The organism is Pontiella agarivorans, from assembly GCF_034531395.1.
Taxonomy (GTDB): domain Bacteria; phylum Verrucomicrobiota; class Kiritimatiellia; order Kiritimatiellales; family Pontiellaceae; genus Pontiella; species Pontiella agarivorans.
The window spans coordinates 1-56,847 of the sequence record NZ_JARVCO010000007.1 but is presented as its reverse complement, the minus strand read 5'-3'; the positions used below and the strand labels follow the sequence as shown (position 1 = coordinate 56,847).

Annotated in this window: 56 protein-coding genes (1 of these 56 only partly in view); 15 read left to right on the top strand and 41 right to left on the bottom strand. The window is 54.2% G+C overall.

The genetic code is table 11. The features are described from left to right. The 11 genes from P9H32_RS05150 to bioB all read right to left on the bottom strand — a co-directional run. Positions 1 to 405, bottom strand: partial view of a PTS sugar transporter subunit IIA gene (locus P9H32_RS05150; protein WP_322607809.1) — the 5' portion only. 237 nt of this gene lie to the left of the window's left edge; 405 of the gene's 642 nt are visible here — the first part of the coding sequence; its start codon is at positions 403 to 405; the stop codon falls past the left edge of the window. Between the two features lie 209 nt (positions 406 to 614). Next, positions 615 to 953: a NifB/NifX family molybdenum-iron cluster-binding protein gene (locus P9H32_RS05145; RefSeq protein WP_322607808.1), complete on the bottom strand. Its 339-nt coding sequence runs from the start codon at positions 951 to 953 to the stop codon at positions 615 to 617. An 18-nt stretch (positions 954 to 971) separates the two neighbouring features. After that, the gene (locus P9H32_RS05140; protein ID WP_322607807.1) at positions 972 to 1,862 is read right to left on the bottom strand and encodes an Mrp/NBP35 family ATP-binding protein; all 891 of its coding nucleotides are present in this window, start codon (positions 1,860 to 1,862) and stop codon (positions 972 to 974) included. Beyond that, positions 1,855 to 2,772, bottom strand: a complete 918-nt coding sequence (locus P9H32_RS05135; RefSeq protein WP_322607806.1) for an MBL fold metallo-hydrolase — start codon at positions 2,770 to 2,772, stop codon at positions 1,855 to 1,857. Before P9H32_RS05135 ends, P9H32_RS05140 begins: the two co-directional genes overlap by 8 nt. Next, entirely contained in the window at positions 2,759 to 3,643 is an 885-nt protein-coding gene (locus P9H32_RS05130) for an ATP-binding protein (protein ID WP_322607805.1), read from the bottom strand. The genes P9H32_RS05135 and P9H32_RS05130 overlap by 14 nt, the downstream gene beginning before the upstream one ends. Further along, entirely contained in the window at positions 3,640 to 4,473 is an 834-nt protein-coding gene (locus P9H32_RS05125; protein WP_322607804.1) for an ATP-binding protein, read from the bottom strand. Before P9H32_RS05125 ends, P9H32_RS05130 begins: the two co-directional genes overlap by 4 nt. After that, the gene (locus P9H32_RS05120) at positions 4,473 to 4,835 is read right to left on the bottom strand and encodes a NifB/NifX family molybdenum-iron cluster-binding protein (protein ID WP_322607803.1); all 363 of its coding nucleotides are present in this window, start codon (positions 4,833 to 4,835) and stop codon (positions 4,473 to 4,475) included. The genes P9H32_RS05125 and P9H32_RS05120 overlap by 1 nt, the downstream gene beginning before the upstream one ends. Next, positions 4,832 to 4,990, bottom strand: a complete 159-nt coding sequence (locus tag P9H32_RS18095) for a hypothetical protein (protein ID WP_348534463.1) — start codon at positions 4,988 to 4,990, stop codon at positions 4,832 to 4,834. Before P9H32_RS18095 ends, P9H32_RS05120 begins: the two co-directional genes overlap by 4 nt. 31 nt (positions 4,991 to 5,021) lie before the next feature. Beyond that, positions 5,022 to 5,402, bottom strand: a complete 381-nt coding sequence (locus P9H32_RS05115; protein WP_322607802.1) for a DUF134 domain-containing protein — start codon at positions 5,400 to 5,402, stop codon at positions 5,022 to 5,024. A gap of 119 nt (positions 5,403 to 5,521) precedes the next feature. Next, positions 5,522 to 5,917 carry an iron-sulfur cluster assembly scaffold protein gene (locus tag P9H32_RS05110; RefSeq protein ID WP_322607801.1) on the bottom strand — a complete coding sequence of 132 codons (396 nt, stop codon included), beginning with the start codon at positions 5,915 to 5,917 and terminating at the stop codon, positions 5,522 to 5,524. Positions 5,918 to 6,152: 235 nt separating this feature from the next. Continuing rightward, entirely contained in the window at positions 6,153 to 7,115 is a 963-nt protein-coding gene (gene bioB, locus P9H32_RS05105; RefSeq protein ID WP_322607800.1) for a biotin synthase BioB, read from the bottom strand. Between the two features lie 162 nt (positions 7,116 to 7,277). Here bioB and dnaE point away from each other — a divergent pair, with 162 nt between their 5' ends. The 3 genes from dnaE (at position 7,278) to P9H32_RS05090 (ending at position 12,130) form a co-directional block, all read left to right on the top strand. Further along, a complete protein-coding gene (dnaE, locus tag P9H32_RS05100) occupies positions 7,278 to 10,823 on the top strand; it encodes a DNA polymerase III subunit alpha (RefSeq protein ID WP_322607799.1) in 3,546 nt (1,181 codons plus the stop codon). Positions 10,824 to 10,928: 105 nt separating this feature from the next. After that, on the top strand, positions 10,929 to 11,246 hold the full coding sequence (locus P9H32_RS05095; RefSeq protein WP_322607798.1) for a putative quinol monooxygenase: 318 nt from the start codon (positions 10,929 to 10,931) through the stop codon (positions 11,244 to 11,246). 50 nt (positions 11,247 to 11,296) lie between these two features. Next, the gene (locus tag P9H32_RS05090) at positions 11,297 to 12,130 is read left to right on the top strand and encodes a DUF1189 family protein (RefSeq protein ID WP_322607797.1); all 834 of its coding nucleotides are present in this window, start codon (positions 11,297 to 11,299) and stop codon (positions 12,128 to 12,130) included. A gap of 57 nt (positions 12,131 to 12,187) precedes the next feature. Here P9H32_RS05090 and serS read toward each other — a convergent pair whose 3' ends face one another. Both serS and P9H32_RS05080 read right to left on the bottom strand, forming a co-directional pair. Next, positions 12,188 to 13,456, bottom strand: a complete 1,269-nt coding sequence (serS, locus tag P9H32_RS05085; RefSeq protein WP_322607796.1) for a serine--tRNA ligase — start codon at positions 13,454 to 13,456, stop codon at positions 12,188 to 12,190. Between the two features lie 116 nt (positions 13,457 to 13,572). Continuing rightward, on the bottom strand, positions 13,573 to 13,824 hold the full coding sequence (locus P9H32_RS05080) for a TM2 domain-containing protein (RefSeq protein WP_322607795.1): 252 nt from the start codon (positions 13,822 to 13,824) through the stop codon (positions 13,573 to 13,575). A gap of 176 nt (positions 13,825 to 14,000) precedes the next feature. Between P9H32_RS05080 and thyA the strand changes: the two genes are divergently transcribed. Continuing rightward, positions 14,001 to 14,873 (top strand): thymidylate synthase, encoded by an 873-nt coding sequence (thyA, locus tag P9H32_RS05075; protein ID WP_322607794.1) that lies wholly within the window; start codon positions 14,001 to 14,003, stop codon positions 14,871 to 14,873. Continuing rightward, on the top strand, positions 14,873 to 15,313 hold the full coding sequence (locus P9H32_RS05070) for a dihydrofolate reductase (RefSeq protein ID WP_322607793.1): 441 nt from the start codon (positions 14,873 to 14,875) through the stop codon (positions 15,311 to 15,313). Before thyA ends, P9H32_RS05070 begins: the two co-directional genes overlap by 1 nt. 142 nt (positions 15,314 to 15,455) lie before the next feature. Here the strand turns inward: P9H32_RS05070 and P9H32_RS05065 are convergent, their stop codons facing one another. The 4 genes from P9H32_RS05065 to P9H32_RS05050 form a co-directional block, all read right to left on the bottom strand. After that, positions 15,456 to 16,094, bottom strand: coding sequence for a hypothetical protein (locus P9H32_RS05065; RefSeq protein ID WP_322607792.1), 639 nt, complete (start codon positions 16,092 to 16,094; stop codon positions 15,456 to 15,458). A 14-nt stretch (positions 16,095 to 16,108) separates the two neighbouring features. Beyond that, positions 16,109 to 19,579, bottom strand: coding sequence for a class I SAM-dependent DNA methyltransferase (locus P9H32_RS05060; protein ID WP_322607791.1), 3,471 nt, complete (start codon positions 19,577 to 19,579; stop codon positions 16,109 to 16,111). Positions 19,580 to 19,660: 81 nt separating this feature from the next. Beyond that, complete coding sequence (locus P9H32_RS05055; RefSeq protein WP_322607790.1) at positions 19,661 to 20,644, bottom strand: HupE/UreJ family protein; 984 nt, start codon at positions 20,642 to 20,644, stop codon at positions 19,661 to 19,663. Position 20,645: 1 nt separating this feature from the next. Then, complete coding sequence (locus P9H32_RS05050; RefSeq protein WP_322607789.1) at positions 20,646 to 21,254, bottom strand: hypothetical protein; 609 nt, start codon at positions 21,252 to 21,254, stop codon at positions 20,646 to 20,648. A gap of 122 nt (positions 21,255 to 21,376) precedes the next feature. Here P9H32_RS05050 and P9H32_RS05045 point away from each other — a divergent pair, with 122 nt between their 5' ends. The 3 genes from P9H32_RS05045 (at position 21,377) to mutL (ending at position 24,393) form a co-directional block, all read left to right on the top strand. Next, entirely contained in the window at positions 21,377 to 21,739 is a 363-nt protein-coding gene (locus P9H32_RS05045; RefSeq protein WP_322607788.1) for a hypothetical protein, read from the top strand. 136 nt (positions 21,740 to 21,875) lie between these two features. Beyond that, positions 21,876 to 22,478 carry a nitroreductase family protein gene (locus tag P9H32_RS05040; RefSeq protein ID WP_322607787.1) on the top strand — a complete coding sequence of 201 codons (603 nt, stop codon included), beginning with the start codon at positions 21,876 to 21,878 and terminating at the stop codon, positions 22,476 to 22,478. Positions 22,479 to 22,533: 55 nt separating this feature from the next. Then, the gene (gene mutL, locus P9H32_RS05035; protein WP_322607786.1) at positions 22,534 to 24,393 is read left to right on the top strand and encodes a DNA mismatch repair endonuclease MutL; all 1,860 of its coding nucleotides are present in this window, start codon (positions 22,534 to 22,536) and stop codon (positions 24,391 to 24,393) included. Here mutL and P9H32_RS05030 read toward each other — a convergent pair. The 4 genes from P9H32_RS05030 to P9H32_RS05015 all read right to left on the bottom strand — a co-directional run bounded on the left by P9H32_RS05030 (position 24,390) and on the right by P9H32_RS05015 (position 27,894). After that, positions 24,390 to 24,977, bottom strand: a complete 588-nt coding sequence (locus tag P9H32_RS05030) for a hypothetical protein (RefSeq protein ID WP_322607785.1) — start codon at positions 24,975 to 24,977, stop codon at positions 24,390 to 24,392. The two genes, mutL and P9H32_RS05030, sit on opposite strands and share 4 nt — an antisense overlap. 123 nt (positions 24,978 to 25,100) lie before the next feature. Next, the gene (locus tag P9H32_RS05025) at positions 25,101 to 25,346 is read right to left on the bottom strand and encodes a hypothetical protein (protein ID WP_322607784.1); all 246 of its coding nucleotides are present in this window, start codon (positions 25,344 to 25,346) and stop codon (positions 25,101 to 25,103) included. 126 nt (positions 25,347 to 25,472) lie between these two features. After that, positions 25,473 to 27,428: an ATP-binding protein gene (locus P9H32_RS05020; RefSeq protein WP_322607783.1), complete on the bottom strand. Its 1,956-nt coding sequence runs from the start codon at positions 27,426 to 27,428 to the stop codon at positions 25,473 to 25,475. 64 nt (positions 27,429 to 27,492) lie between these two features. Beyond that, positions 27,493 to 27,894 (bottom strand): gamma-glutamylcyclotransferase family protein, encoded by a 402-nt coding sequence (locus P9H32_RS05015; RefSeq protein WP_322607782.1) that lies wholly within the window; start codon positions 27,892 to 27,894, stop codon positions 27,493 to 27,495. Positions 27,895 to 27,944: 50 nt separating this feature from the next. Between P9H32_RS05015 and P9H32_RS05010 the strand changes: the two genes are divergently transcribed. After that, positions 27,945 to 28,328, top strand: a complete 384-nt coding sequence (locus P9H32_RS05010) for an NFACT RNA binding domain-containing protein (protein WP_322607781.1) — start codon at positions 27,945 to 27,947, stop codon at positions 28,326 to 28,328. Here the strand turns inward: P9H32_RS05010 and P9H32_RS05005 are convergent. The 3 genes from P9H32_RS05005 to P9H32_RS04995 form a co-directional block, all read right to left on the bottom strand. Next, positions 28,325 to 28,948 (bottom strand): NUDIX hydrolase, encoded by a 624-nt coding sequence (locus P9H32_RS05005; RefSeq protein ID WP_322607780.1) that lies wholly within the window; start codon positions 28,946 to 28,948, stop codon positions 28,325 to 28,327. The two genes, P9H32_RS05010 and P9H32_RS05005, sit on opposite strands and share 4 nt — an antisense overlap. Before the next feature lie 59 nt (positions 28,949 to 29,007). Next, positions 29,008 to 32,931: a choice-of-anchor Q domain-containing protein gene (locus P9H32_RS05000; RefSeq protein WP_322607779.1), complete on the bottom strand. Its 3,924-nt coding sequence runs from the start codon at positions 32,929 to 32,931 to the stop codon at positions 29,008 to 29,010. 294 nt (positions 32,932 to 33,225) lie between these two features. Next, entirely contained in the window at positions 33,226 to 34,281 is a 1,056-nt protein-coding gene (locus P9H32_RS04995) for an AAA family ATPase (protein ID WP_322607778.1), read from the bottom strand. A gap of 228 nt (positions 34,282 to 34,509) precedes the next feature. Here P9H32_RS04995 and P9H32_RS04990 point away from each other — a divergent pair, with 228 nt between their 5' ends. The 3 genes from P9H32_RS04990 (at position 34,510) to P9H32_RS04980 (ending at position 37,161) form a co-directional block, all read left to right on the top strand. Further along, positions 34,510 to 34,926, top strand: coding sequence for a MarR family winged helix-turn-helix transcriptional regulator (locus P9H32_RS04990; protein WP_322607777.1), 417 nt, complete (start codon positions 34,510 to 34,512; stop codon positions 34,924 to 34,926). An 85-nt stretch (positions 34,927 to 35,011) separates the two neighbouring features. Further along, positions 35,012 to 35,851, top strand: coding sequence for an SDR family oxidoreductase (locus P9H32_RS04985; protein WP_322607776.1), 840 nt, complete (start codon positions 35,012 to 35,014; stop codon positions 35,849 to 35,851). A gap of 50 nt (positions 35,852 to 35,901) precedes the next feature. Then, entirely contained in the window at positions 35,902 to 37,161 is a 1,260-nt protein-coding gene (locus P9H32_RS04980; protein ID WP_322607775.1) for a nuclear transport factor 2 family protein, read from the top strand. 154 nt (positions 37,162 to 37,315) lie between these two features. Here the strand turns inward: P9H32_RS04980 and P9H32_RS04975 are convergent, their stop codons facing one another. The 6 genes from P9H32_RS04975 to P9H32_RS04950 are packed head-to-tail and all read right to left on the bottom strand — an operon-like array spanning position 37,316 to position 43,033. Continuing rightward, the gene (locus P9H32_RS04975) at positions 37,316 to 38,812 is read right to left on the bottom strand and encodes a prenyltransferase/squalene oxidase repeat-containing protein (protein ID WP_322607774.1); all 1,497 of its coding nucleotides are present in this window, start codon (positions 38,810 to 38,812) and stop codon (positions 37,316 to 37,318) included. Beyond that, entirely contained in the window at positions 38,813 to 39,232 is a 420-nt protein-coding gene (locus tag P9H32_RS04970) for an ExbD/TolR family protein (protein WP_322607773.1), read from the bottom strand. Continuing rightward, positions 39,229 to 39,669 carry an ExbD/TolR family protein gene (locus P9H32_RS04965; RefSeq protein ID WP_322607772.1) on the bottom strand — a complete coding sequence of 147 codons (441 nt, stop codon included), beginning with the start codon at positions 39,667 to 39,669 and terminating at the stop codon, positions 39,229 to 39,231. Before P9H32_RS04965 ends, P9H32_RS04970 begins: the two co-directional genes overlap by 4 nt. A gap of 22 nt (positions 39,670 to 39,691) precedes the next feature. Beyond that, positions 39,692 to 40,432, bottom strand: a complete 741-nt coding sequence (locus P9H32_RS04960) for a MotA/TolQ/ExbB proton channel family protein (RefSeq protein ID WP_322607771.1) — start codon at positions 40,430 to 40,432, stop codon at positions 39,692 to 39,694. After that, positions 40,429 to 41,088: a tetratricopeptide repeat protein gene (locus P9H32_RS04955; protein WP_322607770.1), complete on the bottom strand. Its 660-nt coding sequence runs from the start codon at positions 41,086 to 41,088 to the stop codon at positions 40,429 to 40,431. Before P9H32_RS04955 ends, P9H32_RS04960 begins: the two co-directional genes overlap by 4 nt. Beyond that, positions 41,072 to 43,033 (bottom strand): tetratricopeptide repeat protein, encoded by a 1,962-nt coding sequence (locus tag P9H32_RS04950; RefSeq protein ID WP_322607769.1) that lies wholly within the window; start codon positions 43,031 to 43,033, stop codon positions 41,072 to 41,074. The genes P9H32_RS04955 and P9H32_RS04950 overlap by 17 nt, the downstream gene beginning before the upstream one ends. A gap of 223 nt (positions 43,034 to 43,256) precedes the next feature. On the opposite strand from P9H32_RS04950, the gene P9H32_RS04945 reads away from it, so the two are divergent. Beyond that, positions 43,257 to 44,357 (top strand): right-handed parallel beta-helix repeat-containing protein, encoded by a 1,101-nt coding sequence (locus P9H32_RS04945; RefSeq protein WP_322607768.1) that lies wholly within the window; start codon positions 43,257 to 43,259, stop codon positions 44,355 to 44,357. A 107-nt stretch (positions 44,358 to 44,464) separates the two neighbouring features. On the opposite strand, the gene msrB is transcribed toward P9H32_RS04945, so the two are convergent. Further along, positions 44,465 to 44,884 (bottom strand): peptide-methionine (R)-S-oxide reductase MsrB, encoded by a 420-nt coding sequence (msrB, locus tag P9H32_RS04940; RefSeq protein WP_348534462.1) that lies wholly within the window; start codon positions 44,882 to 44,884, stop codon positions 44,465 to 44,467. A 212-nt stretch (positions 44,885 to 45,096) separates the two neighbouring features. On the opposite strand from msrB, the gene P9H32_RS04935 reads away from it, so the two are divergent. Next, positions 45,097 to 45,408, top strand: a complete 312-nt coding sequence (locus P9H32_RS04935) for an HNH endonuclease (protein WP_322607766.1) — start codon at positions 45,097 to 45,099, stop codon at positions 45,406 to 45,408. On the opposite strand, the gene P9H32_RS04930 is transcribed toward P9H32_RS04935, so the two are convergent. From P9H32_RS04930 to nrdR, 10 genes are all read right to left on the bottom strand, one after another. Continuing rightward, positions 45,405 to 46,016, bottom strand: a complete 612-nt coding sequence (locus P9H32_RS04930) for a 3'-5' exonuclease (RefSeq protein ID WP_322607765.1) — start codon at positions 46,014 to 46,016, stop codon at positions 45,405 to 45,407. The genes P9H32_RS04935 and P9H32_RS04930 overlap by 4 nt on opposite strands. Positions 46,017 to 46,124: 108 nt before the next feature. After that, a complete protein-coding gene (locus P9H32_RS04925; protein WP_322607764.1) occupies positions 46,125 to 48,275 on the bottom strand; it encodes a type II secretion system protein GspD in 2,151 nt (716 codons plus the stop codon). Positions 48,276 to 48,392: 117 nt separating this feature from the next. Beyond that, complete coding sequence (locus P9H32_RS04920) at positions 48,393 to 49,301, bottom strand: Amuc_1099 family pilus-like system protein (RefSeq protein WP_322607763.1); 909 nt, start codon at positions 49,299 to 49,301, stop codon at positions 48,393 to 48,395. 14 nt (positions 49,302 to 49,315) lie between these two features. Beyond that, on the bottom strand, positions 49,316 to 50,281 hold the full coding sequence (locus P9H32_RS04915; protein WP_322607762.1) for an Amuc_1100 family pilus-like protein: 966 nt from the start codon (positions 50,279 to 50,281) through the stop codon (positions 49,316 to 49,318). Further along, on the bottom strand, positions 50,278 to 51,600 hold the full coding sequence (gene pilM, locus P9H32_RS04910; RefSeq protein WP_322607761.1) for a pilus assembly protein PilM: 1,323 nt from the start codon (positions 51,598 to 51,600) through the stop codon (positions 50,278 to 50,280). The genes P9H32_RS04915 and pilM overlap by 4 nt, the downstream gene beginning before the upstream one ends. A 118-nt stretch (positions 51,601 to 51,718) precedes the next feature. Further along, positions 51,719 to 52,501 carry an indole-3-glycerol phosphate synthase TrpC gene (gene trpC, locus P9H32_RS04905; protein WP_322607760.1) on the bottom strand — a complete coding sequence of 261 codons (783 nt, stop codon included), beginning with the start codon at positions 52,499 to 52,501 and terminating at the stop codon, positions 51,719 to 51,721. After that, a complete protein-coding gene (gene prfB, locus P9H32_RS04900) occupies positions 52,501 to 53,592 on the bottom strand; it encodes a peptide chain release factor 2 (RefSeq protein ID WP_322607759.1) in 1,092 nt (363 codons plus the stop codon). The genes trpC and prfB overlap by 1 nt, the downstream gene beginning before the upstream one ends. A 113-nt stretch (positions 53,593 to 53,705) precedes the next feature. Continuing rightward, on the bottom strand, positions 53,706 to 55,361 hold the full coding sequence (gene lnt / locus P9H32_RS04895; protein WP_322607758.1) for an apolipoprotein N-acyltransferase: 1,656 nt from the start codon (positions 55,359 to 55,361) through the stop codon (positions 53,706 to 53,708). A gap of 13 nt (positions 55,362 to 55,374) precedes the next feature. After that, the gene (locus P9H32_RS04890; protein ID WP_322607757.1) at positions 55,375 to 56,052 is read right to left on the bottom strand and encodes a basic helix-loop-helix domain-containing protein; all 678 of its coding nucleotides are present in this window, start codon (positions 56,050 to 56,052) and stop codon (positions 55,375 to 55,377) included. Further along, on the bottom strand, positions 56,049 to 56,504 hold the full coding sequence (gene nrdR, locus P9H32_RS04885; RefSeq protein WP_322607756.1) for a transcriptional regulator NrdR: 456 nt from the start codon (positions 56,502 to 56,504) through the stop codon (positions 56,049 to 56,051). The genes P9H32_RS04890 and nrdR overlap by 4 nt, the downstream gene beginning before the upstream one ends. A 51-nt stretch (positions 56,505 to 56,555) precedes the next feature. Here nrdR and P9H32_RS04880 point away from each other — a divergent pair. After that, positions 56,556 to 56,847, top strand: a 292-nt coding sequence (locus tag P9H32_RS04880) for a hypothetical protein (RefSeq protein ID WP_322608191.1), incomplete at its 3' end; no start/stop codon positions are given.

Below are 56,847 nucleotides of genomic sequence, written 5' to 3'. Positions count from 1 at the left end.
CGAATCAATACGCACATGCGGCACCCCGACCCCGAAACCGATGCCCGTGCTCATCAACTCCTCGCGGGCAAAAATCCCTTTCAGCAGTTCATCGCGATTATGTACAAACGGCGTTTCCGCCAATAGATCAACCAGATTCCGCAGGACGGTGTCCTTATCGCACTCATCGAGAATCAGAATCCGTTCTGCCGTCAGCGTCGCACTGCTGGTCATCCCTTTTTTCTTCGATGGCGTCTGCTGCGAAATCCGGGAATTCACCCAGTTTTCCACGTCACTGCGCTTAAAGCGCCAGGTGGTTCCCAGCTTACCGCCGGGCAGATCCCCTTTCTGCGCCCAGTCATAGACCGTTCGCTCAGAAACGCGCAGATATTCAGCGACTTCCTCAATTGTCATAATTTCGTGCATATTCGACATCCTTCGGTTGAATATGCGAAAAACTACAACAAACCGCATTATACGCAAGCCATAATTTCCAGGAATTGGAAAAACCCAAAAAAAGCCGCCCCTACCCATTTAAGGCAGAGACGGCAACCCAGAAGTATCCGCACCTAACCGACAGGCACGGCAACCCATATCTTTCCTTCTGAAATATTCCTGGATGTTAAATCTGTGAATCAGTGATCACACGCATTGCTTCCGGGCACCAGTTCGCCCCCCAGCCAGGCTTCCGCAACCGCCCGGGGCTCTCCGGATGGCGCCCCCACGATGGTTTCAATATTATTCTGGGCAAAAAGCTGCTGCGCACGCGAGCCCATGCCCCCGGCGATAATCGCCGTAGCCCCCTGCTCGGCCAGCCAGGCCGGCAAAACCCCGGGCTCATGCGGCGGCGGAACCAATTCAGAGCTGGCCGTAATCGTCTTTTTCTCCGGATCAACATCCAGCAGGGTGAACACTTCGCAGTGGCCGAAGTGCATACACAGTTTTCCTTCTGCAGTAGGTATCGCAATTTTCATAATAATGTCCCTTTATAGTTATAATTCATTTTTTCCCGAAAGCTCCTTAACCCGGCCGCTTTCCACCTTGTCCTCGGTACAGTGCTGCCCGAGCTTCAAAAGAGGTTCGATGATATCATTAAGCAGCCGCGCGGTTTCGGAAGCGGCATGACTCTGAATAAAAGGCCGGCCCGAATCGCACGCCCTGCCAACCGCCGGATCAATCGGAAGTTTTCCAAGAAACGGCACCCCGAAATCCGCCGCCATAGATTCGCCGCCGCCGGAAAGAAAAATATCCAGCACTTCACCGCATTTCGGGCAGGTGAAACCGCTCATATTCTCTACAATACCCAGCACCGGCATAGACAGTTTTTCACAGAACCGCAGCGATTTCCTCACATCCACTGCAGCCACCTGCTGGGGCGTCGTCACAATCACCGCACCGGACGGCTCCTCAATCAGTTGACAGATCGATAACGGCTCATCCCCGGTTCCCGGCGGACAGTCGACAATCAGATAATCCAGTTCACCCCATTCAACATCGCCGAGAAACTGCCGGATAACCCCCATTTTCATAGGGCCGCGCCAAATAAACGGATTATCGGCATCTTCGCACAGAAAACCCACCGACATCACGTTCAAGCTTCCGACACAAACCGGTTGAATCGATTCATTGGTCCCCGTCAGCAGAACCGGGCCGATCCCGAGCATCGTCGGAACACTGGGACCGTGAATATCAACATCCAGCAAACCGACACGCCGACCGGCTTCCGCCAGCGCAACCGCCAGATTTACCGCCACGGTACTTTTCCCGACACCGCCTTTGCCGGACAACACGCAGATTTTATGCTTCACCTGCGCCATACGGTCATTGATTTTCCGGCGTTCCTCTTCCGGATTATGCGGAGGTTTCGCAGCGCATTCACTCATCGTTCGTTCTCCACCTCATGTTAAAACCGGCGAAACCGGATATAATTTCCGCATCGAGATGATCCCGGAAATAGTTCACCGCCGTTGCTCCGGTACAGTGACACGGAACCATAAAGGCCGGCGCAAATTTCTGCAGAGCCTCTACTGTCGCGGCCAGCCGCTCTTCCGACGCACTTTTAAGGTGAAGCCCGCCAATCACACCGAGAATCCGTTTTCCACCGGTCGTATTTCTTATGTGGTCGAGCGTGTTAATCAAACCGGAATGGCAACATCCGCACACCACCAGCAATCCATCGGGAGTCTCAATCCACATCGCCATATCATCCCTGATCGGATCCGGCCGCTGCCCTTCCCGATCACAGAAAAAAGGCCCGCCCGTATCCTCCAGTGCATGAGAACGCGGAATTGGTCCGGTCAATCCGACACCCGCCGCAATCTCCATCGGCTCCCGAACCCAGTGCAGGTGCGAATCGGGTAGATTTGCCACCAACAGCCGCTGTTCCGAAGGCATGGAAATTTCTTTCGGATCCCGGTCCGGATAAATGCTGAAACGCTCACTGAAAATTTTCGGATGGCCATACACCTGAATCTCAGGATTTTCGCCAAGCACCACATCAACCGCGCCTGTATGGTCATAATGACCATGACTCAGCACAAAAATATCCGCATCCGCCAGCTCGAACCCGCATGCCGCCGCATTCTGCTCCAGTGCGTGACCCTGCCCTGTATCCATCAGAATTTTTCTGCCGCCCGCGTCAATCAGCACCGAAAAGCCATGCTCAGCAACCAGCCCCTCTGCCGCGATATTATCGACCAGAATCTGCAGTCCCCGGAATGCACCGCCTGATTTCCCGTTCCAGGAAAAAGATTCGCCTTGGAGCGTACCCGTTGGAGGTTTACGAAGCGACATGGCAACACTCCTCAGCGAAAAGCTGTTTTTGAATGGCTCCCCAGATTCCACGCACCGCCCGGGCGGCAGCGCCATCGGAACTCTCGACCAGCGCCCGGGCATTAACCTGGGCAGCCGTCACAGCAGCATCATAGGGAACCCGGCCGACCGGCACCGCGTTCATTGATTCCGCCAGTGCCTCAATCTGTGAAGTCATTTCTTTGTTAATATCCCACTTGTTCACACAAACCATGGCCGGAATCCGGAAATGGGAAACCAGCTGAAGTACCCGCTTAAGATCGTGCTCGCCCGAAAGCGTCGGCTCGGTAACCACCAGCACCGCATCGGCACCGGTTATCGACGCAATCACCGGACAGCCAATCCCCGGAGAACCGTCCACCAGAATCAGACCGGCATTCTCCCGTTCCGCCAGCTTTCCGGCTTCGGTCCGCAGCAGACTCACCAGCTTCCCCGAATTTTCCGCACCGGGATGCATCCGTGCGTGCACCATCGAACCGTGACGCGTTTTCGAACGATGCCAGATCCCGCATTCCTGTTCCGGAAAATCGATCGCTTTTTCCGGACAGAATTCAACGCAGGCCCCGCAGCCTTCGCACGCCATGGCATCCACCCTGAAATCGGTAATCGCATCAAAACGGCAAACCGCCATGCACAGACCGCACTGAGTACAGTCCCCGGTCCGGATTTCGGCCACATGTCCACTCACAAAAGTTTCCGAGGTCTGGATCTCCGGCTGCAGTACCAAGTGCAGGTCGGCCGCATCGACATCGCAGTCCACCAGCACCGGATGGTCGGCCAGAGCCGCAAACGAGGCCGTAATGCTGGTTTTCCCCGTTCCCCCTTTCCCACTGATGATCACCAGTTCTTTCATATCATCGCCTTCAGTTGTTCGGGAATTTGCGCCAGCCGCTCATTGAGCTCCGGCATCACGGTATTGATCGGTTCACCGCGGGAATAGGCCTCGGCAGCTCGCCGATCCTCCGGAATCTGGATCAGCAGCGGAATCCCTTCGGCTTCACAATAGGCCTGGATCGGATTTTTTTCCTCCGTCATCCGGTTGACAGCCACACCGAAAGGAACCCCGAGATCCCGGATCGTTTCCACCGCCAGCTTCAGATCGTGCAATCCGAACGGCGTCGGTTCCGTAACCAGTAACGCTGCATCACACGCTTTTACCGCTGTAACGTACGGACAGGATGTCCCCGGCGGGCAATCCACAATCGTCAGCGATTCTGCATCCGCCTGCTCCAGCGTCCGGCGGATCAGCGGCGGCGACATCGCCTGTCCCACATCCAAACGACCGGAAACAAACCTGACATGATCCCGACGGCCCGTTTCAATCTGCCCGATCGGCTGATCGACTTCATGAAGCGCCCCAGTGGGGCAGATTCTCACGCAGGCCCCGCAGCTGTGGCAGAGCTCGTTAAATACTAAGGTCTTTCCGTTCACAGTCACGATGGCATTGAACTGACACACCCGTGCGCATTCGCCGCAACCGGTACATTTTGTTTCATCAACAGCAGGTACAGGTCTAAAAACCTGTTCCTGATGTTCTATTTCCGGACGGATAAAAAAATGACTGTTAGGCTCTTCCACATCGCAGTCGAGCAACGTCACCTTCTCCTGCGCGGCAAATGCCATAGCGCAGGAGAGGGTCGTTTTACCTGTTCCGCCTTTTCCAGATGCCACGGCAATTTTCATTACACCCAGTGACCTTCCACGTTTGCCTCATCAGCCGGATGCAGTTGGCCTTGACGCAACTGATCAATGGCTTCCGATATAGCCGTGCTTCCACAGGTGTAAACCTTGATCCCGGCGGCATCCAGTACCGCAAACGCTTTGGGACCGCAGTTTCCCGTGATCACCGCATCCACCTGCTCCTCACAGACACAGGCGGCAGACTGAATGCCCGCCCCCTGTGCCGCATTGAGGTTCTGTTTATTTTCCTTCAGCGAAAACGTTCCTGTTTCCATATGATATATCAGGAACCGCGGCGCGCGCCCGAAACGGGTGTCCACGGGCGCGCTGAGGTCTTCGCCGGATGTGCTTATGGCGATTTTCATTGACCGGCACCATTCCGGCCATTGCCTTTCATCCCCATTCCGCGGCCTCCGCCACAGCGGTTTCCACGGCGCATACCGCGACCAAGACCTGCTCCGCCCTGTCCACGGTTTGCGCTGCCGTTACCGGCACAGTTTCCTGCGCCCCGGCCAGTCATTGGGCCCTCACCCTGAGGACCTGTTCCATTTCTATTCGGCATCTTGTGCCTCCTTTGCGTTTGGTTGTTTACATGCACCCCGCTGCCGGCGTCGCTGCCGTTTTCCGCAGCAGGTTTTTTCCCGAACCACAACCGCCCCGCCTTCCATCCGGATCGCCTTCCCGTTCACCAGAGCATCGGCAATTTTCCCCCGCGCCGAAGTCAGAATCCGACCGACCGTCTGTCGGGAAACCTTCATCTGCTCCGCCACCTGCTCCTGATACAACCCTTCGTGATCCGCCAAACGCACCGCCTCAATTTCGTCGAACGAAAGAACGACTTCCTCAATGCTGTGCATCGGCACCCCCGTCGGCTTGAACCAGGTCAGATCGGGCATGTGCTTGATTTCACGGATGTTTTCAGGTCTCGGCATATAAGATCTCCTTGGCCATGATATGAGCATATGCTCATTATTAGGTCAAATAAAAATACGGGCAATTCCTCACGGGTTTTAAACAAAGATCCTGAAAATCAGGTGCCTGCCCCCGGCATTTACCGTCTGAAGAGTTTCGGTTTCCATCCCTTGACGGGACCGGATTTGAAACTTTCCACCGCTTCATGAATCGTCTCCGCAGCCAGATCCGCACAGTGAAAATGATCCGGCGGAATCGGGTCGCATTTTTTCAACACATCCGCACCGCTCAGCGATTCCGCCTCTCCGACCGTCATCCCCTCCGACATACAGATTGCCGTAGAACAGCAATGCTTCGAATAACCGCATCCATCTGTAAGAAAAGAGCTTTTACGAATTTTTCCACCGTCAATCCGCAGCCACACCTCCACCGTATCGCCGCACTCTCCGTGAACTTTAGCATGACCGTTTGCATCCCGCATCGGTCCGAAACGCTTTGCACGCTCCTCGAGCTGCTTAATGATATCATCGTACATACGACACTCCTAAGAAACTGAAGTGCTGAACTAAAAACCCGTACACATGAACAGGTCAATATAAATACGGGTTATTTTGAGCGGGTATTAAAAATTCCTAATGAAAAAACAGTGCTTATTTCATACATTGCAATGTATGAAGTGCTTACTGATCAACTAATCATCGGCATCATAAATATTTCATACATTGCAATGTATGAAATTACAGCCCCACAGTACTACTGGACCACGGCAATTAAGCCGGAGCAATTTCCAGCCCCAGCGATTCAATCATAATCCGGTCAGCCTCGTACTGAGCACCGGCAACAGTCAGATAATTTCCCGTCATCAAACCGTTTGCACCGGCAGCGAAGAGGTCCGACTGGCGGCCTCCGAGAATATGCGCCCGTCCCCCGCAGATCCGCAGCGTGACATTCGGCAGCAGAAAACGGTAAATGGCGATGATTTTCAATGCCTCCTCCGCGGACATCGGTTCCCGGTCTTTCATCGGCGTTCCGGGATGAGCATAGAGAAAATTGATCGGAACAGAATCGACGCCAAGTTCACGCAAAGCAAGGGCCAGATCAATCCGGTCTTCCCAGCTTTCGCCCATGCCGAACAGTCCCCCGCTGCAGACCTTCAGTCCGGCGGCCTGAGCCGCTTTGACGGTTTCCAAACGCTGCTTCCAGTCCTGCGTCGTGCAGATTTCGGAATAATAATTTTCAGACGTTTCCAGATTATGATGAAACCGCGTCACGCCCGACGCTTTAAGCATCGCCAAATCTTCCGGCGTCAGACGGCCCAGCGATCCGCAAACCGGGGCCTCGGCCCCGCCGCCGATCTTTTTCACCACGTCCGAAAACGCACGCAACTCCCCCGTCGACAACTTTCCGCCGCTGGTCACCACACCGCATTTCCGATTTCCGTCCTTAAGATCCTCACGTATCCCGGCCTCCAGGGTCTGGGAATCCATAAACGGATAAACATCAATCTCGGTCGAGTTATGCGCACTCTGGGAACAAAACCGGCAGTCCATATCACACTTGCCGCTCTTGGCATTGATAATCGAACAAAGCTCAATTTTATTCCCGAAAAACGCCTCACGAATTTCCGTGGCCGCCGCCAGCAGCTCCGCCTCATCCCAATCAACAAGCCGCAACGCCTCTTCGGCCGAACAGCCCGTTCCGGTCATGCACGTTTCTTTAAGTTCGTTGATCATCCTTACTCCGAATAAAGCCGCAGACTTAAGCATGAAACCCTTACAGAACGAAGGGAGATTGCGTCCGAATTAGGAAAGTTCCAATGGCTGAAAGAATGTTCTGGGCATTGCGAAGGCCGGATTTTATCTTATTCGTTTTCCAACCGTTGGAGGCCAATTTCCGTGAGTAGTGTACCGTTTGCCCATCTTCATTTTCACACCTGCTACAGTCTGCTCGACAGCACGGCGAAGGTAAAACCGTCGGTTCAGGCGGCGGCGGATATGGGGATGCAGTATCTGGCGATGACAGACCATGCGGTGCTTTACGGGGCGGTGGAATTCTATAAGGCGTGTTACGGCGCGGGCATTAAACCGATTATCGGCTGCGACATGTATGTGGCGCGCCACGGGATCGGCCACCGTGAAACGATGCGCGACAATATGAGCCTGGTGCTGCTGGCGGAGACGCAGGAGGGCTATGCCAACCTGGTGAAGCTGGTTTCGATCGCCCACCTTGAGGGCATGTATTACAAACCGCGTATCGACAAAGAGCTGCTGAAAAAATACAGCAAGGGGCTGATTGCTTTGTCGGGCGATATGCGCGGCGAGGTGGCGGAGGCCTGCCGGAATGATGATGTGAAGGCGGCGATTGAGCTGGCGCTGGAATATTCCGACATCATGGGCAAAGGCAATTTTTTCCTGGAACTCTTTGATCATGGGCTGGATGAGGAGAAAACCATCCGCGAAAACCTGCTGCGGGTGGCCGAGGCGACCGGTCTGCCGATTGTGGCAACCAACGATGTCCATTATATTCGGCAGGAGCATGCCGACGCGCACGACGTTTTGACCTGCCTGCAGCGCGGCTATCTGGTGGCCGACCCGAACCGTTACCGGTATCACGGTGATCAATATTATATGAAAAGCGGCGAAGAGATGGCCGAACTTTTCAACGATCATCCGGAAGCGATTTCCAATAGCATCGAAATCGCACAGCGCTGCAATGTGGAGTTTTTCTTCCCCGAAAAGGCGGAAGATCTTCACTTCCCGTTCTTTCCCCTGCCCGAAGGGTTTACATCCGACTACGATTATCTGGTGCATTTGGGCAAGGAAGGATTGCGCAAACTGTACGGGATCGAGGATCTGGACCATCCGAAGAACGACTACGAAAAGACGATTAATGAGCGCTTCTATTACGAAGTGAGCGTGATCAAAAAGACCAACTACATCAACTACTTCCTCGTGGTGGCGGACTTCATTCAGTGGGCGCGGGCCCAGGGTATTCCGGTCGGGCCGGGCCGTGGATCGGGTGCGGGATCGCTGCTGGCCTATTCGCTGGCAATTACCACGATCGAGCCGTTGAAGTATAACCTGATTTTTGAACGGTTCCTGAATCCGGACCGGGTATCCCCGCCTGACTTCGATATCGATTTCTGCCCGACGAAACGGCAGGACGTCATTCAGTATGTGCGCGAAAAATATGGCGAAGAGTGCTGCGGCCAGATCATCACCTTCGGAACGCTCGGCGCAAAAACGCTGATGCGCGACCTCGGCCGCGTGCTGGAAATTCCCCTGCCCTACTGCGACCGCCTGGCCAAAATGATCCCGGATACGCCGGGCACCACCATGGAAAAGGCGCTGGCGGAAAGTCCGGAATTCAAGCAGGCCACCAGCACGGAACCCGATGCCCTGCGCATCATGAAATATGCCAAACTGCTCGAAGGGCTCCCGCGTCACACGGGCATGCACGCCGCCGGCGTGGTGATCGGCGAAAAACCGCTGATTGAAATTATTCCGCTCACGAAAGAGGCGAAGGAAGGCCTCACCGTGGTGCAGTTCGAAAAAGGGCCCACCGAAGAAATCGGCCTGTTGAAAATGGACTTCCTCGGGCTGAAAAACCTGACGATTATTTATGAAGCCTGCGACCTGATCAAACGCAACCACGGCGTCGAAATCGACCCCGAAAAACTCGACATCAAAGATGCCAAAGCCTTTGAGCTGCTGGCGCGGGGCGACACCGTCGGTGTATTCCAGCTGGAATCGGGCGGTATGCGCGACACGCTGCGGCAGGTGGCGCCGGACTGCATTGAGGACATCATCGCCATTCTGGCCCTTTACCGTCCGGGGCCGATGCAGTTTATCCCGACCTATATCAAGCGGAAACACGGCCAGGAAACCGTCGAATACGACCACCCGATTCTTGAACCGATTCTCGAAGAAACCAACGGCATCATCGTCTATCAGGAACAGATTCAGCAGGCCGCCCAGAAGCTGGCCGGATTCTCGCTGGGTCAGGGGGATATTCTGCGCCGCGCCATGGGAAAGAAAAAGCCGGAGGTGATGGCCGAGCAGCGCGGAAAATTTGTTGAGGGCTGCAAAGAAACCAACGGTATCGACGAAAAACTCGCGAATAAGATTTTTGACAACATCACGGAATTCGCGAAATACGGTTTCAACAAATCGCACTCCACCGCCTATGGTTTTGTGACCTATCAGACTGCCTGGCTGAAGGCCCATTATCCGGCGGAATTCATGGCGGCGCTGCTTTCCGGTGAAATGGGCAACTCCGATAAACTGACCCAGTTTATCGGCGAAGCCAAGGAAATGGGCATCGATGTCCTGCCACCGAGCGTGAACGAAAGTATCGGGCATTTTAATGCGGTACAGGACGGCGGGGGGATCCGTTTCGGCCTCGCCGCGATCAAAGGCGTCGGCGAAGGCGTTGTGGAAGAAATCGTGAAAGAGCGCGATCAAAACGGCCCGTTTCTCGGCCTGATGGATTTCTGCGCCCGCATCACCAGCGCCAACAAAAAGGTGATCGAAAGTCTGATCCGCTCCGGTGCATTCGACTTCAGCAGTGCGCACCGCGCTCAACTGTTCAACGGCATCGATATCGCCATCGGCCGCGCCGCCGAAGCACTGAAGGATAAAGCGTCCGGGCAGGTATCGATGTTTGATATGATGGCCGGCAGCGAAGCCGAAGAGAGCAGCGCGGGTTCCGACGACGAATTGCCGGAAGTCAAACCCTGGAGCGAATCCGATATGCTCGCCGCCGAAAAAGAGCTGATCGGCTTCTTTATTTCCGGCCACCCGCTGGCCCGCTTTGAATGGGTGATCAATAAATTTGCCCTGAAAAAGGTGGCGGAAGTCGGCAAACTGCTTCCCGGAACACGGACGCGCTGCGGCGGAATGGTGACGGAAATGCGCAAGCTCTTCACCAAAAAAGACCAAAAGCCCATGGCGGTTTTCAGAATTGAAGGGCTCGAAGGCTCAATCAATGCGATCATTTTTCCGGGACCGTACGAGCAATATGGACACCTGCTTACGGAAGACGCCACCCTGATGTTCGGCGGAACCATGCTGGACGAAGAAGGCGGTGACCCGAAACTGCAGATTATGGAAATCTTTCCGCTCGATTCCGCGGCATCGACCTTCTGCGACCGGGTGAGCATCCACCTGCCGGAAATCGGCGTGAATGAGCAGGTGATTGGTGAGCTGAAAAGCACCATTCAGCAGTTCCGCGGCCCCATCCCTCTTCACATCTGTATTGAATTTGCCGAAGGACAGAAGATTTTCCTCAACACCGATCACGACTACAAGGTGCGGCCCTGCGATAAACTGGTGCATGGAATCGAGCAGGTCATCGGGGAAGGAACGGTCTTTGTTGCAGCTAAATCAGACGCATTGAAAAACCCGCCGAAACCCCGGAAATGGGAGCGGAAAAAAACTTAACCGGAGGAGCAGGAACAAGGCCGGTAGGCAATTGTGAACCGCTGACACTTCACTTATGCCCAGTGCCTATTGACCGAATCCCTGTCCCGGAAAAAGGAGAGCAACATGTTCATCGTTCATGTCTTCATCCACGTAAAACCCGACTGTGTGGACGCTTTCAAAACGGCCACGCTGGAAAATGTAAGGAACTCCATTCATGAGCCGGGGATTGCCCGGTTTGACTTCCTGCAGGATGCCGACCCCAACCGTTTCGTCCTGGTGGAGGTTTACCGTACGCCGGAAGACGCCGGCCGACACAAGGAAACCGCCCACTATGCACGCTGGCGCGACACTGTGGCCGACATGATGGCGAAACCGCGCTCCAGTGTAAAATACACCAACATCGCTCCGGGTGAAGAGGGCTGGGATGCCGAACGGCTGTAGCTGACCGATACGGCGAAACTCTGGCATCCATTTTGCTGTAAATGATGCACATGAAAGGTGCGAAGTACAGCATGCTGCAGATGCCGGTTCTGGCGTTTTTTTCAAAACGTCTTTATCGCGATATCGGCATGAACCGGAAAGGAACCTATTTGCTTTACCTCTTCGTGCTGCTGGCCGTCTGCGCCGTTCCGCTGTCCATCCATTTCCGCGAGCATCTTTCCCAAACCCTGGGAACCGATGAAGCCGTCGTCCTCAATCAGCTTCCCCCGATCGAAATCCGCAACGGCACCGCGACTGTTAACGCGGAAATGCCCTGTTATATCAACAATGCCGCCGGCCAGACCGTGGCGATCATTGATACGACAGGCAGCATGAATTATATCGACAGCCCCACCGTTCAGCTGATGCTCACTGAAACCAGGCTTATTTTACGCGGCGGCCTGAAAATCGACCTCAACCTCGTGGACGGGCTTAACGTCAATCAGCACAAAATCAAACGATGGATGGATGCCTTTCATGCCGCCCCCGCCCTGTTCACGTTTGGCATCAGCCTTGTTTTCACCTGGACCCTCGGAATCGTATATATGCTTATTGGCATCCTGAGCGACCGGGTTGGTTCAAAGTTCACGCACAGCATGTTGAACGTTAAAGATATCGGGCGTGTTGCGGCGGTGGCATTGACTCCGGCTGTTCTCGGTTTTACCGTCAGTTCGGCACTGAACCTTCCGGTGCCGTGCTATGTCCACCCCGCCGTCGCGCTCGGTTATCTGCTGTTCGGGCTCAGCGCCTGTTCTCCCCGCAAATCAAATGGCGGGGAAAACTGCATCGATCTCAAGGCCGCACTCAAACCGGACCTGCTGATGCCCTGCGACAAAGCAGCATAAAAAAATCCAGCCATCGGAAGATTCCAACGCCTGGATTTTTCCACCCTTTGGAAACGACTATTTTTCCAGTTTTTTCAGTCCGCCCATGTAGGGCTGAATCGCTTCCGGCAGATCAATGGAGCCATCTTCGTTCTGATAGTTTTCCATGATGGCAATCACGAGACGCGGCAGAGCAACACCGGAACCGTTGAGTGTGTGCACAAACTGCGGCTTTCCGTTTTCATCGCGGAAACGGATATTGGCGCGGCGCGCCTGATAATCCTTAAAGTTGGAGCAGGAGGAAACTTCCAGCCACTTATCCTGTGCCGGTGCCCAGAGCTCGATGTCGTAACATTTTGCGGCGCTGAACCCGATATCGGCCGTGCAGAGCTCAATCACCCGGTAATGCAGGCCGAGTTTCTGCAGCACGCGTTCGGCATCGGCCGTCAGTTTTTCATGTTCTTCTTCTGACGTTTCCGGCGTGGTAAATTTGACCATTTCCACTTTATCGAACTGATGCACCCGCAGCAGGCCGCGGGTGTCTTTACCGGCGGAACCGGCTTCGCGGCGGAAGCACGGGGTGTAGGCGGTGTGGCAGATCGGCAGTTCCCGGTCGAGAATTTCCTGGGCGTACATGTTGGTTACCGGAACTTCGGCGGTCGGGATCGGATAGAGCCCGTCCAGCGGCACCGAATACATATCTTCTGCAAATTTCGGCAACTGGCCGGTACCGGTCATGGTCTCCGCATTGCACATGAACGGCGGAGCCACTTCGGTATAACCGTGTTCTTCAGTATGCAGATCCAGCATGAACTGAATCAGTGCGCGTTCGAGTTTCGCGCCTTTTCCGGTGAACAGCGGGAAACCGGAACCGGAAAGTTTGGCCCCGCGTTCCAGATCAAAAAGCCCCAGCTCAGCGCCAAGATCCCAGTGCGCTTTCGGCTCAAAGCCCAGCTCCACCTTTTCGCCCCACGTGCGGATCACCGGATTGTCATCTTCGGATTCGCCGATCGGCGTGGTGTCGGACGGCATATTGGGAATGTAGAGCAGGCCCTCTTTCAGCTTCGCTTCAACGTCGCGCAGCTCTTCGTCAAAAGCGGAAATTTTATCGCCCATTTCACGGACCTGGGTTTTGACCGCTTCGGGATCTTTTCCTTCTTTAATCATCAGCCCGATGCTTTTGGAAATTTTGTTGCGTTCGGCTTTCAGCGTTTCAACCTCGCCCACAATTTCCCGGCGGCGGGCATCCAGCGTCAGCACGGCATCGACATCCACATCGGCCTTGCGGTTTTTCATGGCGGCCTTCACGGCATCGGCATTTTCACGAATAAATCGAATATCCAGCATTTTACATCCCCGGTTTGGTTGAAAAGAGCCGTATTATTCGCTTAATCCCCGTGGGTTTGGAATGAAAAAGGCGGGGAAATTTCCCCGCCTCGCACATCGTCTCTCCGGCTCAGGAATCAGAACCATCCTTTTTTGCCGGTCACATAAGTGCTGACAAATTCATCATCACTTTTCGTGAGATACAGGATCCCTTCAATCAGACCGATGATGCTCATGATCGCGGCACCGATTCCGAAAGTCAGCAACGTGACGAGGAGCATAATGATTCCTTCTTTGGTGTACCCCAGAATAAATTTATGAATGCCGAGGCTCCCTAACAGGATACCCAGGATTCCGGCCGGAATTTTTTTACTGGCGTCTGCGCTCATGTGAACTCCTTATATTTTTTGCGCTGAGAATTCTCCCTCAGCAATGGCTGAATGAAATAATTTTATTTTAAAGAATGTCAAGATTCGATTCATCTCCCGCTTTCCGGGATTTCGAAATTTGAAAATCCGGTCGGCCGTGCTAGCTTCGGCCTTTATTAAAAAAACGGAAGTTCAGCATGAATATTGACCAGGTCTACAAGCAGGTGGTGGAGAAAGTCCTGCGCGAAGGAAAACGGAAAACCAACCGGACCGCCACCGATACGATTTCGGTCAGCGGCTGTATGATTGATTACGACATGGCCAACGGTTTTCCTCTGCTCACCACCAAAAAAATGGCCTGGAAAACGCTGCGCGTTGAACTCGAAGGCTTCATCAAAGGCGTCACGGATAAATCGTGGTTCCAGGAACGCGGCTGCAAAATCTGGAACGAGTGGTGCTCTCCCGCCAAAGTGCCCTACGGCCACGATGCAGCAACACTGAAGGCGATGGCCGCCGAAAAAGACCTCGGCCCGATCTACGGCTTCCAATGGCGCAACTTTAACGGAGACTATGAATTCGGATCCGAAGATTTCACCGGCGGCATCGACCAGCTGGCCAACGCCATTGAAACCCTCAAAACCAATCCCGACAGCCGGCGCATCCTGGTGAATGCCTGGAATCCGCAGCAGCTCGATGAAATGGCGCTCGTGCCCTGCCACTATTCCTATCAGCTGCTCTGTAACGACGGCGAGCTCGACCTGCTCTGGAACCAGCGCTCCTGCGATATCTTTCTCGGCATCCCCTTTAACATCGCCTCATACGGTTTACTGCTCGAACTCATCGCCAGAGAATGCGGCCTGAAAGCCGGCAAACTCATCGGATTTCTCGGCGACGCCCATATTTATGTCAACCATCTCGACCAGCTCGACGAACAGATGAAACGTGACCCCTTTGCCCCGCCGACGCTGAAACTCAAGGGATATGATTCCATTTTCGACTGGGAATGGCAGCACGCCACGCTCGAAAACTATGAATGCCATCCCTCCATCAAAGGCGAGGTGGCGGTTTAATGAAAGCACTCGTAGCCCGCTCCCAAAACGGCGTAATCGGAAAAGACGGCGGCCTGCCCTGGCACTGCAAAGGCGACCTGCAGTTTTTCAAGCGCACGACCATGGACCGTAAAATCGTCGTCGGCCGCACCACCTTCGAAGGTCTCCCGCCGCTTAAAGGACGGGAAATCTATGTCCTCACCCGCAACCCCGACGCCGCATTTAAAAATGCCGCCGCCATTCATTCCGCCGATGAAATTCCCGATGACGCCATCATCTGCGGCGGCGCGGCCATCTATGATTTAACACTGGAACTTTGCGACGAAATCCTCGTCACCACCGTCAAACAGGACGTCGAAGGCGATACCTTTTTCAATATCCAATGGCTGGAAAATTTCACCCCGTCGAAAACCCTCGAAGAAACCGACGACTACGCGATTGTGTCGTATAAAAGAACGTAACGCGGATATCCGATCCGCGGCATTATTCAGCAAAAACTCGCATCGGATATGCGAGCTACCGTAATGCGGAGCTCCGGTTTCAGCTAAATCGCCACGTCGTTCAAAAACGATAACGCGATCCTTTCTTCCCCCGCAAGCCGTTTTAAACCGAACCCGAAGCCCCTCCGAGCAACGGCTCAATGCGGATCTCTTCACCCCAGCAGGCATCTTCGAGCACACTCGCATAGGTCAAAATGGTGGTGTCCGGCAATCGCCTGCGGACTTCAAAAGCCAGCACCCGGCCCACTTCATTAAATGCATGCAGCGCATCCGGCGAACAGGTAATAAACCATTTTCCGCCGTCATCAACATCAGCCACAGTCGAGTAACGCTCAACCCAGGCATACAGCCGGTCATCCAGCTCCTGCTCCATTCCTGTAATCGCTTCGAGCGAAACGGCGGTGCCGTTACGGTCCCACAGGCAGCTGCCGAAATCGGCAAACATACGAATCAGCGTATACTCCAATGCCGGCGGCCATACCGGATAGCAGCCGGGCAGAATGCCGACCGTCTCCAATGCGGTGTAAAACACATCGCATCCGAATTGATCACGCAGCAGCTCAAACATACGGGCCGTATATGCATCATAAGCCGGCGTACTGTCGGAAAGCAGACAGAAGATAATATTATAATGATCCCGTAAATACTGAACATATGCCGCAATTCCGGCCGTCGCTTTTCCCCCGCAGTAAATCCGGTATTCTCCGGCCGCAAAATCCTGCTCTGCCTTGAACGCGTCCATAGCACCGGCCTCGGTCAGTCCTCTGAAAAACACCCGCCATCGATTTTCCGGGCCTGGCCGAGCGCGGCCAGCGTTTCCAGCAGCTCCGCCACGCGTTTGGTCTGGGCGCGGCTGAACTGCCGCGCCAGCTGTTCGGCGGTCGCCGGTGCCGATGCGGCAGCAAGGGCCGCGCGCAATACCTGAATCTGATCCGGCAGGGCTTTCGGCCACGGCTGTTTCTTTACGGCGGATCCCCGGTCTCGGCCCGGGGCTACAGGTGTGGCCGAGCTCCCAGACCTCGTTTCGGCGGATGGGAATTCGGATTGTACGGCAACGCTTTCCGGACATTGGAAATCGGGGCGGAGCCAGCGGATTTTTCCACCCGCCTCTTCGGCGGCGCGGGCGGCATTGAGCGCCACAAGATGTTCAAGGATTTGCTCGTCGGTCAAATCCGCGGGCCAGCCATAGGCCGCAGCCACGGCAGCATCGAGCTCATCGTGAATCTGCATCAAAACCGAAACCAGCCCCTGTTCATGGATGGTTTTTTCCTTGGCGGTCAGGGCTTCCCCGGCGCGCAGCTTCGCGAGCACGTTATACATCCCCGTCATCGTCAGCCCCGGATGCGCGGCCTGCTGCCGCTTCCGGTGCGCATCCAGCTGTTCGCCCAGCGCGCGGATCGCTGCCTTCTGTTCCTCCGTCGCTTCCGGGAAGGGGAAGGTTTCGAAACAGCGGGAGTTATTATAGCGAGGGTCGTTCCCCACGCCCATGCGTCCACCGAGCGCAAGCGCCCAAAGCGTATGCGGTCGGCTGGACAGAATCCCGAGGGGAGATCCAGCTTCCAACCCAATCACCACAACTTCACTTTCAAACATAATGCTTGGGTCGGCGAACATGAAGATTCTGTGTTTCGCGGTACGCGAAGTGACAATACAACGATCTAAACTTTGAACAAACTTCCTTAGCTCAGTTCTGGGCTCTGCAAATATCCACCACCTTTCCCGATAAGAATCTCTCTTATTTTGTGACCGTTCAGGAAAAACCCTCTCATACAACCACTGGTAAGCCTCTGGATATCTTGCTCGCAGCTCATTTTCACTAACACCAAACGCATCGATTACATAACGCTCTTTAGGCAACTGAGCGAGATCCCGGCTTCCAACAAATTTTTTAATTAGGTCAGCTGTCTTTGGATTGTTGCCCCTCATTGTTGCTATATCTGAATCTGCTAGAAAAAAACCTTTTCCGGAAAGAGTCATTCCGCGTGAACTAATACCACCATTCGCTTGCAGCGGAACAGCACCGGCAATATTTGCACCGATGGTGAGATCGGGATGGAGTTTCCCATGCTTGGAAGTCAGCTTAACTGCATAGCCTTCGCCGTCGGCTTCTTTTTCTTCGGCGACAGTTTGCAGCAGGCCGGTGGATTCGCCGGCTTCGGCGGTGGTCATGGCAATGCGGACGGCGGCGCCATCGGCGGCATCGACCCACGGGTGGTCGGGAATGGCGTAGATGAGGGAGATGGGCTTTTTGGTGCCCATGTGTTTTTCGAGCACGCGGCGATTGAAGGTTTGGCGCAACGAGTTTGTGGTCACAAAGCCGAAACGTTTTGTAGGTGAGGTCCGAGACCTCGCCCCGAGCAGCTCGGCGGCGTGGTTCCACCAATACATGACAAAATCGGACGATTCGCCGACGTCGGCATGCACCTTCCGCACCGTGTCGGTATAGCCGTCGCCGAGGGCGTCGCGCATGCGGGCGGCACCGATGAAGGGCGGGTTGCCGATAATATATTCGGCTTCGGGCCAGACGGCTTTGCGGGGATTGGAATAGGCATAAACGGGAATGCGGGCGGATTCGTCGGGCACTTCTTTTCCGGTGACGGGATGGGGTTTGGTGGTGCGGCCGTCCCAGTGGGTGACGGGATTTCCGTCGTCGTCGAGCACCTCGGTTTTGGCATCGTATTCAATGAGGGCGTCGCGGCATTCGATGTTTTTGAAATCGCGGATGATGGGTTCGGGGGGATAGACGCTGCCGCGGTTGCGGAAGTGCCACTGCAGGGTGCCGATCCAGAGGACGAGCTCGGCAATGGCGGCGGCGCGGGGGTTGATTTCGAGGCCGAGCAGCTGATGCGGATCGACGGTTTCGCCAGCAATATCGAGCGAGGCCTGTCCTTCGCCGAACTCAAAGAGGGTGTCAAAAATTTCGCCTTCGATGCGTTTGAGGTGTTCGAGCACGACATAGAGAAAGTTGCCGCTGCCGCAGGCGGGGTCGAGCACGCGGATGTGGCAGAGGGCGCGGTGATATTTCCGAAGTTCGGAAACCGCTTCTTTGATTTTTCCCTGCCCGGCCAGGTTGGCGGCGGCAATCTCCACGGCCTCCCATTCGGAGCGGACGGGGTTGATGACGGTCTGGAGGACGAGCCGCTCAACATAGGCGCGGGGCGTGTAGTGCGCACCGAGTTTGTGGCGCTCGACAGGGTCGAGTGCGCGTTCAAGCAGCGTGCCGAAAATGGCGGGCTCAACATCGCGCCAGTCGGCGCGGGCGGCTTCGATCAAAAGGTTCAATTGATTTTTGGTGAGCGGCAGCGCGGTTTTTTCGGCAAAGAGCCCGCCGTTAAACCGCCGGATGTTTTTCCGCAGGGTGGTGGAAAATCCGCCGGTATCCATTTTGGCCCAGAGTTCTTCGACCATCGGCACAAAATGTTCGGGGGTGTCGGACAGGCTTTCGAGGAGGTGGGTAAAGCTGTTGCGTTCGAGCAGCCCGACGTCTTCGGCAAACATGGTGAAGAGGCAGCGCATCAAAAACGCGGCGGTTTTTTCGGCGGGCTGTCCGTCGGCTTCGAGCGTTTTGGCGAGCGCGGCGAGATGGTCGGCAATTTCGCGGGTGACGCGGGCACTGCGTTTGGAGGGATCGAGCTCCAGCGGTTCCTCCCAAACCTGCCGCAGGCGTTCCCGGATATCGGAACGCTCCAGGTCTTTTAGAAAAATGCGGTGGCTTCCAGGGGCTGGAAACGGGATGTAGGCCCCGCCGGTGCAGGAAAACTCAGAATATAGCTCGATGGAGTGGCCAACGTCGACCACGAGCAGAAATGGCGGACGCCCCTCTTCGGCGGGCAGGGCGCGAATGTAGCGTTCGCCCTGGCCGCGGGCGCGCAGCATGGCATCGTCCCAGGCGATAGTGCCGCGTTTGGCCGTGCCCTTTTTCAGCTTTTTGGCGGGTTCCAGCGGATCGTCATGTTTCCAATCATTGGAACCCTGCTTGGCTTCGAGCACAAAAGCGCCACGCTTGTAGAGATCGATCCGCCCGGTGGAGGTGGTGCCGTCGCCGTGGTGAAAGGTGACGTCGCGCTCGAACACATAGGCATTGAGGTTGATGTCCGGCGTGGCGGGTTCGGGCGGCTCAACTCCGAGCAGGGTGCAGAGTTCGGATAGAAAAATCTGGCCGTTGGCGCGTTCAGCCGCGCCGGAGTTGGTCCACCGTTCGATGAATGCGTTTACGTGTTCCCCCATGGTCTCTCCATTGATAAAATAAGAACGAAGATTAGCCAGTACACGGAAAGCCCAAAAGATAAATTGCCATTTGTTTAATGCTTAAAATCCGGCCACGCGCTCGATGACCCAGAACATCGCTACGGTGCCAATGGCATAAGGCGGGATCCAGCGGATATATCCAGGCATTGGAAGTTTCGTAAATCGCAAAATTCCAAGGATGAAAAGGACCGCAAAAACAAACAGCAGCTGACCGGCCTCGACGCCGACATTGAAAAAGAGCAGCGCCATGGGAATGGCGTGCTGCGGCAGGCCGATCTCGGAAAGAGCTCCGGCAAAGCCGAGTCCGTGCAGCAGACCGAACGAGAGCGTGACGAGCCACGGCGATTTCTCGGTTATGCCGGGGCGCCCCTGCCGGCCATGGATGATTTCGCAGGCCACAAAAACAATACTCAGCGCAATAATCGCTTCCACCGGCGGAGCGGGCACATGCACGAATCCCAATGAAGCCAACGCCAGCGTAATGCTGTGCGCCACAGTAAACGTGGTGATGGCTCCGGTGAGTTTTTTCCAGCCTTTCACCAAAATCAGCAGCGCCTGCACAAAAAGCAGATGATCGATGCCTTCAAGAATGTGTTCAAGCCCGAGCACAAAATAGGTACCGGCCACGGCGGCCTGCGACGGGGCTCCGGTAATGGTAAATTCTTTATCTTCCGGCGTCAGCCGCAACGTCTGTACGGAACCGCCATGCAGTTGTACGCGAATCAGCAGATCGTTAATTTCCAGATCCGGAATCCCAATCTGTTCATTTTCCAATCCCTCGGGAACAGCCATACGCCAGGTCTTCACCGTGCCGCCTTCAATGATCCGGGTAATGGGTTCGGACTGCTCAACGGATCCCTCGGGAAATACAATCGAAAAGGATTTTCCAAACTCCGGAATGCGGACGAGAACGCCGACATCGTGTTCGCGCTCACGTAATTCCAGATAGGCCGTATTCATTTCATGGGCAAATGAAGGCCAAGCCATGAACCACGCAAAACAGAAGAATGCACACCTCGCAATATACTTCTTTTTTGCACCCATACTAAAACTCCACCTGCACATGGTATCTGGATTCGAGCTCCTGATAAAACTGATCCAGTTGTTTCAGACGCAGCTGGTTTTCCCATTCAAAAATAACCAGATTCCGGATTTCACCGAGCTCAGGCAACTTCCCGTTTTCATCGCAGAACAGATCGGCATGTTCACGAAGATAGGCTGCCAGCTCCTGATCCGTCGGTTCCTGCACATCGGCTTCCTCTTCCACCATCAGCTCGAGTTTCTGCCGCAACCGCTGCCGCACCACCGGATCGTTTCGATCCAGTCCAAGCTCCCGCCCTTCCCGAACCGCCAGCTCTTCGCGAATATAGTCATCAACAAGCTCCTGCCGTTCTTCTTCATCGGGCGTCCGGTTCCAGTCGCGGACAAACCGGGCCTCCAGATTTTTCATGGTTTCAGCCGTAATCACCAGGCCCTCGGCCGGCCCGGAACGGTTCATCAGAAAATAGACCCCGAATAAAAGGGCCCCAAACAGCAAAAAATGAAGTAAAGGTTCTTTGTATATACGCATGGTTTCGTTAAACACAAAATCCGATGGATTGGCGATAGAATATCGCTTCTGAAAAAGATTGTTTGCAGCTTCCCTGCCCTTCATTATTAACGCCTGAAACGGATGATTCGCCGAACTAAGGCATGCCTTCTATCATGCTGCAATCGCAATGAACGCAATGCTTTAAATCCGGTCTAAGTTTACTATGGGCTTGCGGGGGAAATACCATGTACCTTTTTGAAATCGATACACCGAATAATCGTATGCACATCATGCTGGCCGATCACTTCACCGAGCAGGAAGCCCGTGAACTGCTGGAAAAATGCACATCCCGCATTAAAGAGGTGAATCCCGAGTACAAAATCCTGTGCGACCTTACCGCGCTGAAAACCTTTGAGCACCCGGCAAAAATGATTTACCGAAGCATCATGGATCTCTTCAATGAAACCGGTGCAAAAAAAATCATCCGCCTTTTTTCCGATCCTCGTCAGACATTCGGCATGAATATCATGTCAACCTTCCACTATAACGATAATGTGGAAATTATAAGCACCGATTCGCTCTCCCGCGCCCGGAAGCATCTGGAATAAACAGATCCCCGGCCTGAATTTCGCCGCCGACAGCCCAAACAGCGGCGAAGCCCTTCTTTTTATTCTTTTCAAGTTCTCCTTTCATTCGTTATATCAATGACTTAAGGTCCGCGGCGATTATAAGGGAGAGCTGACCATGAACGTACATTCCGCCATACAGACCCGCCGCTCGGTGCGGCATTTCGATCCGGATCATGTCATGAATGACCGGGATACCGAAAAACTCCTGTCGCTTGCGCTGCATTCTCCCACCGCCTTCAACATACAGAACTGGCGTTTCGTAGTCGTACAAAATGCCCCTCTGCGCAGAAAGCTGCGAAAGGCTTCCTGGGATCAGCAGCAGATCACCGATGCTTCACTCCTGATCATTCTCTGCGCCGACCTCAAAGCCTGGGAAAAGGAGCCGATTCGCTACTGGAATTCCGCCCCCGAACCGGTACAGGAATACATGGTGCCCGCAATCCAGCAATATTATCAGGGGCTTGATCAGGTCCAGCGCGATGAAGCCATGCGTTCCTGCGGCATCGCCGCACAGACCCTCATGCTCGCCGCAAAATCGTTGGGCTATGATTCCTGTCCCATGGACGGTTTCGATTTTGAAGAAGTCGCGGAACTCATCAACCTGCCCGACGACCATGCCATCTGTATGTTCGTCGCCATCGGCAAAGCCCTGAAAGAAACTCCCGCCCCGAAAGACCGGCTGCCGCTCACCAAGGTCGTCATGACGGACAGGTTCTGACAAAATCGCGCCGCAGAACTTCCCATCTTTGGAACCGTTCTGCTATGTTGCGCCGATGCAGTCAAAACCCGTCATTCAAATGCTCCCGGATCAGGTAATCAACAAGATCGCGGCGGGCGAAGTGGTCGAACGGCCGGCCTCGGTCATGAAGGAATTATTTGAAAATTCGCTCGATGCCGGGGCAACCCAGATTGATGTCGAAGTGATTCGCGGAGGGCGGCAGCTGATCTCCATCACGGACAACGGCTGCGGCATGAATCGCGATCAGGCGCTGCTTTCCATCGAACGGCACGCCACCAGTAAAATCCGTTCAGAAGCGGATATTGAAAATATCCACACGATGGGTTTCCGCGGCGAAGCACTCGCTGCGATTTCTTCGGTTTCGCGTTTTACGCTTATCACCCGTCCCGAAGAAAATCTGGCCGGCACGGAAATACAGATTGCCGGCGGAAAATTCCTCAGTTGCGAAGATATCGGCTGCCCGGTCGGGACGCGTATGGAAATCCGTAACCTTTTCTTTAACGTACCCGCGCGTCGTAAATTTCTGCGGGCGGAACAGACCGAGCTTTCTCATATCCGCCAGCTCTTTCTGGTGATGGCGCTGGCGCATCCGGATATCGGGATGTCGCTGAAAGTGGATGAACGGATGGTCTACAGCCTTCCGATGTCCGGAAATATGGAAGACCGGATTTCGGAACTTTATAACCACAGTTTTTTTGAACAGCTGCTCGAAATCAGCTATTCCGATTCAGACTACAGAATTACGGGCTACGCCGGCCTGCCGCAGACCGGCCGTAAGGACCGGCAGGATCAATATATTTTTGTAAACGGCCGCCCGGCTTCGGCTCCTGTGGTATTTCATGCCCTGAATGAGGCCTATCATGCGGTCGTATCCAAAGGCCGCTATCCCGCCGTGTTTCTTTTTATTGAAATGGAACCGTCGCTGGTCGATGTGAATGTGCACCCAACCAAAAAAGAGGTGCGCTTCCGAAAACCGAACCAGTTGCGCGATGCAATTGCTGAGGCGCTTTCCAAGGCACTGAGTTTTCAGAATGAAGGGTTCGGAATCCAAAATACGGGATCCCTTATTCCACCGGACGATGAAAGGGTCGACCTCCCTCCCCCGCGCCCCCACCCCCCCACATCCCCGCCCGCTGCGGTTCGCCCAAAGATCGAAACGCAGAAGCAGATGGAGGATATTCTCAGAAAGCCGGAACCGTTACTCGACCGTAAACCGGAGAAGGTAAACCGTCAGCAGGTTGAACGTCGAACGTCACCGGAACAGCAACAAAATCCTCCCGACTCTCCCCGTTCTGAAGCAAAACCCGAATCGCCGTGGGGCTGGTGCCGGATCGTCGGACAGATCGGCGGAAATTATGTCGTGCTGGAAACAGAAGAAGGCTATGTGCTGATGGAACCGCGGGCCGCACACGAACGCGTACTTTTCGAAAAGTTTATCCGGGCCGTCCGCGCTCACGCGGTAAAGAAACAGGGCCTGCTTGCTCCGGAAACCGTGGAGCTGCTGCCCTCAGATGCACAGGTGGTCCGCAGTCATCTCGGTATGCTGAATGAGCTGGGATTCGGGGTCTCCGATTTCGGCGGTGATACCTTCATGGTGGATGCGCTGCCGGTATATGTTCAGGATAATCCGGTGGAATCGATGCTCATTGAGATCGCACGGGAACTGGAAAAAGCCGGCAAAAAACGCGGTGCCCGGGAACTGGTGCAGGAACAGATTGCACAGACGGCCTGCCAGATGGCCGTACGGACCTCGGATCAGCTTTCTGAGGCTGCCATTGAGAAGCTCGTTTCCGATCTGGCCGGAACCGAAATGCCCTATACATCGCCGCGCGGCCGACCCACTCTGATTTTCACCAGTTTCTCGGAGCTGAACCGGAAATTCAGCCGAGATTAGTGTTTGCCAAGCCGTCGGAAGTTTTTTGCGATTTTATAGCGGTGCCGCCCCTCTTCAATCAGGCGGGTGAAGTGCTCACGGGCTTTGGCATAGCGTTCCCGCTCTTCGGGCGTACAGACACCGGCATTCTCAACTTTCAACAGCTCGAAAGGATCTTCCGCCATGAGAAGCGTATTATGCAGCGAACGGATAATATCGTTGGCGCGGCGCTGGTACTCTTCGGCCTGTAAGGCGAGTGAGGCCTGGTTGGCCCCGAGAAAACTGAAAAATGATCCGGAGGAACTCTCGGTCATGGTCCGCAGATTCAGCATAGAGAGAACGGCTTTCACGTTGCCCGCCAGAATATTCAAAAACCGCTCGAACTGTTCGTCCGTTGCATGTCCGGCGGAATTTTGGCGACTCGAATATTTCGCATGCTGGCGGGCAACACGCAAAAGGAAAAGAATCTCCTCATATTCTTCCATTCGGATGTCCTGTCCGGTCGACTCCTGAGCACGCAGCAATTTTACTGCATGTTCAAAGTAAACATCGCGCCGTGCCAGGTGTACGGGCCGGTTCTGCTGAAAATGGTCGATTGATTTCACGACAGAAAAATACCAGAAACCGGCGGTAATTCGAGACTAGATTGCGGCTTTATAGCATGGCGGCGTCCGTATCGCGTCACCGGTCCACCGGCAGGAGCGGCCCCTCTGGTCTGCGGAGTAAAATCAGCGGCGTCTCTTTTTCTGTTTACCGTAGCGGTCATGCCAGAGATGTTTGAACCACATGCGGCCGGTGGCCACGATTAAAAACAGACCGGATATGATGATGGATATCGCAAAAATCAGGTTGGCCCGGCTGTGCGCAGGCAGGTTTCCGGGATCGCGGTGGCCCTCCAGCCAGAACAGAAGCCCCAGAATAAAAACCACGATAGACCCGATCATCGGAACGGGTTCGGGCTTCATTTTGAACATGGGTACTTTTCCACGGCTTGGTATCATAGGACTCTTTCCTTTAATAAAAGGACAAAGATACATGAACCTAGAAAAAACAGGCAGATTAAATACGAAAAAATAGCCGGCACACCGATGTTCCGGCTATCAGGCAAAATGCCGGATTACATTCAGCAAATCCTGCTTCCGAACGGGCTTTGAGAGATATCCATCCATTCCCTGCTCCATGAATTTTTCACGGTCGCCTTTCATCGCGTGGGCGGTAATGGCAATAATCGGGGTTCTGCGCTCTTCACCTTCCTGAGCGCGGATCATCCCGGTGGCCTTAAGCCCGTCGAGCACCGGCATCTGTATATCCATCAGGATCAGATCAAAACGGGGACGCTCTTCAACGGGCATGACAAGTCTGAGAACGTGAAGGGCCTCTTTTCCGTTTTCGGCCAGCACGATCCGGCAGCCGAGCTTTTCCAGCATCTTCATGAGAACCCGCTGGTTCAGTTTATTGTCTTCCACCACGAGCACATCGAGATTCAGCGGCTCAATCGGTTCTGCCCCGTCATGAGCCAGGCCGGATGCTCCTGACGAAAACGATTCAACATGCATGGTTATTGTGAAGCTGAACTCCGTGCCGGCACCTTCTGAACTTTTCACCGTCAGTCGCCCGCCGAGCTGCTCCACCATTTTCCGGGAAATTGCGAGTCCCAGCCCTGTACCGCCATAGGCGCGCGTTTGCGATCCGTCCACCTGCGTGAATTTCTTGAAAATCAGCTGCTGCGCCTCTTCCGAGATTCCAATCCCCGTATCCGCAACCGAAAACCGTATGGTACATTCATTCCCGTGGTATTCAAGCGGTTCCACTGTAAGCTCCACATGACCCGCCGGGGTAAATTTGATGGCGTTTCCCATCAGATTGATCAGCACCTGACGAATCATGCCCTCGTCGGTGCGAACATGGCGAAGGGATTCCGGGCAGGTTACAATCAGCTGAAGCCCTTTTTCGTCTGCCGCCGGGGTAAACAGAATCTCCAGCTCAGCGATAATTCGGCAGATATCAACTGTATCGATAGTGAGATCAAGCTTGCCCATCTCGACACGTGAGAGATCAAGTATCGAATTGATGATGCGCAACAGGTTATCAGCCGAGGAAGCGATAGTTTCCACATATTCCTTCTGCTCGGAGGAGAGTTCCGTATCCTTGATCAGTTGAGCCATACCGAGCACACCGTTCATCGGCGTTCGGATTTCATGGCTCATGTTGGCCAGAAACTCACTCTTGGTACGGTTGGCATGCTCTGCGCTCACCTTGGCCGCCTCAAGTTCTTCGAGCAGTTGCTTCTGCCCCATCCGCTGCCCGGATAGTTTTGTAAGCATGTCATTCATTCCACGGCCGAGAATCCCCAACTCATCAGTGCTGCGGATCTGTTTGACCCGCGGACTGAGATCCCCCTGCTCCACCGCTTCCAGACATTCCGTAATCCGTCGAAGCCGGGGACGCAGCATCCAGTGTGCAAGCCCAGCCCCGATCACGGACACTGAAAAAATAGACCCCAGAAATCCCCGGAGGAACAGCTTCGCCGCCCACGCTTTACGTCTGCGGTTGCGTTCGCCGTCGAGTTCCATCAGCCAAACCAGCTGCTGACCGTCCGGCCGTTGAAGCGGAACGGTGATGTAAATATGCTGCCGCCCCTCAAGACCGGCAATGCCCAGCGTTGAATGGTTCTTCCAGCGCACCAGGTCCGCATGATTGGTATATATTCCCCCGGCATTCGTAACCGACCCTTCCAATGCTCCATCATCGCTGTAAAGCACATCGCCAGCTGGTGTCGTAATCATGGAATGCAGCACTCGGGCCCGTATCATCTCGGAAAGCGCCGTCCTGTCCCGCGCCACCTCCATTGACAGATTGCCGTTGCTCACCAGTCTGGCCGGAACACAGGCACTGCTAAGCAGCTCAGTTTCAATGATGTGAGAAAATTTCTGAATATAGTAAATACCCAGCCCGGAAAGCAGGGTTGAGGCCACAAGAAAAATGACCAGGCTCAGCTTGAACGCAAGCGATTGAAAGAAACGGAACCGCTCTTTTAATTGTTCATGGCCGGACATGTACGCACATTAAATAAAAAACTCTTCTTCACAATGAAGAAATAGATTAAACCTCATACGTCTTTTAATTCGATCGTTCGCCCCAGCCTCTATATTCCGCACAAAAGGCCGCCAGATGTTCCGGCCGCAGGTCCGCCGGTTTCCAAAGGGTGGGCGCGGCTATCGATTTCCAATCCTTGGAAAGAACGTAGACCCACGCCGCCGTTCCATCAAAGTCCGTTTCGACGCGGTCATACTCCACACCTTCAAAGCGATCCAGGCATTGGAGCTCCTCCGGGAAGAGGCCGGTGCAGAGCGTGCCCTCTACCGCATCCTCCGGCGACCGGACCGCCACCGGATAGTGCTGTCCCTTGACGCGCAGCCGGATGTAGCCCTCCAGCACCGCCCGGGTTCCCGTCAACCGCCGCCCGATGACCGACTCCAGCACCTCCGGCCACATCAGCGTTCCATATGTAAATAAGTTCATTCGGGGTTTTTCCGTGTATTCCGTGTATTCCGTGGTTAACAATCCTTTCCATGAAACAGCGCAACATTCAACCCGATTGCTGGAAATATGAACTGCCCGGCGGCTTCGAGGCCTGGGCCGGCAAAACCGACCACGACAACGACCTGCTGAGTCTGAAAACCGCGCGGCCCGAAGAATACTGGTTCCACGTTCACGGTCTGCCCGGCAGCCATGTCATTCTCCGATGCCCGGAAGGGGAAAAGCCCGACAACGCGCTCATCCGCCAAACCGCCGCCATCGCGGCCTGGCATTCCAAGGCCCGGAACGCCGGCAACGTCCCGGTCAAATATACCGAAGCCAAACACGTCGGCAAACCCCGCGGTGCCAAACCCGGCAGCGTAACCATCAAGCGCGAAAAGACCGTCAAGGTACGCCCCGCCCTCCCGGAATCCTAATCAAACTCAGCCGGCAGCTCCGGATTTTGATGATGACTGAACATCGTCCGAATCTGTTTCGGCAACGTGCGGTGCAGCGAGAGCGGCGGGAGTTCTTCGATTGGAAAGAAGCGGGCCTCGGAAATATCGTGATCCAGCTCACCGCCCTCGCCGACAATCTCGCAGAGAAACATCAGCTTGTAGGTATGGACGGGGCGTTTGTCCTCGTTGTAATGCAGGTCGCGGTCGAGCACGGCGGCAAGTTTGGTGCAGCGCACGGCATAGCCGGTCTCCTCCAGCACCTCACGCTCAACCGCGACGGATGGCGGATCATTCACATCCGCCCAACCGCCCGGCAGGCTCCAGCAGCCATCGTCCATTTCACGCGACAGCAGTACCCGGCCGTCGCGGAAAACCGCCCCGCGCACATCAACGCGCGGCGTGAGATACCCGGACTCCTTTTCAAAGAGATCCATCCAGCGGTGGAAGGGTACATCCGAGGCCTCTGCCATCATTTCCGCAGCGAGAGCCTGCAGCTCTTCATAGCGTCCGCGGTCGTAGGGATCCTGTGCATACTCCAGCCCGATCTGTGCAACGGCCTTGATCTTGCGCGCCCAGACAACATGTTTTGACGTTTTCATAAAAAGAACCATGCGCCGAAGCGACGCATGGTTTCAATCTTTCACTGCATATTGCTTGGCTACGGAACCAACTCGACTTTGATCAGATAGAACCCGTTGGTGTAGCCGGCCGCCGCCGCATCCTCAAAACTGCCGGAAGTCAGGCCGTTGGTCAGCAGAACAAACGGTTCGTCCACCAGGTCCTCTGTCCAGTAGACCGAATAGAGCCGGTTGCTGACGGCATTCCAGCTCAGCGCCGCACCCGATACGCCGGTAATCCGGAAATAATCATCGGGATTATTGATATCCGTTCCCGCAATCAGCTCGTCGGCATCCGACATACCGTCGCCGTCACGGTCACCCCCGGCGTCAGACGCATATTCATAGGCCCCCATATCCACCGTTCCGCCCACGATGCGCGCATTACCATCGAGGTCGACGGCCACCATGACAACGGCGTTGCTTCCGGCATCGATACAGAGTGACCCGACGGATAACCGGTAGTTGCCATTGGCCGCATTCACGAACGCCGGAGCGTTGGTGATGTTGCCGTCGGAGCCATGCGTGACATCCGGCGAGCAGGTGTTGTCCGCGGTGCCCGAGTACAGGTTGTTTGGCGTCGTTTCGCTGAAGTTACCTGCAACAATGCAGTTCCACAGGTTTCCATCGTACACCCCGCCGCCGGGGTAGTAGGACTGGGAGGTCATATTGGAAACAATGGTACAGTTGTAGTATGTGCCTTGATAGCCGCCGGCGCCATTTCGTGTCGATGTATTGTTTTGAATAAGACATGAGTACGCATCACAAATATAGACCCCGCCCCCATATCGGCTGGAAGAATTCCCCTCAATAATACAGTGGTAAAGGTCGCAGTCATAGGCCCCGCCGCCTCTGCTGCTGCCGGTTCCCTGATTGCCGGAGATCGTACACCGGATGGCCTCTGCCTGATAAAGACCGGCGCCGTATCCGGCATAGTTGCTCATGATAACGCAGTCGATGTAGGTGCCATAGTATCCACCCCCGCCGTAGAGCGACGATTGGCAATCTACAATCAGGCAGTTGGTAATGACCGGATCCGTGGTGTCGCAACGGACTCCTCCGCCATAGTAGGAACCTCCTGCATTGGTGATGCAGAAACCATCGACCAAGGCTTCCGAATGCTGAAGATACAGGCATTGGCTGTTGTTGCCGCCATCGATGCAGGTTTCCTCCCATCCGCCATAGCCCACCAGCTGAACGGGTGTGGCCACCATGACGGGGCTCGTTACCATATAGGTGCCGTTGGAGACGAGTACGCGCCCGCCATAGACCATCTGCGCATCGACGCCGCCCTGGATGGTTTCCTTCGCTAGCGCCCAGCTCGATCCGTCGTTGGCGTCGCTGCCGCCAAGCGCCACATAGATGGTGGAGGCTTCCAGCGTAAGCACGTTCACGGTTTGAGTTACGCTGGTTCCGCCGGGATAGGTATCGTTCCATGCGGTGAATACGACGTCGTGCATTCCTGCAATATTCCAGGTCTTGGAAATTGCCGCAACGGGATTGGTAACCACCGTGCCGCCGCCGAAGTCGGCCACCGTCTGTGTTGCGGAACCGATGGCGAGGAAGGAATAGTCTGCCGTGGTGCCGACAGCACAATCGATGAGGCCGCTGACTGCCATACTGAGCATGCCGGTAACGTTGCCGGAACCGGGGTATTCATCGCATCCGATGGCGGGCGGCGAAAGCCATGCTTCACCATCGATATCCGTTTCGAGCGCTTCGGCCGCATCGCCTGCACCAATGCATGGAGAACCGGGCTGCAGGTGTGAAATACTGGCCAGCATCGGCTCGTTGGTAATGCTGCCATCGAGGCCATGGACTACGTCGGGTGAGCAGACATTGGTCCAGGTGCCGTAGGTGATGTTCTCGCCCTCGTCCGGGTTGCTGCAGGTGTTGTACCAGACAATGCTGTTGAACAGGTCGCAATCAAATGCGCCACCGGTGCCATATGCGGCGTGGTTGCCAACCACTGTGCAGTTACGCAGTTCGCAGAGATAGGCCGCCGCATAGCCGTCGATCGCCTCGTTGCCGGCCAATACGCAGCCGATGGCGGTTGCAGCGCGGAGGGCGGCCCCATCGGAGTCGCTCTTATTCGCCAGGAAGTGGCAGTTCACGGCGGTACCGCCGGCCATGCCTCCGCCGGCATAATTGGAATAGTTGTCGCGAATAATGCAGTTGTGTACGGTTGCATTTAAGGAGGAACAGAAGATGCCCGCGCCGGAATCATAGGTAAATCCGTTTTGAACGGTGAAGCCTGTCAGGACGGCACCGGGTGCAGTTATGTCGAAGCACCGGTCCATGCCGCCGGCATCAACAACGGTGGAGGGGGCGCCGTTGGTGGACTGTACGGAAACCGGACGGTCAATGTACACGGGAAAGAGTTCATTGGTGTAAGTGCCATCGGCCACCAGCACCCATCCGCCCACAACATCCTGCGCGTCGATTCCGGCCTGAAGGGTTTGTTTGGCCATCAACCAACTGGATCCGTCATTGGTATCGCTGCCTCCGGCATCCGACACATGAATGGCGGTCGCCTCCGCTGAAACCACTACGACTTCCTGGGTGAGGGAAACCCCTCCGGGATAGGTATCGTTGAATGCGGTCAGAATCAGATCGTTTGTGCCGGGCGTGCTCCAGAATGCCTCGACAGAACTCATCGGATTGGTGGTCGTTCCATTACTTTCAATCGATGCAATCACCAGCGTCGGGATGCCTTTCACGACGAAAAGAAACTCGGCTGAGAAGCCGGTGGCCACCGTGTCGGGGCCGGAAATGGAAAGGTCCAGCGGTCCTGTGAGCGAACCGGGGCCATGATTTTCGTCGCAACCCATCGAGGGTGGGTCGAGCCACAACTCCGCATCGATATCAACGCCGATGGCGTAGGCATTTGTTCCGGCTCCGATACAAGGGGAGTTTGTGGCGATGTGGGAGAAGGAGACCAGAACCGGATCGTTGGTAATGTTGCCCTCCCCGAAAAACTGATCGGCTTCCGGCGTGCAGGAATATTGGATATCCCAGCCGAAGGCCACATCGGAGCCGCTGACATACGCTGCATCCGCCATGGCAATCGGTTCTGAAAACTCTCCCAGCCCTCCGCCATCTCCTGAGCCGGTAATCATGTTGTGCCAGATAATGCAGTTGTAGAGTTCGTTCACATCGTAGGTGCCACCGCCGAAATTGGCGGTGTTTGCCGTGATGGTACTGTTGCGGTGGTTTCCATACCTCACGCCGCCGCCTTCGCCGGTGGTCGTGTTGCCGCTGATCGCGCAACCGACCGTATCGGCTCCGCTCGCTCCTGCTCCGCCAGGGGATCCTTCTACAATGGGTGTGTCGGGAATGGCGGTGTTGTTGATGATTATACAGTTGGTTGCCGATCCGCCACTGATCCCTCCGCCGTATTCCTGAGCATGATTATCTTCAACTAAACAGCGAATCAGGATTGCACCCTGCGCACCTCCGCCGCCCCAGGCGACATTGCTCCGAATAATGCAGTCTACCGCAGTGCCGCCAGCGAGTCCGCCGCCGGAGCAATAGTCATCAGGGTTGGCCGAATTGGCCTCGATGACGCAATTGGAAATAACAGGCAGGTTGCTGTCCTCACAATAGATGCCAGCTCCACTATAATTCGGCCAGCCGGGGACAAAACCATGCGTGACGGTAAGATCCTGAATCGTGCACGCCACATCGCTCAACCTGAAGCACCGGTTGGAATTCGCTCCGTCGATAATGACTGCCGAAGGTCCGTTGATGCCGCGTACCGTGATGGCATTGGTAATCTGGATTTCGGAGGAAAGGTCATACGTGCCGTCCTCAACCCAGACCGTATCGCCCGGTGCCGCGGCATTCACCGCCGCCTGAATATCCCCGCCGTAACCGGCAACATAAAGATCGGCGGCGGCGACCCGCCCGCTGAACTGCAATGCACAGACAAACAATATCCCGGCAACATATCCTGAAGCTTTCATGACCTCTCCCTTTCTGACCTGAATTTTCCGCAACGACATTCACCGTGCGCACCCTGATTACGTACCGAAATAGTCTTATTTACAGGCAATGTCATGCCTATTATTGAATATTTGATGGTTTTTGTCAGCTTTTAGCGTTTTCCAAAGGGGGTCGGCTTAGCCGAAATCGGTTATCCGTTCGGATTGAAGATGATGTGGCCTCAGCTATTCACCGCGTTCCCGGACCGAAGGATTATCCCATTTTGCACTCTGACTGGATTTGCCACACCCCCGCAGCCTGTTTTACGGCACAGTTCAGTCGACCGAATTGGCAATCCACAGCGCAAAAAACGGATCGGAAAAGATCCAATGGCCGGAACTCATCCAGATCAGCCCTTTCGAGTCGAGCGCCTCAATTCCGCGTTTGACAGATGCGGACGAGGTGGCGCCGCTGAGCTGCATAAATTCCTGCGAAGTATATTTATCGTCCCGATACCGCGCCAGCCCGATGGCGATTTTCTGCTGATTATCGGTCAGCATATTCCACATGCCCTCATAGCCGGACGCCCGCTCGTGCAGCACCCGCTGCAGCGTGGCGCCGAAATCCTCCGGCCCGATTTCGCTCCCCTCCTCCGCATCATTCCACAGGTGATAGCAGACATCCTGCACATCGCCGGGAATCGAATGCGAAAGCTCAAACACCGGATCCCACAGCCGCGCGTCAATTTTACGGCCCGTGTCGCTGAACTTTTTTTCCAGCCATTGAATAAAATCCGTCCGGTCCAGGCTGCCGATTTCCATCAGCGCCGCAGACTTGAAAAACGGGCTCTGCTGCGAATAGAAAATTTCCATCAGGCGGTTCTGATGACTCCCCGCAAAAACATACTGCACCTCCGGCTGCGCCTGAATTTCCGAACGAAGCGCCCCCAGAAACTGGTTGGAATCCGGCAGATCGAGCAGCGCCTGGAATTCATCGAAAAAGACCACCACCGGCTTTTTTTTCTGCAGATCCACCGCCAGCCGCAACAGATCCTCAACACTGGAAAGCGTTTCCGGACTCTTCCATTGCAGACCGATGCCGCCGATATTAAACCCGCTCAGCATCGGCATTTTTTTACAGAATGGCTCAAACGCGCGCGCAATTTTTTCCACTGCTTTCGCCTCCGTTTTCACCCCCCAGAAATCCACCCGAATCAGATGACACCTCACCTTCTCGAACGTATTGATCACCAATGACGACTTGCCCGTGCGCCGCGGCCCGCGAATCAGCACATTGCGCCCCGCCCCGTGATAGTTCAGCAGCGCATCACTCTCTTTCCGGGGCATATAATCCACCCCGCCTACAATGCCATCGATCTTAAAAGGATTCATGACCGCTTTTGTATAAAACAAAACCGGAAAGGTCAAGTTGCGCAATATCCGGTTTTGTTTCAAACAGAACCGGATACTCACTGCGCAGCATTCGAAATAAATATAATACGCTTAAATACAGCTACTTAACGTACTTTATGCATTCTTTACTCAAAACACCGTTGACATTTGTTCGGTACCGAACTATTTATATATCCCATGACAACAAAGCCGAACATAAATGGAATTATGGCCCAGATCGGGCGCATTCGGGAGCACGCCGCACTGTTCATTGAACAGGAACTGAAAAAGGAGGCCATACACGGCATCCTGCCTGCGCACGGCATCGTCCTCTTTTTCCTGTTTCAGCAGAACCATCCCGTCGCCATGAAAGAAATCGTGGAAAAAGCGGGCCGCGTAAAATCCACCGTTACCGGCATGGTCAATACCCTCGAACACCACGGCTATGTGGAAAAGTTCCAATCTCCGGAAGACGGCCGCGTCATGCTGGTGCAGCTCACCGAAAAAGGCCGCGCAATCCGACCCGCCTTTGAAAATATATCTGCCCGCATGCTGGAAAAACTCTACGGCGATATGCCGCAGACCGACCGCGAAAAACTCATCGAACTGCTCAGCCAGGTACTGGGCAATCTGAAAGGCGCGTAAAAAATACGTCACATTCTCCATAGATAAAACAATACTAATTGTTCGGCCACGAACTTTTTTAAACAAACAGAACAGGAGTCAAAACATGAAGATACTCGTTACAGGAGCAACCGGAAACCTCGGCAGCGCCGTTGTGGAAGCGCTGAAATCCGAAAACATCACCCTCAAAGCCGGTGCACGCAATCCCGAAAAACTGAGCCCCGGAACCGAAACCGTCCGCTTCGATTTTAACGATGCGGAAACCTTCGCTCCGGCGCTCGACGGTGTTGATGCCGTTTTTCTTCAGGCTCCGCCGATGGATCCAAACTCACCGGCCCTGCTGAAACCGTTCATTGCTCTGGCTGCTGAACGGGGGATCAAACACATCGTCTTCAACTCCGCTCTCGGCGCGGATGCCAACGAGAAATCGCCGCTGCGCATCATTGAGCGGACCCTGATGGATTCCGGCGTCCCCTACACGATCACCCGTCCCAACTTTTTCATGGAAAACTTTTCCGCCGGATTTATTGCGCCGATGATCGCACAAGCCAGTGCCTTTTTCCTGGCGGCGGACGATGCAAAAACCAGCTTTATTTCCGTGGAGGATATCGCCGCCGTCGTTGCCGCCGCTTTTGCGGAAGGACTGACCGGAAAAGCCTTCAATCTGACCGGTCCCCGCGCGCTTAACCGCACTGAAGCGGCGGCGCTCATCAGCGAAGCTGCCGGAAAAACCATTACCTATAATGCCATTCCGGAAGACGCCATGCTGCAGGGCGCGCGCGACAACGGTATGCCGGAGGGGCATGTACAGTTTCTTGCCGCGCTCTATCAGGCGGTCCGCAACGGCTGGACCGAACCGACCACACCCGATGTGGAACAGGTCCTCGGCCGGCCCCCGGTCAGCTTCGAGGAATTCGCCCTGAAAAATTCCAATGCCTGGAAATAATTAAACCCGCTGGAGGGGCGTGCCCCTCCGCTGAATAAATGAGATATAAAATGAAAAAAACAATCCCGACCATCGTCTGCAGTCTTCTGGCGGCAGCAACTTTCGCAACGCCGAAATCATCGTTTTCAACCGATCAGTTTGAAAACTTCACCCTGCATACCTATGCCTCGTTCGACCCGATGGCGGATGTATCCTTCATTGTCGAAAGTGAAAATAAACTGGTGGTGATCGAACCGCAGGCCTTTAAAGGAAAAGTGGAGGAATTCACAACCTATACTGAACAGCTCGGCAAACCGATTGAAAAAGTGCTGGTCTCCTTTCACGCCGCCGGGCTGAAGGTGTATGAAGACGAGCACAAAGTGATCACCAAACCGATGGCCGAATTCATGACGTCCGACCGCGCCAAAGGCATGCTCACTTTTTTCGATAAAGCATTCGGCGGAAATATGGATACAGAAATCGTTGAGTTTGATGAACAAATTGATGCCGCCGCGAATTTCACCGTTGACGGCGTCGAATACCGGCTGGAACCGACGGCCGTTCCCGGCATGCCGGGCGTTAATATCGCCATTGGCGGCAAAGTCTATTTCCAGCATTTTACGCCGGCCAAAGGCCGCCATGCCTCCAAAAACTGGATCACCAGCAAAGCCGCCATCGACGGCGCGCTGATCGACACCCTGACCGCCAAAGCCGGCGGTTATTCTCTGCTGCTCGGCGCCCACGGAACCGGACGTGCCGGCCCCGAAGATCTGGACTGGCAGATCCGCTACCTGAAAACCATGAAAGAGATCGCCTCTTCGGCCCAAACCGCTGACGACTTCATCGGCCAGATGAACGTGGCCTATCCGGATTGTCAGGGCGAAGCGGATCTTGAAGCCATCGCCGCCAAGCTCTATTCGGCAGCCTCCAGCGACCGCAGCGCAGCCAACAAAGCCGCCGCCATGGATTTTATCCAGCTGATTATGGGCGACCGGAATTATGAGGAAGCGCGGAAATATGCCGGAGAATACATCCAGCACGATCCGCGGATCGGCGACGGCTACGACACGCTGGTTGAAGCGCTCGAAACCAATCCGCTCTGGAAAAACCGGCCGAAGCGGAAAATCGATTTCAAAAACGTCGCGGCCGACGGCGACCTCGTTTATCTCCAGACGCACAAAACCATCAAGGCGCACGACGACGGGTCGCCCGCCCGTCGGGTGGTCACACATCTGTTCCGCTTCAATGAAGCCGGAAAAATCGACGAGCATTGGACCTTTGCCCAGTCCGTTAAACTGAAAGACAGCATCAGCAAACACCCGCTGTTTTAATTACAGGTCAGAGTACGCGCCTCCTCGATCAAGACCAGCCTGAGAGAACAAACGGATGCGCGGATTCAGCAAACAAATTCAGGGATATTCAAGTGTATTTATCGTTCCTGACAGGGATTCTGTCCGCTTTCATCGTGACGAATACAACTGATCTTCAGCGCACCGTAATCTTCACATCGTTTTCAAATTCAAAGGGCCGTTCTTTCAGGACGGCCTTTTTGAATGAAGGCAGTATGCGGTAATACACCTGCAGCGAAAGACAGCAGAATTCGGTTGTGTAGATGATGTCCTTGGTCAGTGCTCCATCCGTTTCCGACGGCGGCTTCCAGGCTCCGGAATCGTCCTGTGCTTTAATCAGCATCGGCGCAAACTTGTTGTTCCAGCTCTGCCACTTGGAGCCCCCCTTCTGGAAAATCGCCTGCGTGTTGTAATACCACTCATACGCAATATTGAAACTCTTGTTTCTGCCGGTCTTTTCCCAGCCCTCATCCCAGTCGGTGCACTCTGCATCACGAAGATATTCCAGCCCGGCTTTCACCTCTGCCACCTCGTTGCTGCCCGCCAACTGCATGCAGAGTACCGCTACGCCGGTCATATAATCCAGATCGCCGTTCGGAGTTTTGTTGCCCAACCGATAATAAAATTTCCCCTCACCGGCATGCATCCCCTGAACAAACGGAACCGATTTTTTCAACGCCGCGCGAATTCCCGGAGTTGAAACAGCCGCGGCCTGTGCTGCCCGCAAGGCCTGTACCTGCCAGCCGCCGACCGACAGATCGCTCCACTTTTCATGTTGATAACGATGATCCCATCCGCCCTTTTTCTGCTGCCCGTCTACAATCAGCTTCACCGCCTTTTCCACCGGTTCTTTCAACATCGGCATGCGGGTCATCGCATATGCTTCACAAAGGGCATACGTAGAAATCGCATGCCCGTAAACGCCAATATCATCATGCGAGCCCACCGTTTTTGAGAAAGGAACAAAACTGCCGCTCTTCTGATTCTGTTCATTCAGCAGATACTGAATCCCGCGCCGCACCGTTTCCCCGTACTTTTCCGACTGCGCCGTTTCTCCATGCGCCAGATAACACAGTAACGCCAGACCGGTCAGGCGCGCCCGCTCCTGTTTCGCCGTCATACTCCGACTGTTCCCCACGCCCCAGGCCCCGTCCTCCCGCTGATTTTTCTGCAGCCAATCCAGACCTTTGAGTACGGCCTTCTCGGCCTGACTTCCATATCTTCCCCCGAATTCACGAAGCATTTTCCGGCGGGCTGTTTCCGAACGCCCCACCATTAACCCTTTCAGCACCAGCGGGCTTTCCAGATTCGCCACAGCATCCAGACCGCTCAGGTCCAGTTCCGACTCCAGCATGGAGTCTTGTGTCCATGTCTCCTCAGGCAGTACCTCCGCCGGTGCCTCCATAGATTCTTCGCCCGCCGGTTGCTCTTCAACCGGCTTCTCTTTTTCAACATGCTCCTGCTCCTGAATGTGATGCTCAACCACCCGGACATCGATCGCCCGCTCCTCCTTCGGTGCCCGGAAAACCAGCACCTTCACGAGCAGCAGAATGATCCCCGCATGCAGTACGAACGAAATCAGCGCTCCACTGATCCGCACCCGGCCCCGCTTTCTGTTCCGCCTAGCGCTCATTTATTTCCCGCTCATCACTGCAATCTGCGTCAGCCCGTTTTCCGCACAGAGATCCAGCACATTAATCAGCCGGCCATGCAGCGATTCATCGGCACAATTCACCAGTACCGTCTGTTTTTTGCTCACCGCAGCCAACCGCGCCACCAAACGGCTTAACTCTTCGTCGCTCACCTCGCGGCCGTTAATCGCAACTCCCTTGCCGAACACTCCGATTCTGATCATATCTGCAGGGGGCTGCTGCGATTGCGCAGCATCCGGTGCCGGCCTTGAAATATCCAGAAACGACAACACCTCCGCCGTACTGAACGTCACCAGAAAATAGATCAGCAATTGAAACACCACATCAATCATCGGCGTCATTGACACTTCGATTTCAGCATCGGTCCCCACAAACCGCCTCTGTTTTTTCCCTCTCATCATTTTTTATCAGCTGAATCCTTCACCGCAATGAACGCAATTTTATAGAGCCCCGATTCAGTACAAGCATCCATGACATTCCGAACATTGGAATGCTGCGACATTGCATCCGCCCGAATCCGGATCGGAATTGAAGGTCCGTACACGCCATAGTCGGAAACCGTCTTTTTCAGAATCATCCGAAGCCTGGAAAGCGACAGTGCTGTTCGGCCGATCATAATTTTACCCTTTTCATCCACCTCAATCGTGATCGTGCGCGGATCCTTCTCCTGTGCGATTTCCGGTGCATTCGGCGAATCGGGCAGATTGATCCATTCCGAAAACTGTTCCCGTTCAAGCTGCGCAGTACAGACGAAAAAAATGATCATCTGGAAAACCACATCAATCATCGGCGTCATGTTGATTCCGCCGTTTCCCTTATTCTGGAATCGCTTTTTCATTTCACGTATCAGGTGCCGGGTTTCACCTTTTCTTTTTCAGTCCTTTCATCACCTCCATGGTCAGGCTTTCCATCGTCAGAATCACCTTGGCCGCGCGATTACGGAAAAAGAAATAGGCCCCGATTGCCGGAACGGCAATAACGAGCCCGGCAGCCGTTGTATAAAGCGCCTGGGAAATATTGATCGCCAGCAATGCATTCTTTGCCGCTCCGGACGTCGTCCCCAATGTGGCGAATGCCAGAATCATTCCCTGCACCGTACCGAGCAGCCCGAGCATCGGCGCGAGATTCCCCACCACATTCAGGTAATTCACCCGCTGCAGCATTTTTTCACTCTCCATGTCGGCCGCAATACCGATGGCTTCCTGAGCCTGATCAAACCCGTCGTCCAGGTTTTCAAAACCGGCCAGCAGAATATTGGAATACGGCCCCGGCACATCCCGGCAGCGCTGCGCGGCCTTTTTCAGACTGCCCTCTTCAATCGCTTCCCGCACCAGAGAAACCAGCGTCTTCGGAATAATCTTTTTTTCCTGAATATTGAGCAGCGAATCAACAATCAGCGTACCGGCCGCCAACGACAGCCCGGCCAGACCGAGCCACAGCACCATGCCGAATGCTCCCCCGCCCTTCACCACATCCAGAAATCCCGAAACCTCTTCCGGCGCAGCCTCGGCCGCCTGCACCGCTTCACTTTTCACGATCTCCGCCTCCTGCGCAAAAACCGCACTTCCGGCAATCAGTAAAACCGCAATCACCCGTTTCATCCTTCATTCTCCTTCAATAATTGCTCCGCCTCTTCAGCCGCCGCCTCCTGCGTTCTGAAAAACAAACTCACCTTCAGCCAATCCCGCCGCGCACCTTCCGGGTCCCCCCGTTCCGCCTTCAGCTTCCCGCGCATCAGATAAGCCTGCGCCGCCGCTTCCCGAGATCCATTGCGGATATCCTCATTAAAAACCTGCAACACGGTTTCCATCTCTCCGCTTTTCACCATCGCCTCACGCAAACGCCGGCGGTTCTGCGGAATCGACTGATCGTCCAATGCCTGAAACGCTGCAGCCGCCAACCCGTACTGCTCCGTCATAAAGTAATAGTCAGCCAGCATCTGAATTGCAGTCTGATCCCACTGCAGAAAACGGCACTTCTTTTTCGCCTGCTGCAGAAAAGGAACCGCTTTTTCTCCCTGTCCTGTTTTGATCAGCTGTTCCGCAATATCCAGCTCCTTCGGCCGGTCCGCCACCGCACGTTTGTACTGGCCTTTCTGAAACACCATCATCTGACCATCCGGCGTCTTCAGCGTCACCCGTCCGTCAGCCGTTGCCGAAACTTCCGAGCCCGGAATCTTCCGCCCGGCGTTATTCACCACATAAGCGGCATGCACCGAACAGGACAGCCATAAAACAACGCTAATCAGCCGACGCACGTTCCGCCTCCTTCCTGAAATTTTCAATGGCCGGAAGCTGACCGTGCTCCGGGAACAGCGTCTCAAACTGATCACAGGCCGCCAGTGCCAGATCATATTTACGAAGTTCCAGACAAAGCGGCAGACTCTGCAGAATGCTTTCAGCAATCAACGGCCGATGCCCCTCCGCTTTCGGATCAGCCAGCAACGCCACACGCTGATAGGCAGCCAGCCGTTCTTCCGGATCCGAAAGCACTCCCGCCATCTCCAGCGTCACCGCATAATCACGCCCCGCATCCGCATACGCCGCCACCGCTTCATTGGTCCGGCCCAGTTCAACCAGACAGCGCGCCTGCATCAGCCGCGCATCATGAAAGCTTCCAGTGCCCGGAAAGTCCGCGAGCAGGTTTTCCAAGGCCTGGAAACTTCCTTCAAAATCTGCGCCGCCGAATTTGCAGGCTGCCGTTCCAAACACAGCACGCTCATCATCGGGCACCGCTGCAAACGCTTTTTCCGCCAGCGCAAACTGTTCAGCCGACAACAGGCCTTCCCCCGTTGCCAGATAAACGTCAGGACCATATTCATCCTGATCTTCGAGCATACGGCCAAGCACCCGTTCGGCAACATCGAACCGCCCGGCCTCAACTGCCGCAACAATGAGTCCGGCCAGCGCTCTTCTGGAAGCCGGGGCCTCCGGAAATTCAGACTTCAGTTTTTCCAGCGTCTGGAACGCACCCTCGAAATCACCCGCGACCAAAAGCGCCTGTGATTTTTCGCTCAACGCCGAAGCCACCCGTTCTGAACAGGAAAATTCCGCAATAAATGCATCAAGCTTTTCTGGATCGGGCGGAGTGACCGCCTGCAGATAAACCGCTTTTTCCAACCGCTCTCCAGTCTCGCCGATACGCCGAAGTTCCGTTTCCAGCGATTGGAAAAAGGGCATAGCCTTTTTCATTTCATCCGATTTAAAGGCACGCCATGCAAACCACGAAAAAATCTCCGCCCGTTTTTCATGCTCCGGAAAAGAGGCCAGATAGAGATTGAACAGCTGTTCGCCCTGCTCTTCATTTCCGGCATCCACTGCGCGACGGCCCAGACTCAGCACCGCCAGCGGGGCGTTAGTGTCGGCCGCAAAACGCTCGCAGCAGTATTCAGCAATCATGTAGGCCTCATCGGCCTCCCCGAGTTCCTGTTTGCAGACCGCCAGATTGCGCAGTGCCTGAACAGATTTTACGGTTTCCGGAAAATAGTTGATGGCCGTTTCAATCGGTTCGACCGCATCGGCATACCGTCCCTCGGCCATGTATTTAGATCCCAGCCTGAATTTGGCAGCGATAAATGAATCTTTATGCGGGCCGAGATCGATCCGCACCTGTTTACCATGCCGTTCAAGTTCCGCCTGCATCGATTCGGCTTTAACCCGGGCCTTCTCTCCCCAGGGGCTGTCACTGTATTTGATGTAGACATTGTAGAAATGGCGAAGCGCTTCAACGGCCGGTTCCAAAGTCTGGAACGTTTCATATTCCACGCGATACGTTTCGCCCAGCACATAGCGGCATCCCGCCACGGGACTGACCGATGAAACCGGAATAGCATTGGCCCTCAGATTCCGCTCTATATTCTGCAGCACTTCAGCCTGATCCAGCAACTGCACCCGAGCCTCCTCCCATTTTCCATCGAACAGCAGTAAACGTCCCCAGGCTACAACACTCTCACCGTACCAGACATCCATCGCACCCAGTTGCACATCAGCGCAATAAGCCCGAACCTGTGTTCGCAAAGCCTGCTGATCCTTTTTCGAGAGGGTTTCGGTTTCCAACCGTTGTAAAGCGGCACCGGCGATCTGTGATTTCAGCCGGTGAATCACTTGTTTTTCAGCGGCATTTTTGAGCTGCGCGTTCAACTGCTCATAGGTCTCGCCCCGGCACAGCATCCCGAACAGCAATATTCCAAAAAACAACCGCATACTCATTGAGTTATAATATCTATCTTACAAAGATAGTCAATTATCGTTTCCGGGCGAGTTGCACATTCGAAGTACATTCTGTATTTTATTTTAAATTTATATTCTATACGAAACTGTTAAACGAATGGCTGAATGAAATAATTGGAGGGAGCTCAAACTGCAGGCTCGACTTCCACCTTCATGATACCCATACCTGCAGCAAGACAACACAAGGACCCTGATTATGAAATACTTATACCTTGCACTGCTCGGCGCAACCACAGCCTATGCTGACTTCGATATTCAGAAAGCCATCGACGCCGCAAAACCCGGAACCGCTATTTCTATTCCGACAGGAACCTATCGAACTCCGATTCAGATCAAACAGGGCCTGACCCTCTCAGGAGAAAATGTGGTGCTCGAGGTGGAATCCAACCAACCGGCGATTCTGATTGATGCCCGCAAACCGGTGCTGATCAAAGGGCTGACCATCAAGTATAGAACGGAAAGAAAACCGAAAAAGGACGACACCCCTTATGCTGTATTTATCCGAAATGGAGACATTGAAATTATAGACTCCACCTTCACAGCTCTGGGTAACGGCCCCGAATCTCCCGGAGCAATTTCTGCCCAGGACAAATCCGAGGTGGATATCAGCAACTGCTCGTTCAACGGTTTTGAATACACCATTCAGATCTGGAATGGAGCGGAAGGAGATATCGAAGACTGCCTCATCATGAATCCGGGCCATTGCGGCATCACCATTGGCTCCGGCTCAAGCGCAGAACTGACGCGAAATATTGTAACAGGTTCACGGTATCACGGAATCCGTTGCACCGGCGGCGAAATTGAGGCTGATTCCAATCTCGTGATCCGAAATAAAAACCGTGGATTTTACATCGGAAACCGCTCGGCCATCGGCGAAATCAGCAACAATTTAATTATCGATAACGCCACCGGCATCAATGTTTTTGCCCGTTCGAAGCTCGAAATTGATCATAATGTCATCGTCCGTTCCAGCTATGCCGGACTCGCCATCGCCGACACCGCACAACTGGAAATCGAAGACAACATTATCGTGGATAATGAAAGAGGTATTGTTGGTTTCTCTTCCGAAAAAGGCCGCACGCCAAGGGTGCATATCGAAGAAAAAAATCTGATGTCCGGAAACAAGATAGCGTCCGAAAATGCGGAACTTTCTTCAAAAATATCCGAAAGGGACCCCTCGTTCAGCGATTCAGATAAAGGGCTGTTTAAATCCGCAGTGGATAACATGGGACTTGAAAATCCGGAGGAACTGCAGGCCCTCTGGATGAAATGGCAGTCGGCGCTGGACAATCGGTAAAACCGCCGGATATTCCTTTTACAGCTTCAATAGAAAACGGGCAGATGCGCCGCTCGCGCCGTGTTCCTTAGTAAACCGAAAGGGAAATATCCGTTTTAAAATTCAGGCTATTCCCCGGAAGATTCCGCCGGACGGAAACGGATGGATGCCGAATTGATGCAATACCGAAGACCGGTCGGCGGCGGACCGTCGGGAAAAACATGGCCCAGATGCGCATCACATGTTGAACAGACCACCTCGGTCCGGACCATACCGTGCGAAGTATCGCGGTGTTCGGTGATTACATCATCGGCAACGGGTTTAAAGTAGCTGGGCCAACCGCAACCGGAATCAAATTTGGTGTCCGACAAGAAAAGGTCCGTTCCGCAACAGACGCAGGAATACACTCCCAGTTCTTTATGATCCCAGTATTTCCCGGAAAATGCACGCTCGGTACCCTTCTGACGGGTTACATAATACTGCATTTCATCAAGCTGATCTTTCCACTCGTCTTCACTTTTTACCACTTTATCAGGATCTGTTTTCATGTTCTTTGCCTCCTTTTCAGCACAGCCGGTCCATGCAAGCCCTGCTGCAAAAAGCGTTATGATCTGAATTTTCATGATGCGCCTCCGCTATCAAAGACCGAAAGAGTCTACATTCCGTTCAAATACCCGGTAACCTGTTTTTCCAATCCCTGGAAGCTTTGTATTGAAACCCATGCAGGACCGATCTAGTTTCCCGGTTATTGGAACAGAACATGAACGACGACTGGATAGATATTAAAAAAGACCCCGCTCACGTAAAACGGGAACGCGCAAAAGCCAAAGAACTGCGCAAGAGCGCCTGGTGGAAGCAGCAGTTGGCCAAAGGAGAGTGCCATTATTGCGGTGAAACCTTCGCCCCCGAAGATCTCACTATGGATCATGTTCTCCCGGTAGTACGCGGTGGAAAAAGCACGAAGAGCAACTGTGTGGCGTGTTGCAAGGAATGCAATAATGACAAAAAATATCTGACCCCGGCCGAGCTCATCATGCGCGAACTTGAACAGGAAAACCCGGGAAACGGCTAAAATAGATCCAGCTGATCCACCTCGGCCTTAAACTCGGGGAAACGCATCTCTTCTTTGTTTCCCATCAGCTTCACCAGATCCTTCTCAGAACACGGCTCGCCACGCATCTCCAGCGTTTCCACAATCTTGGCAAAAAGGAGACCACAATAGGAACTGTCTTCTTCTGCACGGTGGAATGTACCGCTGGGAAAGTTGAAGTGACGGGTCAGCGTCCAGAGTTTGTAATTCGGCAGACCCGGAAAAACTTTTCGAGCCAACGGCAGCGTGTCCAGCACCACTCCTCCCGGAGCCACGGACTTATGCAGTTTTACATCTTCAAGAAGGAATTTATAGTCGAACGGTGCATTATGCGCTACAAGGGGGAGGTCTCCACAAAACTCAGCAAATTCTTCAAGAATTTCTTCAATCTTCGGTTTCCCTTTGAGCATTTCGTCCGTGATGCCATTGACAGCAGAAGCTTCCGCCGGAATAGAAATTCCCGGATTTACAAGCGCCCCGTATCCTTTCACGGCCTGATTTCCATCGAACATTACCGCCCCGACTTCGACAATCATGTCTTCCGTAGGTTTGGTCCCCGTTGTTTCCAGATCAAATGCAACAAATTTCATAGCTATATCCTTAATGGATCGTGTTCAGACTTTCGACCTTAAAGGGCAATAAAAAACCCGTCCGGTACTTCCGGACGGGTCTTTCGCTTCATCAGAAACCGCTAATGATTAGTTAGCAGCCTGGCGCTGAAGCTCACGCTGTTCGCGGGTCAGACCTTTATCGTCAACCATCGTAGCCTTCACAGAGATTACGAGATTTTTCTTGGTTGTACGGGAACCTTCTGAACGGAACAGACGACCGATGTAAGGAATGTCACCCAGGAACGGAACCTGATCACGGAACGTATCAGTCTCTTCACTGACAAGACCGCCCATAACGATGGTTTCACCATCGGCAACTGTAACCTGTGTTTCAATCGCACGGGTTTCGAAATACGGCATCTGAATCAGCAACGGAGCACTGTTACCAAAAATCTCCGTGTTGTTGCTATCGCCCGACTCATAAGCGTTATAACCAGCGGTGTAGTTGTCGAATCCGACAAATTTCTTAATTTCCGGCTGAAGATCAAGGTCGATGGTGCTCGCTTCCGCATCAACCACCGGCGTGACGTTCAGAACAACACCGAGGTCATAATCTTCCCAGTCCTGTGGTTTAACAACCGGAGCAGTACGCTGACCGGTTTCCACATCGTAATCCTGCGGATAACGGTGAACTTCAACCACGCGGATAACCGCCGGGCTACCGGATTTGGTGGTGACTTTCGGAGCGTGCAATACGTCAGCAGTACCTTCCTGTTCCATAGCGGAAATCGCCAGATCGAACGGGAAACTGGAAGTATTACTCAGAATCATCTCAGCCGGAGCGCCGCCCATCGTGGACAGAATGCCGGACTGCATAGCTTCAAAAGCAGTGCTGTTGTTGCGCTGATTCGAACCGAACAGACTCTGACCGGTACCGGTGGAGCTGTCAATGGTCGTGTATCCAGTTGTCGGATTGCTGTAAAGCGTTCCGCCACCCGGCAACGTAGTAGACGAAGTCGGTCCCTGACCCGGCTGATAGAAAGTTTTCGTATTTTCATCAGCAAAACTCAGACCACCAAATGTTCCGTCATCATAGAGCGTCCAGTTGAATCCGAGCTCTTCGAGAGCACCTTCGTTGTATTCAACGAATTTGGCTTCGATTGCCACCTGCTGCGAACGTTTGTTGATCGCTTCGTCTTCCAGGTCGTTCAGAATTTCTTCAACTGCATCCAGGTTTTTCGGCGTGTTCTTGACAAACAGCTTGTGGAAGTTCGGCTGATATACAGCAGAAGATCCTTCCGGCCAGTCAACAATGGAGAAAAATTCAGCAACATCGGTCGGACCGGTGGATTCTGATGCGGAAGCGTCGCCGAACAGATCGTCAACACCGCCACCGCCACCGCCAGCCATGGATTCAAGTTCAGCACCCACTTCAGGGATCACATCGTACGTGATCAGCTTGAGGTCTTCAGCCGGAACAAAATTGACCGGCATGATTGCCACTGCTTTTTCACGAACATCAAACTTAAGCGATGCCATTTCCACGATGTACTGCAGGGATTCCAGCAGGCTCATATCGCGGATGGAAATGGTGATGTTGTTTGCATCAGCCGCCATGGAGTTTTCCATACCCATCAGCAGAATGTTCACACCCTGCTTTGCGGGATCCTGCCGGCGGGCAGTTTCAGTCAGGAAAAGAACCACGTCTTTGATGTTAGCTTCACGGAAGTCAAGACTCGGGATGGAAATCTGTTCCAGCTTCGCAGTCATTTCCGCAATCGCAACAGCTTTCGGATCGAGTTCCGGTCCTTCTTCATCCGGAATACCGACTTTCGGAATGGTGACATCCGGATTCCACGCACCATCAACTTCGGCTAATGCCTGCGCACGACTGGCACGTTGCAGTGCAAGTTCGTTGGCTGCAATTTTCTGGGCCGTACGTTTCAGATATTCCATGGCACGACGATTATAAGGATCTTCGTCCAGAACACGTTCAAAGATTGCTTCCGCCAGAACCAAATCGCCCGAGTTATAAGCATTTAGTCCTTTTGCAAACAGGTCTTCCTCAACCATTGCCGGTGCAGCATTGACTGCTTTCGGCTGTGCAGTTTCTACCGCTGCGGGCTGTGCAGTATTAACTGCTGCAGGTGCCGGAGCGCCTGTTGCGGGTGCAGCCTGCTCAGTCCCTCCCTGAGCCGCGTCCAACTGCGCGAATACGTCGTCCAGACTTTCCTGGGCTCGGATTGATTGTGTTGCTACCAACGCAACCAATAGAGACGAGATATAGGTTTTAGTCATTTTTCCTTCCCCTCTACTTCTCATATTACAAATGCCACTTTACCCGCAAGTTCACCAGGGTCCACGGAGAGCATTTACCAACAAACAGTCACCCTATAACATTTCCTTAGGAAACCACTAACGGTCTCCGCCGGTAAAACCGACAATGTCGTACACTTCTCCGGATGCAGTATCCTTCAGGAGTACCCTGTCGGCATACACACCAAGAACGGTGTACTTATCATTATGCAAAGATAATAACGCGCCCATAGTAACTATTATCGGGGTGCGATCAAGTATATTAATCAACTCTGCTGTACTTTCTGGGTCCAACGCGGTTTTTCCGCGCAGCAGTTCAATTTCAATCCCGTCGCGCATCACATAAAGCCTATGATCACGTCCGTTTTCATCCATTTTAAATCGTTGTAAAACAACATGTTCCACGGCATCCCCGATGGCGGCAAAATGTGATTTACCGGTTGAAGGGTTATTCAGCTGAAATATGATGGTTCCGTCCGACTGCTCCATGAACCCCTGAAAAACCAGTGGAAAATCAATATCTTTTCTTTCAACAAAGCGTAATTTTCCGGCATACGGAGGGTGAATCGCGGCCAGAAGCGGGTCGGTGGATGCCTTAAACTCCTCCAGATTTGTGAACCCATCTCCATCCGCATCGCTTAAAGCATCCGCTTTGTTATATCGATCCAACCCAAATCTCTTCTCCCAGTCATCGGTCATGCCGTCCCCATCGTGGTCCAGCTGATCAAGTCCAGGCTGGGGAATATTGGAAAAGGGACAGACCTTCGCCTCGTATGGAATAGGATACGCGCTTCCTACCGCCACAACCCGAAGCGAACCCGTGAAAAGCCTCCCTACTCCATCCATTGCGATTTTTACATCTTCCGGAGGCTGGAACTTCGGCAGCGGCGCCTCCCGCTCAACCGCCACAGGCACTTCGGCGGCCTCATTCGTAAAAGCAATTCCACAGGACAGCAACAGCACAGTCAGCAGGCCCCCAAACAGCAGCCAATCAAAATTCAATTTCATCTGTCGCAACGCACTCACTGCTCCATGCCCTCCAGATTGAAATTATAAACATCAACCGTCAGCGCGACTTCCACCAAATCATCCCCCGCAATGATTCGCTCCGGGCGCGAAAGCGCCTTTTCCCCGGTAAGAACTCCTTCCGCGAGATATTTCAGCGTTTCATCATCACTTTCCCGCCCCCCTTTAACAGCAGCCGGACTGTAGCGCATGATCTCCGTGAGCGTCCGATGACCGAACGCCGAAACCTGCATAAAATGCGGCGCCTGTGCAAAGCCCTGCAACACCCGCCATACGGCCGTCTCTTTTGCAGTAAAAGTGACGCGAATCCGCTCCACAGAGTAAAGCCTGCCGGGCCCGACCCGGGCAGCCTCATGCTCACGCATCAACCCTTCAGACTCTGAAAAATTCCGAGGCCTGCGGCGGCGCGGAGCCTCCTGTTTTGCAAATTCAAAATCATCACGTGCCATGGCCGTTATGGAATGCACTCCGCCTTCCACCAGCACATTCGCCACCCGCTCGACCGAATAAAGCTGCCGTGTCAATCGCGGCACCTGGTCGGGATCAGCCACTGCACCCCCGCTCGCATAGCGTCCGAATCCGGCTTCCAGCCCGTCCGGAAGCTTTACGCCTGCCCGCTCCGCTTTTTCGCGAAAACGCTCAATCATTCCCTGCGTCTGCGCTGAAAATTCTGCCGCCTCAAACGCCTCCACAGGAAAAGGGTCGCGATTCAGCTCACCGGCCAGCTCACCGACGTGATACGCCAGCTCGTCTAAATGCTCTTCGATCCGTTTCACATTACCGGCCGAAGGAAAAGGATCGCGTTGCACCAGGCGTTCCCGGATTCTGTAAAGCTCCGCATACTTATTGCGTGCCAAGGACAACTGAATCCCCTGTATCAGCAGCAGCACAAGCTCCGTCACAAGAATTACCGTACAGATTCCCCCAACTGTCAGCAGTCGTTTACGGCCCCGGAGATTCACGACACATCCCCCTCGAAATAGACATCCAGCACAAACCGGCGCGCAAACTCTTTTTTAGATGGACGGCTCTCCACCTTCGTTTCATCACTGAACAGGGGGCTGGCCCGCAACGCATCGCGCAACAGCTTCACTGAATCCTGTCCGGGCATCTCTTTATCCAGATAACTCACCACCGAAATCCGCACACCGTTTTCAATCGGTTCACTCCCCAGCAGAAACATCCCCTCAGGCAGCAGTCGGCTCATTTCAGTCAGTGCCTCAAGCCATTGCGTACGCGCACGGGCCACATGCCGGAACTCACGGCCACGCTCCAACAACGCATCCACCTCCGCCTCCAAAGGCAGAAGCTGTTGCTCAAAATTCCGCAACCGGAAAACCTCGGCCTCAATCGGCCCTGTATTGGAACGGATCGCGTCAGTCCGCCGACCAAGCGAAAAAATCCATACCCCCAGAATCAGCATCACCACCACAGTCGACGCCATCCATAGCGGAAGACGCCGCTGCATTCTGCGCTCATCTGCCAAAGCGGCCGGCACAAGATCAATCTCAACCACCGGCAAACAGGCCAACCCGACACAAACCGCAAAACCCTGCTCAACGCCCCCAACCTGTTCAACAATCTTTTCCGGTGCCCGTCCCCCCTGCTGGCCGGTATAAAATGCGATGGAGCGTTCGATCTCCTGCTGTCTGCGCAACGCATCCGCTCCCGAAACCGGGAGCGATCGAAAAAACGCACGGCGGCCGTCAATAAATACCAGATTAGTGGATACCGTATCGCCATCAACCAGCAGCATCGGTCCGGATGTCCCGCAACACGCATGCGCCAGATTCGCCAGCGCAACCGGTGCCGCTGTGATCCGTTCAATAACAAGTCCATTCGCCTTTACCGCATGCACCAGGCCGTCAATCAGCTCCGCTTTCGCGGCCACCAACAGCACTTCCGGGCCATCCGAATCCGGATCAACCACATGAGCATCCCACACAACGTCATCAATCGGAAACGGAATATTCTGCACCGCTTCATGGCGGATCGTCTGCGGCACCCGTTCCCTTCCAACCTTTGGAAGCCTCACCAGCCGGGAAAAAACCGATGGGCCCTCAATGGACACCACAGCGCGTTTCACGCCAGGCTTCTTTTCCTCCAGCAGCTTCCGGAGCGTCATCGCTGTGATCGCATCTTTCGACAGCGCCGACTCAGCGTCGTACACTGCAAACCCGGAATCAATAAGCTGCGGCGGTCCGGACGACGGAACCGAAACGACAGCCATACGAATGCCGTCCGTCCCGATATCCAGTGTAAGTATCTGCTCCGCCCTCAAATTCCAGTCCTTTTGTTGTAGGAATGGAAAATCCTGCAATCAATGGCCGGGTTTAAAAAGCAAAAAGAAGGTAAAAGGCCGAAGACGCGGAAAAGAAAACCTAAATCGTATCAGAATATCAGTGAATCCGACTCAGCAGATCCGCCGCCGCTTTACCCGGATCATCTTCACGCAGCAGACTTTCTCCCACGAGAATAGCATGTGCCCCGGCCTCTTTCAGCTGAACCACATCCTCCGGCGTTCTGATTCCGCTCTCGCTGACCAGTGTGCAGCCCATCGGAGCCATCGCCGCGAGCTCAAACGTCGTATCCAGCGTCGTAACAAACGTTTTAAGATTCCGATTATTAATACCGATGCAGTCGGACCCCGCATCGATGGCCCGTTGCATCTCCACGCGGTCATGCACTTCCACCAGCGGCTGCAGTTCCAACGCCCGGACTTCTTCAATAAAAGCCGAAAGCTCCGCATCCATCAGCGCACCGACAATCAGCAGAACCGCCGAAGCTCCCATTGTTTTCGCATGTGCAATCTGCCAGGAATCCACGACGAACTCCTTGTAGAGCATCGGCAGCTCAATCGCATGGCGAACCTCGGAAAAATCAGCGGCCCCGCCGCCGAAATATTTATGATCCATCAGGCACGAAACCGCACTCGCCCCGTTCGCCTCGTAAGCTTTCGCAATTTCAGAAGGACTGAACGGTTCGCGAATCAGCCCCGCCGAAGGCGATTTACGCTTCACTTCCGCAATCAATCCCATCGGCGTTGCCCGCAACGCATCAACAAAGTCCGGCCGCTTTCCACGATCAGTAAACGTGCTCTGCAATTCTTCCAGCGTCTGACTTTTTTTACGCTCCGCAATCTCGGCACGCTTGTCCGCACAAATCTGTTCGAGAATATTCATTACCGGTTCTTCTTCAAATAGGCTTCGATAAACGGGTCCAGATTCCCGTCGAGCACGCCCTGCACATTACCGACCTGCACATCGGTACGGTGATCTTTCACCATCGTGTACGGCTGCATCACATACGACCGGATCTGCGATCCCCAGGCGATCTCACCTTTATCGCCATAAAGCTGATCCACGGCCTGACGCTTCAGGTCCTGCTCCCGTTCATACAACCGCGCCTTCAGCATTTTCATCGCCGCGGCTTTATTTTTATGCTGAGAACGCTCGGCCTGACACTGCACCACCACGCCGGTCGGCAAATGCACAATCCGCACCGCCGAATCCGTTGTGTTCACATGCTGCCCGCCGGCACCCTGCGCCCGGTAGGTATCAATACGCAGATCCGATTCCACAATTTCAATATCAATATCGTCATCAATCTCCGGCGTAACATCCGCCGCGACAAACGAGGTATGCCGGCGCGACTGCGAATCGAACGGGCTGATGCGCACCAGACGGTGCACGCCGCGCTCCGACTTCAGCAGACCATAGGCATACGCGCCCTGAATCAGCAGCGACACACTTTTAATGCCAGCCTCTTCCCCGGCCTGATAGTCGAGAATCTGAACCTTGAACGCTTTACGGTCCGCATACCGCGTGAACATGCGATACAGCATATCCGCCCAGTCGCAGCTCTCGGTTCCGCCGGCTCCGGCATGCAGCGTCAGATAAGCGCCGTTGCCGTCAAACTCTTCACCCAGCAGCGACTGCATTTCCAAGGCCTGGAAACCGTGCTCCACCTTTTCCAGCTCCGCCGCCGCCTCTGCAACGGCCTCTGCTTCGCCGGCCTCGGCCAGCTCCAGCATAATCTCGGAATCATCCAGCCCGGCACTGATCGATTCAAACGGATCGAGCACCATTTTCAGCGACTTGGTCGCCGCAATATTTTTCTGGGCCTTCTGCTGGTCATTCCAGAAATCCGGTTCCGCGGCCACCGCCTCAAGCCTGGCCAGCTCTTCGCGTTTGGCGGCAATGTCCAGATAGCCCTCCATCTCGGACAGCTGTTCCCGAAACGCCGCAATTTTTATTTTGAGTTCGTCCTGCATAAAATTCTTCCCATCGTTGGAACCCGGAAATATAGCCGAACCGCTCTCCGGCCTAAACCCCGCAGTACAGAAAAATTCCCGGAACGAACAGATCCGCCGAAATAAACCGGCTCTTATTCCGCCGTCTTTTTCCGCCGCTTTATGCGAATGCCGCCGCGCAGAATAACGAGCACACCGATGCCCCCGACCAGGCCCGCTTTGCCAACCACATTGCCCTTACGGGTGTAGAAGGTTTTTTCCTGATTAATCTGTCTCGGATAGAGCAGTCCCGCCGTAAACCCCTCACTCATTGGTTTAAGCTGGCGGCCCACCACGCCGAAAGCATCGATGATCCCGCTCACACCGGTGTTCGTACAGCGCGCCATCGGCACACGATTTTCCACACAGCGGAAAACGGCATGGGCGAGATGCTGCTCCGACTGTGCCGACGGATCGAACCAGCCGTCGTTGGTCTGATTCACCAGCCACCGAGCCCCCGCCAGTACCGCCCGGCGCGAAAGCGGCGCAACGGTATCCTCAAAACAGATAAGCGGAGAAAACGAAGCCTTACCTTTCAGCGGAATGACCGTGCTGCTCTCCCCGCGGCCGAAGTCGATTTCAATCGGCGTAAATTTCCGCATCAGCCCCGGAAACGGAACATATTCCCCAAACGGCACCAGATGCTGTTTGTCATAATGCCCCGCATAATGCCCCTTGCCGTTAAAAAAGATCGAACTGTTGAAATAGCTGCCGTCGCGAAACGAATTGGCACCGATCAGAAGCGGAATGCCGTCCCCCGCAGCAAATGAAAGCTGATCCTGATTTGCAGCACTCAAGTTCACCGTCTGGGGCAACGCCGTTTCCGGCCAGATAATCAAGTCCACCTCACCCAGTCGCGAGGCGGTTGCGGTAAGTTCCGACAAACGTTTTTTAATATCCGGCTCCAACGCCGAATCCCACTTGGCCTGCTGCTCGATATTGGGCTGAACCAGGGCCACAGTGACCGTTTCGTGCCGCGGCTGACGGTTCATCAGAACATTCATACCCTGCGCGACGGACAGCGCAACCGGCATAATTCCGATCATCAGTTCAAAATGCGGTTTATACATTTTTGCCCGGGTGCCGTGCGTATACTGACGGAAGGTGATAAAGGCACCGGCATTCATGAAAACAATGCATGCCGAAACAATCGAAACCCCGCCCCACTCTGCCACCTGAATCAGCGTGGCATTCGCATACTGCGAAACGCCGAGCGGATTCCACGGAAATCCGGTAAACGCAATACCACGCAGATATTCCGAACCAACCCAAACCAGCGAAACCGCAAACATGAACCGGATATTTTTCCACAGCACATTGCCCACCCACTTGCGCGAACCCAGCGCAACCGCAATACCGAACGGCACAAAATAAAGTGCACAGTACAGCGCAAGTACCGCAAAACCGAGAACAGCACTGACCTTCAGCCCAGCTCCTTCGACCCGGCCGGTCAGGTTGATCAGCCACCACAACGACATCATAAAAAAAACAAAACCCGACAGGAGCGACAGCCCCGCCGCGCGTTTCACCGAAGCCGAATGCACCGCAAACATCAGCGGAACCAGCGCCACAAACATCAGCGTCGCATTTCCAAACCCTGGAAATCCCAACGCCAGCAGGACCCCCGAAAGAAGACTTCCAAGATATGGAAGCAATGGCGACTTCAACACCGGATGATCCAGATTTATCCCCGGCTTACCGGCCTCAAGCTTACGGCGTTTTGCATCAAGTTGTTTAAACGATCCAATCATGGAAATCCTGTGGTTATAAATCGAGATTCAGCAGCGAAGGCACCGCCGACCACTTCCGGGAAACGTTCTGCCGCCCGAAAAGATCCGCGATATAGTCCAGCAGATCAGCGCGCTGTGTGAGCGTTTGTTTCGACCGAACACCTTCTTCCACATTAAACGAATCCAGCCCCTTCAACCCCAGCACACCTTCACCGGATGTGGCATCCCAGAAAACATACATATGGTCCACAATCGCGCGGATGGTTCGGTACAACATCATCTCATGCTTTTCGGCCTCGCTCAGATGCAGTATGGAAAAATCCAGCGTCCACATCCGGTCCAGCTGTGCACCCGCCCAGTCCGCCGGACGGATCACCCCGAGAGAAAAATAAGGCAGCAGCTGCGGGAAGTGATCAAGCTCGGAAAGAATTTCAAGCCAGCGGTCCACATGCCGGCGATGCGGATTCAGCGACCCGATCGCCCGCTCCGCAACAGCACGCTGATTAACCGCAGAAAACGCACGCGCAATCAGCAGCACCAGATCGGCTCGCTGAACCCCCTGCGGATGATACTGGCGGCAATACACTGCAACACTCGCCGCCACATGATCAGCCAGCGGGTCCTTCGGAATTTCCAAGGTCTGGAAAACCTCCTGCAGATGCGCCGCCCAGGCATCCTGCACATCCAAGGTCTGGAAGGCGGAGGATCTCATTCGCGTCCAATGAGGCGCTCAACCTCGTTCATAAACTGCCCCGCATCGCGGAAGCGACGGTATACCGAAGCATACCGGATATAAGCCACTTCATCGATTTTCTCGAGCGCAGCCATCACTTTTTTCCCCAGCATGATGGAAGGGATTTCTTTTTCAAATTCAGATTCAGCTTCCATGATAATGGAATCCGCTACACGCTCAATCTGCTCCACACTGATGTGCCGTTTCCGACAGGCAATGTTCAGGCTCTTCACCAGCTTATCCCGGCTGAGCTCCTCCCGACGTCCATCCCGCTTGGTCACTTGAAGCTGTGCGCGCTGAATCTCTTCATAGGTTGTGAAGCGATGACCGCACCCCACACAAACCCGCCGCCGACGAATCGCATCGCCATTACGCACTTCGCGGCTGTCAATCACGCGGTTTTCCCGGCCTTCACATTTCGGACATCTCATGGAGCATACCCCTTCGCTAATTTGGCCAGAAGATAGACCTAAAGCCTGAATATGAACAATAAAAAACGCCCCGCGAATGCAGGGCGTTTTCGATCTCTACTTAAAGCCGGACGTTATTTTTTGCCACCTGCTTTTTTCTTTGCAGACTTCTTTTTCGCAGGCGCTTTCTTAACGGCCTTTTTCTTGGCGGCTTTTTTCTTCGCCGGAGCCTTCTTCACCGCTTTCTTTTTGGCGGCCTTTTTCTTCGTCGCCTTCTTTTTCGCAGGCGCTTTTTTAACAGCCTTCTTCTTGGCGACTTTCTTTTTCGCCGGGGCCTTCTTCACCGCTTTCTTTTTGGCGGCCT

Excerpts from the sequence above, each read along its gene's own strand:
- thyA (WP_322607794.1), top strand. The coding sequence starts at position 14,001 with ATGAATATTGACCAGGTCTACAAGCAGGTGGTGGAGAAAGTCCTGCGC.
- P9H32_RS05120 (WP_322607803.1), bottom strand. The coding sequence starts at position 4,835 with ATGAAAATCGCCATAAGCACATCCGGCGAAGACCTCAGCGCGCCCGTG.
- P9H32_RS18095 (WP_348534463.1), bottom strand. The coding sequence starts at position 4,990 with ATGACTGGCCGGGGCGCAGGAAACTGTGCCGGTAACGGCAGCGCAAAC.
- P9H32_RS04960 (WP_322607771.1), bottom strand. The coding sequence starts at position 40,432 with ATGAAACGGGTGATTGCGGTTTTACTGATTGCCGGAAGTGCGGTTTTT.
- P9H32_RS05135 (WP_322607806.1), bottom strand. The coding sequence starts at position 2,772 with ATGTCGCTTCGTAAACCTCCAACGGGTACGCTCCAAGGCGAATCTTTT.
- P9H32_RS05040 (WP_322607787.1), top strand. The coding sequence starts at position 21,876 with ATGAACGTACATTCCGCCATACAGACCCGCCGCTCGGTGCGGCATTTC.
- P9H32_RS05095 (WP_322607798.1), top strand. The coding sequence starts at position 10,929 with ATGTTCATCGTTCATGTCTTCATCCACGTAAAACCCGACTGTGTGGAC.
- nrdR (WP_322607756.1), bottom strand. The coding sequence starts at position 56,504 with ATGAGATGTCCGAAATGTGAAGGCCGGGAAAACCGCGTGATTGACAGC.
- trpC (WP_322607760.1), bottom strand. The coding sequence starts at position 52,501 with ATGAATATTCTCGAACAGATTTGTGCGGACAAGCGTGCCGAGATTGCG.
- P9H32_RS05065 (WP_322607792.1), bottom strand. The coding sequence starts at position 16,094 with ATGGACGCGTTCAAGGCAGAGCAGGATTTTGCGGCCGGAGAATACCGG.
- P9H32_RS05070 (WP_322607793.1), top strand. The coding sequence starts at position 14,873 with ATGAAAGCACTCGTAGCCCGCTCCCAAAACGGCGTAATCGGAAAAGAC.
- P9H32_RS05025 (WP_322607784.1), bottom strand. The coding sequence starts at position 25,346 with ATGTTCAAAATGAAGCCCGAACCCGTTCCGATGATCGGGTCTATCGTG.
- P9H32_RS05140 (WP_322607807.1), bottom strand. The coding sequence starts at position 1,862 with ATGAGTGAATGCGCTGCGAAACCTCCGCATAATCCGGAAGAGGAACGC.
- P9H32_RS04970 (WP_322607773.1), bottom strand. The coding sequence starts at position 39,232 with ATGATGAGAGGGAAAAAACAGAGGCGGTTTGTGGGGACCGATGCTGAA.
- P9H32_RS04920 (WP_322607763.1), bottom strand. The coding sequence starts at position 49,301 with ATGAAATTGAATTTTGATTGGCTGCTGTTTGGGGGCCTGCTGACTGTG.
- serS (WP_322607796.1), bottom strand. The coding sequence starts at position 13,456 with ATGCTGGATATTCGATTTATTCGTGAAAATGCCGATGCCGTGAAGGCC.
- P9H32_RS05090 (WP_322607797.1), top strand. The coding sequence starts at position 11,297 with ATGAAAGGTGCGAAGTACAGCATGCTGCAGATGCCGGTTCTGGCGTTT.
- P9H32_RS05130 (WP_322607805.1), bottom strand. The coding sequence starts at position 3,643 with ATGAAAGAACTGGTGATCATCAGTGGGAAAGGGGGAACGGGGAAAACC.
- lnt (WP_322607758.1), bottom strand. The coding sequence starts at position 55,361 with ATGATTGGATCGTTTAAACAACTTGATGCAAAACGCCGTAAGCTTGAG.
- P9H32_RS04930 (WP_322607765.1), bottom strand. The coding sequence starts at position 46,016 with ATGAAATTTGTTGCATTTGATCTGGAAACAACGGGGACCAAACCTACG.
- P9H32_RS04925 (WP_322607764.1), bottom strand. The coding sequence starts at position 48,275 with ATGACTAAAACCTATATCTCGTCTCTATTGGTTGCGTTGGTAGCAACA.
- P9H32_RS05115 (WP_322607802.1), bottom strand. The coding sequence starts at position 5,402 with ATGCCGAGACCTGAAAACATCCGTGAAATCAAGCACATGCCCGATCTG.
- P9H32_RS05020 (WP_322607783.1), bottom strand. The coding sequence starts at position 27,428 with ATGTCCGGCCATGAACAATTAAAAGAGCGGTTCCGTTTCTTTCAATCG.
- P9H32_RS04975 (WP_322607774.1), bottom strand. The coding sequence starts at position 38,812 with ATGAGCGCTAGGCGGAACAGAAAGCGGGGCCGGGTGCGGATCAGTGGA.
- P9H32_RS05010 (WP_322607781.1), top strand. The coding sequence starts at position 27,945 with ATGAAACAGCGCAACATTCAACCCGATTGCTGGAAATATGAACTGCCC.
- P9H32_RS05060 (WP_322607791.1), bottom strand. The coding sequence starts at position 19,579 with ATGGGGGAACACGTAAACGCATTCATCGAACGGTGGACCAACTCCGGC.
- P9H32_RS04990 (WP_322607777.1), top strand. The coding sequence starts at position 34,510 with ATGGCCCAGATCGGGCGCATTCGGGAGCACGCCGCACTGTTCATTGAA.
- P9H32_RS05055 (WP_322607790.1), bottom strand. The coding sequence starts at position 20,644 with ATGGGTGCAAAAAAGAAGTATATTGCGAGGTGTGCATTCTTCTGTTTT.
- P9H32_RS05005 (WP_322607780.1), bottom strand. The coding sequence starts at position 28,948 with ATGAAAACGTCAAAACATGTTGTCTGGGCGCGCAAGATCAAGGCCGTT.
- P9H32_RS05080 (WP_322607795.1), bottom strand. The coding sequence starts at position 13,824 with ATGAGCGCAGACGCCAGTAAAAAAATTCCGGCCGGAATCCTGGGTATC.
- prfB (WP_322607759.1), bottom strand. The coding sequence starts at position 53,592 with ATGCAGGACGAACTCAAAATAAAAATTGCGGCGTTTCGGGAACAGCTG.
- P9H32_RS05125 (WP_322607804.1), bottom strand. The coding sequence starts at position 4,473 with ATGAAAATTGCCGTGGCATCTGGAAAAGGCGGAACAGGTAAAACGACC.
- mutL (WP_322607786.1), top strand. The coding sequence starts at position 22,534 with ATGCAGTCAAAACCCGTCATTCAAATGCTCCCGGATCAGGTAATCAAC.
- P9H32_RS04985 (WP_322607776.1), top strand. The coding sequence starts at position 35,012 with ATGAAGATACTCGTTACAGGAGCAACCGGAAACCTCGGCAGCGCCGTT.
- P9H32_RS05015 (WP_322607782.1), bottom strand. The coding sequence starts at position 27,894 with ATGAACTTATTTACATATGGAACGCTGATGTGGCCGGAGGTGCTGGAG.
- bioB (WP_322607800.1), bottom strand. The coding sequence starts at position 7,115 with ATGATCAACGAACTTAAAGAAACGTGCATGACCGGAACGGGCTGTTCG.
- P9H32_RS05045 (WP_322607788.1), top strand. The coding sequence starts at position 21,377 with ATGTACCTTTTTGAAATCGATACACCGAATAATCGTATGCACATCATG.
- P9H32_RS04995 (WP_322607778.1), bottom strand. The coding sequence starts at position 34,281 with ATGAATCCTTTTAAGATCGATGGCATTGTAGGCGGGGTGGATTATATG.
- P9H32_RS04935 (WP_322607766.1), top strand. The coding sequence starts at position 45,097 with ATGAACGACGACTGGATAGATATTAAAAAAGACCCCGCTCACGTAAAA.
- P9H32_RS04890 (WP_322607757.1), bottom strand. The coding sequence starts at position 56,052 with ATGAGATCCTCCGCCTTCCAGACCTTGGATGTGCAGGATGCCTGGGCG.
- P9H32_RS04980 (WP_322607775.1), top strand. The coding sequence starts at position 35,902 with ATGAAAAAAACAATCCCGACCATCGTCTGCAGTCTTCTGGCGGCAGCA.
- P9H32_RS05050 (WP_322607789.1), bottom strand. The coding sequence starts at position 21,254 with ATGAAGGGCAGGGAAGCTGCAAACAATCTTTTTCAGAAGCGATATTCT.
- P9H32_RS04950 (WP_322607769.1), bottom strand. The coding sequence starts at position 43,033 with ATGCGGTTGTTTTTTGGAATATTGCTGTTCGGGATGCTGTGCCGGGGC.
- P9H32_RS05145 (WP_322607808.1), bottom strand. The coding sequence starts at position 953 with ATGAAAATTGCGATACCTACTGCAGAAGGAAAACTGTGTATGCACTTC.
- P9H32_RS05000 (WP_322607779.1), bottom strand. The coding sequence starts at position 32,931 with ATGAAAGCTTCAGGATATGTTGCCGGGATATTGTTTGTCTGTGCATTG.
- msrB (WP_348534462.1), bottom strand. The coding sequence starts at position 44,884 with ATGAAAACAGATCCTGATAAAGTGGTAAAAAGTGAAGACGAGTGGAAA.
- P9H32_RS04965 (WP_322607772.1), bottom strand. The coding sequence starts at position 39,669 with ATGAAAAAGCGATTCCAGAATAAGGGAAACGGCGGAATCAACATGACG.
- P9H32_RS04945 (WP_322607768.1), top strand. The coding sequence starts at position 43,257 with ATGAAATACTTATACCTTGCACTGCTCGGCGCAACCACAGCCTATGCT.
- P9H32_RS05110 (WP_322607801.1), bottom strand. The coding sequence starts at position 5,917 with ATGTACGATGATATCATTAAGCAGCTCGAGGAGCGTGCAAAGCGTTTC.